At 40.7% G+C, this 57,671-nt stretch carries 56 protein-coding genes; 33 read left to right on the forward strand and 23 right to left on the reverse strand.

Going from position 1 to position 57,671, the window contains the following annotated elements:
* The first annotated feature begins 189 nt into the window (after positions 1–189).
* Positions 190–1,164 carry a polyprenyl synthetase family protein gene (locus tag B9A58_RS18355; RefSeq protein ID WP_084374331.1) on the forward strand — a complete coding sequence of 325 codons (975 nt, stop codon included), beginning with the start codon at positions 190–192 and terminating at the stop codon, positions 1,162–1,164.
* A 10-nt stretch (positions 1,165–1,174) separates the two neighbouring features.
* Here B9A58_RS18355 and B9A58_RS18360 read toward each other — a convergent pair whose 3' ends face one another.
* From B9A58_RS18360 to rsmA, 7 genes are all read right to left on the reverse strand, one after another.
* Complete coding sequence (locus B9A58_RS18360) at positions 1,175–4,228, reverse strand: sensor histidine kinase (protein ID WP_084374332.1); 3,054 nt, start codon at positions 4,226–4,228, stop codon at positions 1,175–1,177.
* Positions 4,229–4,381: 153 nt separating this feature from the next.
* Positions 4,382–4,894, reverse strand: coding sequence for a SixA phosphatase family protein (locus B9A58_RS18365; RefSeq protein ID WP_084374333.1), 513 nt, complete (start codon positions 4,892–4,894; stop codon positions 4,382–4,384).
* Between the two features lie 44 nt (positions 4,895–4,938).
* A complete protein-coding gene (locus B9A58_RS18370) occupies positions 4,939–6,846 on the reverse strand; it encodes a RecQ family ATP-dependent DNA helicase (RefSeq protein ID WP_084374334.1) in 1,908 nt (635 codons plus the stop codon).
* Positions 6,847–7,114: 268 nt separating this feature from the next.
* On the reverse strand, positions 7,115–7,414 hold the full coding sequence (locus B9A58_RS18375; RefSeq protein WP_084374335.1) for a GIY-YIG nuclease family protein: 300 nt from the start codon (positions 7,412–7,414) through the stop codon (positions 7,115–7,117).
* 232 nt (positions 7,415–7,646) lie between these two features.
* Positions 7,647–8,597: an NAD(P)-dependent oxidoreductase gene (locus B9A58_RS18380; protein WP_084374336.1), complete on the reverse strand. Its 951-nt coding sequence runs from the start codon at positions 8,595–8,597 to the stop codon at positions 7,647–7,649.
* Positions 8,598–8,601: 4 nt separating this feature from the next.
* Entirely contained in the window at positions 8,602–9,966 is a 1,365-nt protein-coding gene (gene mgtE, locus B9A58_RS18385; protein WP_084374337.1) for a magnesium transporter, read from the reverse strand.
* Positions 9,959–10,741 (reverse strand): 16S rRNA (adenine(1518)-N(6)/adenine(1519)-N(6))-dimethyltransferase RsmA, encoded by a 783-nt coding sequence (gene rsmA, locus B9A58_RS18390; protein WP_084374338.1) that lies wholly within the window; start codon positions 10,739–10,741, stop codon positions 9,959–9,961. Before rsmA ends, mgtE begins: the two co-directional genes overlap by 8 nt.
* 207 nt (positions 10,742–10,948) lie before the next feature.
* On the opposite strand from rsmA, the gene pdxA reads away from it, so the two are divergent.
* From pdxA to B9A58_RS18405, 3 genes are all read left to right on the forward strand, one after another.
* Complete coding sequence (gene pdxA / locus B9A58_RS18395) at positions 10,949–11,980, forward strand: 4-hydroxythreonine-4-phosphate dehydrogenase PdxA (RefSeq protein WP_084374339.1); 1,032 nt, start codon at positions 10,949–10,951, stop codon at positions 11,978–11,980.
* 3 nt (positions 11,981–11,983) lie between these two features.
* Positions 11,984–12,589, forward strand: coding sequence for a 4'-phosphopantetheinyl transferase family protein (locus B9A58_RS18400; RefSeq protein ID WP_084374340.1), 606 nt, complete (start codon positions 11,984–11,986; stop codon positions 12,587–12,589).
* A gap of 67 nt (positions 12,590–12,656) precedes the next feature.
* On the forward strand, positions 12,657–13,241 hold the full coding sequence (locus tag B9A58_RS18405; protein WP_084374341.1) for a redoxin family protein: 585 nt from the start codon (positions 12,657–12,659) through the stop codon (positions 13,239–13,241).
* A 33-nt stretch (positions 13,242–13,274) separates the two neighbouring features.
* On the opposite strand, the gene B9A58_RS18410 is transcribed toward B9A58_RS18405, so the two are convergent.
* On the reverse strand, positions 13,275–15,437 hold the full coding sequence (locus B9A58_RS18410; RefSeq protein WP_084374342.1) for a T9SS type A sorting domain-containing protein: 2,163 nt from the start codon (positions 15,435–15,437) through the stop codon (positions 13,275–13,277).
* Positions 15,438–15,569: 132 nt separating this feature from the next.
* Here B9A58_RS18410 and B9A58_RS18415 point away from each other — a divergent pair, with 132 nt between their 5' ends.
* From B9A58_RS18415 to B9A58_RS18435, 6 genes are all read left to right on the forward strand, one after another.
* Positions 15,570–16,247 carry an NAD-dependent epimerase/dehydratase family protein gene (locus B9A58_RS18415; protein ID WP_084374343.1) on the forward strand — a complete coding sequence of 226 codons (678 nt, stop codon included), beginning with the start codon at positions 15,570–15,572 and terminating at the stop codon, positions 16,245–16,247.
* A gap of 1 nt (position 16,248) precedes the next feature.
* A complete protein-coding gene (locus B9A58_RS20675; protein WP_245827113.1) occupies positions 16,249–16,401 on the forward strand; it encodes a dihydrofolate reductase family protein in 153 nt (50 codons plus the stop codon).
* Positions 16,401–16,790: a dihydrofolate reductase family protein gene (locus tag B9A58_RS18420; protein ID WP_245827114.1), complete on the forward strand. Its 390-nt coding sequence runs from the start codon at positions 16,401–16,403 to the stop codon at positions 16,788–16,790. Before B9A58_RS20675 ends, B9A58_RS18420 begins: the two co-directional genes overlap by 1 nt.
* A gap of 157 nt (positions 16,791–16,947) precedes the next feature.
* The gene (locus B9A58_RS18425) at positions 16,948–18,048 is read left to right on the forward strand and encodes a Gfo/Idh/MocA family protein (protein ID WP_084374344.1); all 1,101 of its coding nucleotides are present in this window, start codon (positions 16,948–16,950) and stop codon (positions 18,046–18,048) included.
* A gap of 50 nt (positions 18,049–18,098) precedes the next feature.
* Positions 18,099–18,650, forward strand: coding sequence for an inorganic diphosphatase (locus tag B9A58_RS18430; RefSeq protein ID WP_084374345.1), 552 nt, complete (start codon positions 18,099–18,101; stop codon positions 18,648–18,650).
* 13 nt (positions 18,651–18,663) lie between these two features.
* Positions 18,664–19,020 carry a hypothetical protein gene (locus B9A58_RS18435; protein ID WP_084374346.1) on the forward strand — a complete coding sequence of 119 codons (357 nt, stop codon included), beginning with the start codon at positions 18,664–18,666 and terminating at the stop codon, positions 19,018–19,020.
* A gap of 49 nt (positions 19,021–19,069) precedes the next feature.
* On the opposite strand, the gene B9A58_RS18440 is transcribed toward B9A58_RS18435, so the two are convergent.
* Positions 19,070–19,882, reverse strand: a complete 813-nt coding sequence (locus tag B9A58_RS18440) for a collagenase (protein ID WP_084374347.1) — start codon at positions 19,880–19,882, stop codon at positions 19,070–19,072.
* Positions 19,883–19,946: 64 nt separating this feature from the next.
* The gene (locus tag B9A58_RS18445; protein WP_084374348.1) at positions 19,947–20,600 is read right to left on the reverse strand and encodes a cupin domain-containing protein; all 654 of its coding nucleotides are present in this window, start codon (positions 20,598–20,600) and stop codon (positions 19,947–19,949) included.
* A gap of 416 nt (positions 20,601–21,016) precedes the next feature.
* Between B9A58_RS18445 and B9A58_RS18455 the strand changes: the two genes are divergently transcribed.
* The 5 genes from B9A58_RS18455 to B9A58_RS18475 all read left to right on the forward strand — a co-directional run bounded on the left by B9A58_RS18455 (position 21,017) and on the right by B9A58_RS18475 (position 25,286).
* Positions 21,017–21,340, forward strand: coding sequence for a hypothetical protein (locus tag B9A58_RS18455; protein ID WP_084374350.1), 324 nt, complete (start codon positions 21,017–21,019; stop codon positions 21,338–21,340).
* Between the two features lie 64 nt (positions 21,341–21,404).
* Positions 21,405–21,734: a hypothetical protein gene (locus B9A58_RS18460; RefSeq protein WP_084374351.1), complete on the forward strand. Its 330-nt coding sequence runs from the start codon at positions 21,405–21,407 to the stop codon at positions 21,732–21,734.
* An 8-nt stretch (positions 21,735–21,742) separates the two neighbouring features.
* The gene (locus B9A58_RS18465) at positions 21,743–22,225 is read left to right on the forward strand and encodes a GNAT family N-acetyltransferase (RefSeq protein WP_084374352.1); all 483 of its coding nucleotides are present in this window, start codon (positions 21,743–21,745) and stop codon (positions 22,223–22,225) included.
* Between the two features lie 113 nt (positions 22,226–22,338).
* On the forward strand, positions 22,339–22,662 hold the full coding sequence (locus B9A58_RS18470; protein ID WP_084374353.1) for a PadR family transcriptional regulator: 324 nt from the start codon (positions 22,339–22,341) through the stop codon (positions 22,660–22,662).
* On the forward strand, positions 22,659–25,286 hold the full coding sequence (locus tag B9A58_RS18475) for an ABC transporter permease (RefSeq protein WP_084374354.1): 2,628 nt from the start codon (positions 22,659–22,661) through the stop codon (positions 25,284–25,286). Before B9A58_RS18470 ends, B9A58_RS18475 begins: the two co-directional genes overlap by 4 nt.
* 51 nt (positions 25,287–25,337) lie before the next feature.
* On the opposite strand, the gene B9A58_RS18480 is transcribed toward B9A58_RS18475, so the two are convergent.
* The 5 genes from B9A58_RS18480 to B9A58_RS18500 form a co-directional block, all read right to left on the reverse strand.
* Positions 25,338–25,616, reverse strand: coding sequence for a GNAT family N-acetyltransferase (locus tag B9A58_RS18480; protein ID WP_084374355.1), 279 nt, complete (start codon positions 25,614–25,616; stop codon positions 25,338–25,340).
* Positions 25,617–25,620: 4 nt separating this feature from the next.
* Entirely contained in the window at positions 25,621–26,514 is an 894-nt protein-coding gene (locus tag B9A58_RS18485) for a pirin family protein (RefSeq protein ID WP_084374356.1), read from the reverse strand.
* Between the two features lie 8 nt (positions 26,515–26,522).
* Positions 26,523–27,401, reverse strand: a complete 879-nt coding sequence (locus tag B9A58_RS18490) for a pirin family protein (protein WP_084374357.1) — start codon at positions 27,399–27,401, stop codon at positions 26,523–26,525.
* Positions 27,402–27,477: 76 nt separating this feature from the next.
* Positions 27,478–27,774: a phosphoribosylpyrophosphate synthetase gene (locus tag B9A58_RS18495; protein WP_084374358.1), complete on the reverse strand. Its 297-nt coding sequence runs from the start codon at positions 27,772–27,774 to the stop codon at positions 27,478–27,480.
* Positions 27,775–27,785: 11 nt separating this feature from the next.
* Positions 27,786–28,376 (reverse strand): Crp/Fnr family transcriptional regulator, encoded by a 591-nt coding sequence (locus B9A58_RS18500; protein ID WP_084374359.1) that lies wholly within the window; start codon positions 28,374–28,376, stop codon positions 27,786–27,788.
* 132 nt (positions 28,377–28,508) lie between these two features.
* On the opposite strand from B9A58_RS18500, the gene B9A58_RS18505 reads away from it, so the two are divergent.
* A complete protein-coding gene (locus B9A58_RS18505) occupies positions 28,509–29,942 on the forward strand; it encodes a YfcC family protein (protein ID WP_084374360.1) in 1,434 nt (477 codons plus the stop codon).
* Here B9A58_RS18505 and B9A58_RS18510 read toward each other — a convergent pair.
* Both B9A58_RS18510 and exaC read right to left on the reverse strand, forming a co-directional pair.
* On the reverse strand, positions 29,939–30,301 hold the full coding sequence (locus B9A58_RS18510) for a DUF779 domain-containing protein (RefSeq protein ID WP_084374361.1): 363 nt from the start codon (positions 30,299–30,301) through the stop codon (positions 29,939–29,941). The genes B9A58_RS18505 and B9A58_RS18510 overlap by 4 nt on opposite strands.
* Positions 30,302–30,304: 3 nt before the next feature.
* On the reverse strand, positions 30,305–31,828 hold the full coding sequence (gene exaC, locus B9A58_RS18515; RefSeq protein ID WP_084374362.1) for an acetaldehyde dehydrogenase ExaC: 1,524 nt from the start codon (positions 31,826–31,828) through the stop codon (positions 30,305–30,307).
* A gap of 217 nt (positions 31,829–32,045) precedes the next feature.
* On the opposite strand from exaC, the gene B9A58_RS18520 reads away from it, so the two are divergent.
* Positions 32,046–32,966 (forward strand): AraC family transcriptional regulator, encoded by a 921-nt coding sequence (locus tag B9A58_RS18520; RefSeq protein WP_084374429.1) that lies wholly within the window; start codon positions 32,046–32,048, stop codon positions 32,964–32,966.
* Between the two features lie 2 nt (positions 32,967–32,968).
* On the opposite strand, the gene B9A58_RS18525 is transcribed toward B9A58_RS18520, so the two are convergent.
* Entirely contained in the window at positions 32,969–33,256 is a 288-nt protein-coding gene (locus B9A58_RS18525) for a hypothetical protein (protein WP_084374363.1), read from the reverse strand.
* A gap of 157 nt (positions 33,257–33,413) precedes the next feature.
* Here B9A58_RS18525 and B9A58_RS18530 point away from each other — a divergent pair, with 157 nt between their 5' ends.
* Positions 33,414–34,442: a hypothetical protein gene (locus B9A58_RS18530; protein ID WP_084374364.1), complete on the forward strand. Its 1,029-nt coding sequence runs from the start codon at positions 33,414–33,416 to the stop codon at positions 34,440–34,442.
* Here B9A58_RS18530 and B9A58_RS18535 read toward each other — a convergent pair.
* Positions 34,439–34,984 carry a hypothetical protein gene (locus B9A58_RS18535; RefSeq protein WP_139793973.1) on the reverse strand — a complete coding sequence of 182 codons (546 nt, stop codon included), beginning with the start codon at positions 34,982–34,984 and terminating at the stop codon, positions 34,439–34,441. The genes B9A58_RS18530 and B9A58_RS18535 overlap by 4 nt on opposite strands.
* A 149-nt stretch (positions 34,985–35,133) precedes the next feature.
* Here B9A58_RS18535 and B9A58_RS18540 point away from each other — a divergent pair, with 149 nt between their 5' ends.
* The 7 genes from B9A58_RS18540 (at position 35,134) to B9A58_RS18570 (ending at position 43,414) form a co-directional block, all read left to right on the forward strand.
* Entirely contained in the window at positions 35,134–36,978 is a 1,845-nt protein-coding gene (locus B9A58_RS18540; protein WP_084374366.1) for a 2-oxoacid:acceptor oxidoreductase subunit alpha, read from the forward strand.
* The gene (locus B9A58_RS18545) at positions 36,971–38,002 is read left to right on the forward strand and encodes a 2-oxoacid:ferredoxin oxidoreductase subunit beta (RefSeq protein ID WP_084374367.1); all 1,032 of its coding nucleotides are present in this window, start codon (positions 36,971–36,973) and stop codon (positions 38,000–38,002) included. Before B9A58_RS18540 ends, B9A58_RS18545 begins: the two co-directional genes overlap by 8 nt.
* An 89-nt stretch (positions 38,003–38,091) precedes the next feature.
* Positions 38,092–39,942: a hypothetical protein gene (locus tag B9A58_RS18550; protein WP_084374368.1), complete on the forward strand. Its 1,851-nt coding sequence runs from the start codon at positions 38,092–38,094 to the stop codon at positions 39,940–39,942.
* A gap of 267 nt (positions 39,943–40,209) precedes the next feature.
* A complete protein-coding gene (locus B9A58_RS18555; RefSeq protein WP_084374369.1) occupies positions 40,210–40,644 on the forward strand; it encodes a hypothetical protein in 435 nt (144 codons plus the stop codon).
* 376 nt (positions 40,645–41,020) lie between these two features.
* The gene (locus B9A58_RS18560; protein WP_084374370.1) at positions 41,021–41,335 is read left to right on the forward strand and encodes a helix-turn-helix domain-containing protein; all 315 of its coding nucleotides are present in this window, start codon (positions 41,021–41,023) and stop codon (positions 41,333–41,335) included.
* The gene (locus B9A58_RS18565) at positions 41,328–42,569 is read left to right on the forward strand and encodes a DNA cytosine methyltransferase (RefSeq protein WP_084374371.1); all 1,242 of its coding nucleotides are present in this window, start codon (positions 41,328–41,330) and stop codon (positions 42,567–42,569) included. The genes B9A58_RS18560 and B9A58_RS18565 overlap by 8 nt, the downstream gene beginning before the upstream one ends.
* The gene (locus tag B9A58_RS18570) at positions 42,545–43,414 is read left to right on the forward strand and encodes a Bpu10I family restriction endonuclease (protein ID WP_084374372.1); all 870 of its coding nucleotides are present in this window, start codon (positions 42,545–42,547) and stop codon (positions 43,412–43,414) included. The genes B9A58_RS18565 and B9A58_RS18570 overlap by 25 nt, the downstream gene beginning before the upstream one ends.
* 283 nt (positions 43,415–43,697) lie before the next feature.
* On the opposite strand, the gene B9A58_RS18575 is transcribed toward B9A58_RS18570, so the two are convergent.
* Positions 43,698–45,425, reverse strand: a complete 1,728-nt coding sequence (locus B9A58_RS18575) for a hydrogenase maturation protein (RefSeq protein ID WP_084374373.1) — start codon at positions 45,423–45,425, stop codon at positions 43,698–43,700.
* A 527-nt stretch (positions 45,426–45,952) separates the two neighbouring features.
* On the opposite strand from B9A58_RS18575, the gene B9A58_RS18580 reads away from it, so the two are divergent.
* Genes B9A58_RS18580 through B9A58_RS18595 form a run of 4 tightly spaced genes read left to right on the forward strand, consistent with a single transcriptional unit; the run spans position 45,953 to position 49,528 of the window.
* Positions 45,953–46,579 carry a DUF6436 domain-containing protein gene (locus tag B9A58_RS18580; protein WP_084374374.1) on the forward strand — a complete coding sequence of 209 codons (627 nt, stop codon included), beginning with the start codon at positions 45,953–45,955 and terminating at the stop codon, positions 46,577–46,579.
* A gap of 20 nt (positions 46,580–46,599) precedes the next feature.
* Positions 46,600–48,675 carry an ATP-binding protein gene (locus tag B9A58_RS18585; RefSeq protein WP_176214840.1) on the forward strand — a complete coding sequence of 692 codons (2,076 nt, stop codon included), beginning with the start codon at positions 46,600–46,602 and terminating at the stop codon, positions 48,673–48,675.
* Positions 48,676–48,686: 11 nt separating this feature from the next.
* Positions 48,687–49,049 carry a response regulator gene (locus tag B9A58_RS18590; RefSeq protein WP_084374376.1) on the forward strand — a complete coding sequence of 121 codons (363 nt, stop codon included), beginning with the start codon at positions 48,687–48,689 and terminating at the stop codon, positions 49,047–49,049.
* 5 nt (positions 49,050–49,054) lie between these two features.
* Complete coding sequence (locus B9A58_RS18595) at positions 49,055–49,528, forward strand: chemotaxis protein CheX (protein ID WP_084374377.1); 474 nt, start codon at positions 49,055–49,057, stop codon at positions 49,526–49,528.
* Positions 49,529–49,589: 61 nt separating this feature from the next.
* Here the strand turns inward: B9A58_RS18595 and B9A58_RS18600 are convergent, their stop codons facing one another.
* Both B9A58_RS18600 and B9A58_RS18605 read right to left on the reverse strand, forming a co-directional pair.
* Positions 49,590–50,549 (reverse strand): metallophosphoesterase, encoded by a 960-nt coding sequence (locus B9A58_RS18600; protein ID WP_084374378.1) that lies wholly within the window; start codon positions 50,547–50,549, stop codon positions 49,590–49,592.
* A 74-nt stretch (positions 50,550–50,623) separates the two neighbouring features.
* A complete protein-coding gene (locus B9A58_RS18605) occupies positions 50,624–53,491 on the reverse strand; it encodes a TonB-dependent receptor (protein ID WP_084374430.1) in 2,868 nt (955 codons plus the stop codon).
* Between the two features lie 257 nt (positions 53,492–53,748).
* Between B9A58_RS18605 and B9A58_RS18610 the strand changes: the two genes are divergently transcribed.
* The 4 genes from B9A58_RS18610 (at position 53,749) to B9A58_RS18625 (ending at position 56,603) form a co-directional block, all read left to right on the forward strand.
* Positions 53,749–54,717: a vWA domain-containing protein gene (locus tag B9A58_RS18610; protein ID WP_084374379.1), complete on the forward strand. Its 969-nt coding sequence runs from the start codon at positions 53,749–53,751 to the stop codon at positions 54,715–54,717.
* Entirely contained in the window at positions 54,714–55,619 is a 906-nt protein-coding gene (locus tag B9A58_RS18615; protein WP_084374380.1) for a hypothetical protein, read from the forward strand. The genes B9A58_RS18610 and B9A58_RS18615 overlap by 4 nt, the downstream gene beginning before the upstream one ends.
* Before the next feature lie 109 nt (positions 55,620–55,728).
* The gene (locus tag B9A58_RS18620; protein ID WP_084374381.1) at positions 55,729–56,019 is read left to right on the forward strand and encodes an FtsB family cell division protein; all 291 of its coding nucleotides are present in this window, start codon (positions 55,729–55,731) and stop codon (positions 56,017–56,019) included.
* A gap of 35 nt (positions 56,020–56,054) precedes the next feature.
* Positions 56,055–56,603 (forward strand): hypothetical protein, encoded by a 549-nt coding sequence (locus B9A58_RS18625; protein ID WP_084374382.1) that lies wholly within the window; start codon positions 56,055–56,057, stop codon positions 56,601–56,603.
* On the opposite strand, the gene B9A58_RS18630 is transcribed toward B9A58_RS18625, so the two are convergent.
* Positions 56,600–57,667, reverse strand: coding sequence for an Ldh family oxidoreductase (locus B9A58_RS18630; protein ID WP_084374383.1), 1,068 nt, complete (start codon positions 57,665–57,667; stop codon positions 56,600–56,602). The two genes, B9A58_RS18625 and B9A58_RS18630, sit on opposite strands and share 4 nt — an antisense overlap.
* Positions 57,668–57,671: the final 4 nt, after the last annotated feature.

Genomic DNA, 57,671 nt, shown 5'->3' on the forward strand with positions numbered 1-57,671 from the left:
CTGACAAAATAGGCAACAAACCATGTATCACCTTATTTTCATTTCATCTTTTTAAAAATATTAATTGTACTTAGGTTTTTTAGTATAAAACCAAATATCAGCATCCTGATCTCATTATTGAAATAATTATAAAGAACCTTCTATTTATTTTCAGTCTAATCCCTCATTGTGTTAATTTGCGGCCAAATAATGGCGCTTAGAATAAAAGACATCCAATCCCCTGTAGCCAATGAAATGGCTGAATTTGAAAAAAAATTCAGGCAGTCCATGAAAAGCAATGTCATGCTTTTGGACAAAATAATGGCTTACATCGTGAAACGAAAAGGCAAGCAAATGCGCCCCTTATTTGTTTTTCTAAGCGCTGCCACTACTGGCAATGTTTCTGAGGCTTCATATCGTGGAGCGTCTCTCATCGAACTTTTACATACTGCTACACTTGTCCATGACGACGTAGTAGATGATTCTACCTACCGCAGAGGTTTCTTTTCTGTGAATGCACTATGGAAGAATAAAATTGCCGTCTTGGTGGGAGACTTCCTGCTTTCCAGAGGCATGTTATTATCTATTGACAATGAAGATTTTGATTTGCTCAAGCTGGTCTCTGAAGCCATCAGAGAGATGAGCGAAGGGGAATTGCTTCAGATGGAAAAAGCCAAGAAACTGGACATCACAGAAGAGGTCTACTATGAAGTGATTCGTCAGAAGACTGCTAGTTTGATCAAGGCCTGCTGCGCAGTGGGAGCAGCTTCCACAGGCGCTGATCCTGTGACTGTCCAAACCATGGGTGAGTTTGGAGAAAAGGTAGGTATGGCCTTTCAAATCAAAGATGATCTCTTCGACTATGGCACGCAGGAGATTGGCAAACCTTTAGGCATAGATATCCGAGAAAAGAAAATGACACTGCCTCTGATCTACGCACTCAATCAAGCCACCAGTTCTGAAAAGAGTGGCATCAAGCGTATCATCAAAAAGCACAGCGAAAACACCAAAAAGGTGAATGAAGTGATTGATTTTGTGAAAGAGAAGCAAGGACTGGCTTATGCTACAGATGTGATGAATACCTACCACACAGATGCCATCCAAATGCTCAAAACCTTCCCTGATTCTCCCGCTCGCCTATCACTAGAGCAGTTGGTGCAGTTTACTATCGAGCGGACGAAGTAGACTTTTGACTTCAGGAAATCTTGTCCCTTAAATCTGGGAGCTCAATCACAAAAGCAGTGCCCTTCCCAACCACAGACTCAACTTCTATCGTTCCCTTCAGATTCTCTACGATTTCTTTAACCAGATACAAACCCAGGCCAGTTCCTTCGCTTTTGTGCGTCGCTCTGTAGAACATATTAAAGATCTTGCCCTGCTCCTCCTCTTCAATCCCAGGACCATTATCTGAAATTTTTATTCGCAGACCATCTTCAGTCCGTTCCATGCGGATATTCACAAATGGATTATCAGATTCATCAGGTGAGTGATGTTTGAAAGCATTTGTAATCAAGTTGCTCAAGACTATTTTCAATCGCTTCGAATCTGAATGAAACGACGACTCAACTAGACATTCAATGTTGTGTTTTATTTTAGAATAATTATCTAAGAAACTAATATCCTGAAGGATTTCTTCCACCTGAACTTTGACATCTATTGGTTCCACTTCTATTTCCAACCGAGCGTTTTTCGAATGATCTACTATATCTCTAAGCAAGGAATCTAATCGCTGTACGCTTAATTTGATATAATTCAGGTATTCTTCTTTGTTTGGCGATTTATCTAATGTGGCCACATTGATCAGCCCCAGTATAGATGACAGTGGTGAACGCATTTCGTGAGAGGCGCTATATACAAATCGATCCAATTCGGCATTGACTTTTCGGAGTTCTAGATTTTGATTATTAATGAAGGCTACACGCCACCTGAAGAATAAGAATATAACTAGTCCTACCAATACAACACACAACACGATGAACCATATCGTTTCATAATAAAACGGTAGCACACTAAAGCTAAGAGCATCTCCTTCTGTATTCCACACATAACCATCATTGGTCCCGATTACTCTAAAGGTATAGTCACCTGGAGACAAATTGGTATATTCAACGCTTCCGTCATAGGTAGCACCACTCCAGTCATTATCATATCCTTCCAGTTTGTACTTAAATTGATTTCTATCTGGAGAGGTAAAACTCAAGACACTAAAATCAAACCTGTATCTGGAGGTACCTGGCGTACATTCAACGACTTGGTTATTAATATTTATCGCTTGATCATCCACAATCATTTGTCGAATACTTACCCTGGGGATATAATTGTCGCGCTTAAAAGTTTTGGGATTGATAATGACCACTCCACCCAACGTGGGTACATATATGTTGCCATTAGAGATTTTATTTGACCTGGTGGCTCCAGTACATTCTTCCGAATTCATCCCGCTACTTTGATCAATAGTGAAGTAGGGTATTTCATTGATTTCTTTGTTTTGAAACCTCCTCCAATCTGATTTCTTAATTTGTAACACACCTAAGTTGGTTGTCAACCAGAGATGCTTTTGGTTATCTATTACCAAATCAAAAAATGTATTGCTACGTTGATCTGACTGCAATTTAACTTCTTGGAGGCTATCATTTTCAAAATACAACAGGCCATTGTTAGTCGTAATAAATGCGTGCTGAAGTGAGTCAAAATCAACATTAAAAAAGAGAAGCCCAGAATCATCCTTGCCTAAATGATGAGTGCGCGTTGAGCCATCCTGCATGATGATCGTTAGCCCACCACCAAAGGTTCCTACATATATTTCACCTTGTTTTGACTCTGCTATTGAAAATACAAAATTCGATTCCAACCCTGAGCCATTGGCATACACCCGTTCGATTTTACCTCCTTTAAACTTAACCAATCCGCCTGATCGAGTGCCAAACCAAAAATTACCGCTTTGGTCTTTTAGAATCACCCGAAAATTATCAGCTGGCATTCCACTAGCAGTAGAATATAAAATCTCCCGACCTTTGTTGATATGGATGACTCCAATATAGGTTGCCAACCAAAAAGAGCCATCTCGATCATGAAATATATCTCGAACCCCATTTCCATTTAGATTTGTTTTGATGGGCATTACACTATATTCTTCGCCATCAAATACATCTACTCGATTGGCATCAGTCCCTATGTACAAATTTCCATTCCATGATTCGTGAATGATATTGATCCTATCACTTGATAAGGTAGGTCTAGCCAGGTTTGACACCTTACTTTCCCTGATTTGCACCAAGCCTGACCTGTTTGAAGAAATCCAAATTTGATGTTCTTCGTCCATGATCATTGAGGTCACTCTGACCAGGTCTACATCATGCTTGGTCGACAACCATTCCAATCTATTATTGGACTTATTCCAGCGGCCTAATCCATTTTCAGATCCCACCCATATCATATTCCATGCATCAATTATCAACGTGTTGACTGTGGTATTTTTTAGGGGAAGAACCTCATTAAAACTCAAATCTTGATCCATCCATTGCAGGCCTCTCGACGTCCCAATATATAATTTGCCTTCGGAAACAGACAGGCAGCGTACGTTATTACTTACCAACCCCTTGGCTACGTCGAAACTCAGAACGTCATCTGCCAAAAGCTTATGTAGACCGCTATCCTCCGTACCAAACCATATATTTTTATCAGCATCTTCTATGATTGATCTAATGATAGATTTATCAAATAGCTCATCTGTCAGTTTTATGATCGTATCATTTTTTACTTGGTAAAAGCCTTGATAATTGGCTCCCAGATATAAGCTACTGTCCGAGGAAACATAAATAGATCGAATTGATTTTGGCATGCTTATGCCTACGGGTTCATACAGATTAAATATTCCATTTTTGTATTGAACCAAACCATCTCCCTTACTGGCAATAAATATGGTGCCTTCATGGTTTTCAGTGATGGCATAGAATCCATCATTCTCCAAGAATGACAATCTGTTCTTATCATAGGTTTCAATTCTTTCCCCATCATAGATCATGAATCCATTATTGGACGCTATCCAAATGAGGCCATTTGAATCTTGATATACTGCATTTGTATTATTGGATGGAAGTCCTTGATTTGTCGTCCATTGAGAAATGCTAATATCTTCAAGCGATTTTTTAGGATCAAACGCTGGCGACTGAGCGCATAACCATGTGATTCCTGAGCAGGTAAATAATAATAGACACACTAGACTTCTCATTCCTTTCTTGCTCTGCATTGGTTAGGTAACGGGAAGAGAAGATAATGAAAAATAATTATTTATAAATGCCGGATAAAAACTTGTTTTGCAACTATCAAAATTAGGTCAAAACCTAATCAGCAATCTTACCACAGACATATTCACAATGCTAAATGCAGAGATCTGATCATTCTACTCACAGCTAAAAGAGGAATGCAACAAATGAAGTTTACCCTTTTTGTTTCCAAACACTACCTGATAGATTCGGTTGTATATACTTTCATCAAATGCTTCCAACTCCTTTCCGACCAGCAAACCTGCGAGTACACCTGTAGTATTGCTATGACCGACTACAAACGCATCCTCCTTTCGTTTCAATAGCAATTCTGAAAAATCAGCCAATTCACCAGAGTTATACAATTGAATTTCTAAATTTTTAGCTTGAGCAATTGGCTTCGCAGTGTCTTTTGTTCGAATATAATCGCTACTATATATAGCATCCAATGCTACAGCTTCCAATAGGTCTGCAAGCTGCTCTGATCGCTCCTGTCCACAGGAAGTCAGCGCTGGATCATTTGAGCTACCAATGGTATCTTTTTCCGCATGACGCACCAGATAAATAGTGAAAAAATCTTCTTCACACGGCTGCTTGCTACTACACTGAAAACATAAAATGGCTATTATAGCTATCAGAATATTTTTCATCTCTTATCAGTTTTTAGGTTCTATTTGGGAAAATAAGCAATCTATCAAAGCACCTCCAAGCGATCATATCCGACCATTTTTACTACACCTTCATCTATCAACAGCCTTATGGCTTCAGTAAATACAAAGTCATTCTTTACCTCTGACGCTTCCTTGAGTTCGTCAATATAATCTTGACCTGACGCTACCAAAGCCATAATATCTGTTTTGGTTTGATCTAGTGCAGCCATCAGCTTCTCCTGTTTCTTTGCTTTGATACAAACATCACATACACCACAGTTAAGATAAGTTTTTTCGTTGAAGTATTCTTGAAAAATACGTGTGCGACAGCCCTCCTTATTTACGGCATAGGCTTTCATTGCCTCCACTTTCTCTTTGATAACCTTATGCCTGGGAGCTACTTCATTGTAAAACTTCTTGAGCGCAGACACCTCCAATCTTGGGGTGAGGTAAGTCAACTGTGGCAGGGTTTTCATAGGGTCATAAACGATCACTCCTTGTTGCTCTAGCAGCTGCAATTTTTTAATAACTTCACCCTTTGAGTGCTTACTCAACTTGGCCACTTCAAACTCAGACACATTCGTGAAATCAGCATATAGTCCCCCTCCATATAGTCTTAGCATTGATTTGATCACAGGCTCATAAGCCCCATTTGATATGGTGAATTTGTAGACTTCATTGCCATCTAAAGCAAACTTCACCGTGCTAGATTTATTCAAACTTTCACTCACCAGCAACAATCCCATTTCCTCTAACTTCTGGATACAGAAGTGAGCTTCTCTTGGGTTGAGTTGGTAGGTAGCTGCAAACTGCTTCAAATCAAAATCATAACTCTGCCACTGGCTGCTGCCCGTGGCCAACTTGAAGTAATTGGCAATGGCCTGGTATACACGTTGCACATAATCAAGTGTAGGGTTTCTGTGCTTTTCATTTTCGCTCAAGCGAAATAAATCTGAGGGATTGTAAAGCAAAACAGCAAAGGCATTGCGTTCGTCGCGGCCAGCACGACCTGCTTCCTGATAATAAGCCTCCAATGAATCTGGCAAGTCCAAATGCACGACAACACGAACATCTGGCTTATCAATTCCCATTCCAAAAGCATTGGTTGCCACCATCACTCTTCGGGTATTTTTGATCCACTCTTCCTGCTTTTTGTTGCGAGTAACTGGATCTAAACCTGCATGATAGAAATCTGAAGAAATGCCGTGCTGATAGAGATACTTCGCCACGTTCTGAGTTTCTAATCTGCTCTTCACATAGACTATGGCAGACCCCTTCACATTGTTCAGAATGTCAATCAGTTTTGGGCCTTTGTTTTCTAGCTCAAAAGCAGAATAAGACAAATTGGCGCGGGCAAAACTCTTCTGAAATATCGTGGGCTCCTTGAAGTTTAACTTCTCGCAAATATCTTTGGACACGTCAGCTGTAGCTGTGGCTGTTAAGGCAATTTTTTTTGTGTCCGACAAATAATCGTAGATAGAAGCTATTTCTACATACGACGGACGAAAATCATAACCCCATTGCGAAATACAATGCGCCTCATCAACTGCCAGAAGTCCCACTTCCATTTTTTTCAACCTTTCAATAAAAAGATCAGATTTCAAACGCTCGGGCGAAACATATAGAAACTTCACCTTACCATAAACGCAATTATCCAATAGGATATCAATCTCACGCTTTGGCATTCCTGAAGTAACGGCTGCAGCTGAAATTCCTCTTTTTTTCAATTGCTGCACCTGATCCATCATGAGCGCAATCAGTGGTGAGATCACCAAACACAAACCCTCAAGCATCAATCCAGGCACCTGAAAACAGATGGACTTCCCTCCTCCTGTAGGTAGAAGTGCGAGCGTGTCTTTGCCCACCAATACAGATGCGATGATCTCCTCCTGCAAAGGACGAAAGGCATCGTATCCCCAGTATTTTTTCAGTATGTCTTTGGTCTGCTCCAATAGATTGAATGATTTGCAACAAATAAACGAATAAACGGGGATAAAGCAATTGATCTTTTGGTTGCGATGTGGGTCTGTAGGAATGAGACTGCTTCGTTGTGCCTCCTCGCAGTGACGAAAATTAATTTAGGGTCGTCATCGCAATCCCGATAACCATTGTGAGAACCTATCTTATCACTTCATGGATTGTCTCGCGAAGACATGTGCTAAAGCGAAAGGAATAAAATCATTAACGTCATCGCGAGGCACGAAGCGATCTTATTCTCAATTACCAAGAACTAACTTCATCAAACAAATCATTCCACTCAGGATTAATGCTTTCAATCAAATCCTCCTTTTTCTTTCTCAAACCACCTTTGATCTGCTTTTCTCTAACTATAGCTTCTTCTATCGAATGAAAACCTTCGTAATAAACCAACTTGGTCGTATTGTATCTGCTCGAAAAGCTCTTTGGGTATTTCTTTTCCTTGTGTTCAACAATTCTTGAGTACAAATCTGAAGTGACTCCAACGTACAAAGTAGAATGATTTCGATTAGTCAAAATATAAACAGCTCCACCTTTTTGCATAGGTTAATTTAAGGATGATTACTGAAAATATGATGAGACTGCTTTGTCGTACCTGCTCGCAGTGACGGCATCAATTTTAAGTATCCAACCGTAATTCTAAACGTCTTCGCGAGGTACGGGGACGTCTAGTCTAAGCGATCTTATTCATTAATTGCCGAACAAGTTATGGGGTTGGTTTTGTTTTGCCTTTTCAGCCAATTTTTGATCATTATTGGCTTCTCTCCAATGCTTCTTATTTTCCATCACTCAAATTCAAATGCTTGATTTTGTCTACGAGTACTTCATTGATCTTTTGATACGACTCAAAAGACCAGCCACCCACATGAGGTGAAAACAAAACCCGATCATCTTTGATCAGCTCGTTGAAAGTTTTGGCCTGTGCATCAGTCAGGAAATGTAATTTTTCATTTTCCAGCACGTCCAGGGCTGCCATACGAACAGTTCCGTCATTCATAGCAGCCAATAAATCTTTGAGTGGCACCACCTCTCCTCGCGACGCATTGATGAAAACAATCGGCTTTTTGAATTTTTGCAAATATTTTAAATCAACAAGATTTCGTGTTTCATCTGTCAATGGTATGTGCAAACTGAATATATCAGCTTGTTCATAAATATCATCCATATCCACCTGCTCCGCATATAGATCGCCATATTTTTTTTTATACTTATCAAAAGCGATCACACGACAACCAAATCCGCTGAGCTTTTCTGCTACAGCACTGCCCATGTTGCCATAACCCAGTATCCCAACCGTCTTGCCGCTTATTTCAAAACCACGGTTGCCTTCACGATCCCAAACCTTGTTGCGTACGTCCATGTCACCATGTCGTAGATTATTGGACAGGGAAAGTAGCATACCCACCACGTGCTCGCCAAGGGCATCACGATTGCCTTCTGGGGCATTGAGCAACTCAATATTTCTTGAAGCTAAATAGTCCTCATCACACTGATCCACTCCTGCTCCTGCACGAGCAATGAATTTCAATTCTTTCTGCCCTTCTAGAAGTTCTTTGTCTATACTGGTCTTGCTTCTTACCACAAAGCCAACAAACTGCTCCTTATGATTGATGATTTCTTCACGAGAGATATCTGGATTATAAACTGGATCAAACCCAGCTTTTTTCAGCAATGGGGAAATGCTTTTGTGCATTTCGTCAATAATTAAAATGCGATTATTGGTCATGGAATTAAAAACCGTAGAGAAAATGTGCAACCATAAAATAGACCGTCAGCCCCAAAAGATCATTGGCTGTCGTAATGAATGGCCCTGAGGCCATGGCTGGATTGATACCAATCTTATCTAAAGCAAGTGGAGTGACAGTACCCATAAAAGAAGCCAACAGAACAACACTAAATAAAGCTATTGCTACTGTACCTGCCATCGCCTGATCTGAAGTGGAAAAAATCACAATCCCAAAAACAATAAGCGCCAGAATGATGCCGTTGACCACGGCCACGAAGAATACTTTCAACATTTTCTTGAGTAAAGTATCTTCAAAGGCATTGTAGCTGGCTAAGCCCTGCACCACGATAGATGAAGACTGAATACCCACATTGCCACCAGTCGCCGTGATGAGCGGTATAAAAAATGCCATGGCCGGGATAAGCGCAATATCTTTCTCAAACAGGCTAATAAATTTGGCGCCAAGCAATCCCCCAACCAATCCTATCACCAGCCAGGGCAAGCGTGCTTTGGATAATACCCAAACCGTATCATCTTCCTCCACGTCACCCGAGATACCTGTCATCATTTGACGATCTTCCTCGGCCTGTTCGGTAATGACGTCCATCGCATCATCAATAGTAATTCGCCCTACTAATTTGCCTTTTACGTTGACAACGGGCAGTGCTTCCAAGTCATACTTCTGCATGGTCAGTGCTACTTCCTCCTCATCTGCATGTGTACCTACAGAGACTATATCTTCTTCATAGATATCTGCAACCAAGGCATCAGGTTCCGAGAGGATAATTTTCTTTAAGGAAACACGCCCAAGGAGTTTACCTTCATTATCCACCACGTAGACCGAATAAATCTTCTCTACATTTTCGGCCTGCTTTCTAATTTCTTCAATACACTGCTGGATCGTCCAATTGAGATTGGCTCGGATCATTTCCTTCGCCATCAGACCTCCTGCTACATCTTCTTCGTAGCGCAATAGGTCTAAGATATACCCAGCCTTTTCTTCGTTTTCAACGGAAGCAATAACTTCTTCTCGTTTTTCTATCGGAAGCTCGTTGATCACATCCACGCCATCATCAGAATCCATCTGATCAACAAAAGTAGCTAGCTCGTCTGCTGTAAAATTCTCTAGAAATAGAGATTGGCGATCTTCCTCCAGATTGACGATGATTTCCGCTCCTACTTCTACGTCGAGCAAGTCAATGACGAACTTGGTCTGCTCTGCATCCAACTCACGGATGACCTCAGAGATATCTGCTGGATTGACACCATTGAGTGTGGAAGTCACAAAGTCAGCCTCCTTTGCATCTACCGCTTGGGTAAATGCTTCAAGATACTCCTTCGAAAGCTCAAATTCCATGTGCTCAATCATGACCCTCTATCAGTTTAGTCAGTTTGACAAAATCCGCTACAGAAAGTTGCTCAGCGCGCTTATTTAGCACTTCAAGCTGCTGCATAGATTCGGGCAAATTTAGCCCTTTCAAGGCGTTTCGCAAGGTTTTACGACGCTTTTGAAATCCTTCCTTTACGACTCTTTTAAATAGTACTTCATCACAGTCCAATTGCTTCACATTGTTCCTCACCAGACGAATCACGCCAGAGTTGACTTTTGGAGGAGGGTTGAAGACATGGGGTGGCACTGTAAATAAATATTCAATATCATAATAAGCCTGTAGCAGCACACTTAGAATTCCGTAGGTTTTATTGCCTTCTTTGGAGGCGATACGCTCTGCCACTTCTTTTTGGATCATCCCTACCACATAGTTCACTTGCTTTCTATTTTCCAACACCTTAAAGAAAATCTGAGATGAAATGTTGTACGGAAAGTTGCCAATGATACTCAAAGGCTGGTCACCAAAAATTTCTTTAAAATCACTTTTAAGAAAATCTGTGAATTGAATGTCTACTGCTTTGCCTATGTAACGATTTTTGAGGTAATCAATAGACTCCGAATCCAAATCCATCAAAACCAACTGTTTGATTCCTTTATCAATCATCAAATCAGAAAGCACGCCTGTCCCAGGCCCTACCTCAAGCACGGCCTCAGGGTCAGTCTCGTCAAACAGGCCTTTTACGATGTTTTTGGCAATGTTCTGATCCTTCAAAAAATGTTGTCCTAAATGCTTTTTGGGCTTTACTCCGGCCATAGTTTTACGCAATGATTTATCTAGAATTGGCTCTAGTTTTCAGTTATATTTTCTAATTTGATCAACTGCATGGATGTCTTGAAAATACTAGGTGTATCTCAGGGATTCCTTTTAAATTGCAATCAATAATTCATTCAATACATACCTAAATGTAGATGATCCAAAACCAAAACCGTGGCTGCGGATCATTAAATTTTGACATTAGACATGGACAAAGAATCTAAAAGCCATAAACAAAAACCACTGATTGGAATCACGATGGGCGACATCAATGGCATCGGGCCAGAAGTGATCATCAAAGCACTAGAAAACAGCAAGATTACCCAGCATCTTACCCCCATTATTTATGGCTCTGCAAAAGTACTTTCGTTTTACAGAAAGCAGTTGGACCGCAACAATTTTAATTTCTCACCCATCAGCGATTTATCTAAACCTTACCATAGAAAAGTAAATGTTCTGAATTGTTGGGAAGAAATGGTTGACATCACGCCTGGTCAAGACAATGCGATAGGTGGGAAGTACGCATTCAAGTCATTGGAAACAGCAACAAACGACCTGATAGAAGGCAAAATCGCTGCGCTGGTCACCGCACCCATCAACAAACTCAACATCCAAAACGACAATTTCAAATTCGCTGGACATACTGAATATCTTGCCGAGAAGGCTGGCTCGAAAGAGAGCTTAATGTTCATGGTTTCTGACGCCATGCGTGTGGGTGTATTGACTGGCCACATTCCGCTAAAAGATGTGGCAGCTGCTGTAACTAAGGAAAATATTGCCAAGAAGCTCAAGATGATGACTAAATCCCTGAAGCAAGACTTTGGTATTGCTAAGCCGAAAATTGCAGTGCTAGGACTAAATCCTCATGCAGGTGAAGATGGACTTTTGGGCAAAGAAGAAATTGAGATTATCCGTCCCGCCATTGAAGAGTTTAAATCAAAAGGACAACTCGTCATGGGGCCTTATCCTGCGGACGGATTTTTTGGTTCGGGCGAGCATCATAAGTTTGATGCCGTACTGGCCATGTATCACGATCAAGGTTTGATTCCTTTCAAAAGTTTAACTTTCTCAACTGGTGTGAATTTCACGGCAGGCTTGCCTTTCATCCGGACTTCTCCAGATCATGGCACGGCCTATGCTATTGCAGGAAAGGATCAGGCAGATGAAGGTTCCATGCGCACAGCCATTTTTGCCGCTTTGGATATTGCCAATTCTCGATTGGAAAACGCCGAGTCCTAACCTATGCGTACGCATTGGATCAAAATTAATCCAAGCAGCACCTCTGTAGGGCTGGCAGAAATTTCTTCTGAAAATGATGAAATTCTTCAGAAGAATCATGCGGACTTAGATGATCTTCATCCCAAAAAGCGATTAGAGTTTTTGGCCTCACGCCAATTGATTCAACAAATGTGTGAAGAGTTGGACATTGCATACATGGGCATTCAAAAGGATGAATTCGGAAAACCTCATTTGATTGAGTCTGGATTTCAAATATCAATTTCTCATAGTTATCCCATGGTGGCTTGTGCCATTCACCCATCTGAGCCTTGTGGTATAGACATAGAGTCTATCCGCCCTCAGCTACTAAAAATCAGACACAAGTTCCTAAATACTGCTGAACTCAAGTACTGTGGGGACGATTTGAATAAACTCTGTCTACATTGGTCAGCCAAAGAAGCCTTGTACAAAATACATGGACGGAAAAGTTTGGCGTTCTCAGAGCAGCTGGCCTTAACAAAAATTGACTCTGAAGAGGTTGCCGCTCAAATCCATTCTGAAGGAGAAACCAAGAACTACATACTCAAGTTTGAACATTTTTTAGAATATTTTTTGGTTTATAACGTTTGATCTGTGCGCTTCGTGATAAAAATTCATTAAAGTTTCTACCTTTAAGGTAGCAGCAAAAAAACCAAACATGAACCGTAAACTCATTCTCACTCTTGCTGCCCTATTGGCTTCGGCACATTGTTATTGTCAAAATCTGATTAGCAAGGATTTGCGCTTATACAATGTAAAAACGGACAGTGAAATCAGCATAAATCATTTTAATTCTCATAGTGCAGTTGTAATGGTGTTTACAAGCATAAACTGCCCCTATGCTAAACTGTATAAAGATCGAGTGGCTGCCCTATCTCAGCAATATATTGATCAAAACGTGCGCTTTGTTTTTGTCAATGCCAACACAACAGACCCTTCGAGAAAGGAAACCATTGCACACATGAAGGAAGAAGTCAGCAGTATGCATAAAGATGTTCATTATTTTGCCGACAAAAATCATTCAGTACGAAAGTCTTTGAATGTAGAAAAAAACCCTGAAGTGATCATTCTTACTCCATCTTCTCAGGGGTTTCAAAAAGTCTACCAAGGGGCTATAGACGACAGTCCCCAATCAGAATCGTTGGTGAAGAAAAACTATATTGAAATGACTTTGAATAATGTGCTCTCCAATCAGGCGGTTTCTATAGCTTATCAAAAACCCATTGGGTGCAGAATTAAATGAGGGCACACTGTAGCACCCTCATTACTGAATGAATTATTTTAATATTATCTTTTGAACAAATGACCTGTCAGTACCTTCTCCCTTGAGAATCAATATGCCTTTGTAGGAAGCTTTCAATTGGAATTTGACTTTTCCATTGGTCACAAGACGTGATTGTAGCATTTCACCATTTAGATTCAACAACACCAACCTATCTACATGAGGTGCCTCTACTGTAAAAGTCCCCGCACTTGGATTAGGGTATATTTTTAGCTGATCTAAAGGCTCCCCTTCAAAACCAAGAACAGGCTCTTCTGGATCATCTGGATTATCTGGATCGTCTGGATCGCCAGAGTCATCATAAGATGCTCCTGCAAAACGTCCAATATCGTCTTCTTTAAGTTGTGCTGTGCTTCCTTCATTGAAGCCAGGAATGTCGTTGATATCACCCTTCCAAGCACCTACCAAAAGGTGATGTTGGGTAAATGGGCCAACTGTATTTCCATCTTGATCTTCGTAAGTGATATCACCACCAAATGCATGATAATGATAACCAAAGCTACTATGATCATGCCCACCAAAATCATCTAATTCGTCTCCAAACCCTTCCATATCAGAATAACCATCTTCGTATTTTCCAAAAAGGGCAATTCCGTCGTAAGAGAAACCAATCAATGGGGGATGATCTTGATCCACATAGTCTGATTCATTGTATAGATTAATACCATTACCATTATATCCATGTCCGTCTGCATGGTAATGCAGCCCCATACCTCTGCCCACATGAATACCTGTACTCGTAATTTCTGCATCTGCAGCAGCCACTCTTAAGTTATTGTTGTAGGACGGATAAATCACCACTCCATCTATAGCCACTCCATTAGACGATGTGCCCGAATAATTGTACACATCATACTCAGACGCATCAATATTTAGATCACTGGCCAAACTACCATAAGGCGTCAGGTCATTGTCAGTCAATTCTTCTATCAAACCGTAATCCTTGAGTGGTATCTTAACCAATTTCACTTCAAGAATGGCATTTCTGGTAATGGATTGCTCATCATATCCTCCGCCTTCTCCATCTCCTGGAGGCCTTGCCACATCAATTAAAAAATTAGGTCCATCAGAAGCATTGTGTGAGGCAATCACCATAAATGGATGACGCACACCATCGCCATCAGCCGCATTTGTGAAATACACATATTCTACCGTACTCTCCCCAATTTTACCATTGTAAATATCATTTGCACCAAAGGTTCTGGCTAATAAATTGTCCCTAAAAGTCAAATACACTGACTTGTCGTAACGCAGCGTTGCCCCGTCTTCATCAAGCGTAGTTTCAATTTCATCTAAAGCCTCACTTGCTGCAGTATTGGCCGCATCAGTATTTCCAAATTGTGTTTGATAGGCTTCATCTACTTCACTCAAGAATTGTTCACCAAACAATGCACTTTCGTCATAATCCCAAACCTCATCTGGATAGGCAGCAAATGCATTGTCTTGCCATTCAATGCTGGAAGGATTGAATGCTGAACCTGGCTCTAGACTAAAATCGATTAAATCATGGGCATTGGCCAGATAAAAAGCTGATGCATTTCCTTCTGTTGATGTAAACTGTACGTTCTCTCCAGATACGATCAGCCACTGATCTGTCCAACCAGAGTTGGCCTCAAACTCTCCTGATGTAGTGTTGTATTCATATTGAGCAACAGCTTTGATTGTTGTACTAGTCGCTGAACCACCTAATTCAAAAACAAGGTACCCCCCAGTAGCATCTACATAATAAGAACCAGCATCAGTGATGACTGCATCTGTGCCATCGGCATTTAAAGCAGCGTAACTGTTCAATAATGGATGAATTCTATACTGGCCAGCCAATTCATCCTCCGTATTTGAATTGATATCCACGAGCTGAAACATACCGTGCAACAAAGAACTATAAGTAGCAGTAGAACTGCTCAAATGATCCTTGCTTTTAAAACTCAGGCTCGTTGTAGAAACATCATCAAGCATCAAGGCATCTGTCTGCGTATCTGCATCCAGAATGATCACATGCTTTAAGTTTTCAATAGCAGAAATACCAGAAGGTGTCCAAGACACATCAAAGGTTTGATCCAATATTTCGACAAATGTTTTGGGCCCGTGAGGCTCAAATGTCTGCGCTCGACCACCATAGGTCAAAACGATCAAAATAAGTAATAGTAACTTTTTCATAGCAGAATTTCAGTTTTCAATTTTCCCAAAAACTTGGGATGTCATGGTTAGAACGACTATTCTAGCCATAGCCCTACCTATACCAGATCATCTTCAAATGATTGATCGTATATTTAATCAAACAAAAAGAAAATGAGTTCAAAAGTAATCATAACTGGAGCTACTGGCATGGTAGGCAAAGGCGTTTTGCTCGAATGTCTGGATCATCCCGACATAATCCAGATACTAAGCATGGGTAGATCAAGTCTAAATATGACACATCCAAAATTGAAAGAATTGATCCATTCTGATTTTCTGAATTACACTGAAGTGAAAAATCAACTGGTCGGTTTTGACTCTTGCTATCTCTGCATGGGTGTAAGTGCTGGAGGACTAAAAGAAGAGAAGTATAAAGAACTCACCTATGACTACACCTTGACCTTAGCTAAAACCTTGTTAGCACTTAACCCCAACATGACATGCACTTATGTATCTGGCGAAGGCACAGACTCCACGGAACAAGGCCGTACGATGTGGGCACGGGTCAAAGGAAAAACAGAAAATGATCTACTAAAACTTGGTTTCAAACAGGCTTTTATGTTCAGACCTGGCGCCATCATCCCTTTGAGAGGTATCAAGTCAAAAACCAAAGTCTATCAATTTATGTATGATTACTTTATGTGGCTTGTCAAATTGATCAAATTCTTAGCTCCCAACTCTGTGGTAAATACCACACAAATTGGACAGGCCATGATCAACGTAACCAAGTCAGGATTTGACAAGAAAGTTATTCGACCCAAAGAGATCATTCAGTTATCAAACATTACGTAAAATGAAAAAACGAAATAGGGTTTTTATTGGCACTAGCCTTGATGGCTACATTGCAGACAAAAATGGTGGATTGGATTGGCTAGATTCCATTCCTATTCCTGAAGGTGAAGACATGGGATATATAGCTTTTATTCAACAAATTGACGCCTTGTGATGGGACGCGTGTCTTTTGAAACGGTTTGCAATTTTGATGTAGACTGGCCTTATGAAAAACCCGTCTTTGTATGGAGTAGCGTGCGCACTGAAATACCAGAAAGCCTCAAAGGCAAAGCCTTTCTGGTAAATGGGACAATCCAAGATATTTTGAATCAGATTCACGAAAAGGGATTTTACAGTCTTTATATTGATGGTGGTAAGACCATTCAGAGTTTTCTAAAAGAGGATTTGATTGACAGTATGATCATCACCATCATTCCACGTTTATTGGGAGCGGGAATTCCACTCTTTGGAGAATTAGCAAATGAACTGGCTTTTGAATGTACTACTTCTAAAGTGTTTGCAGACAAAATAGTTCAGAACCATTTTCAAAGAATAAAAGAATGACGGCAACTACCATTTAGGTCTATCACAAACTTTGCTTTTTTATTCAAATAACCATTATCTTCGTTCCTGAATGACTCAGTCATTCATCCCCCCACTAAACACAAAACAGTAAGTTTCACTCAGAACTGTTTTATTGAATTACAAAATTTAAAAAATTATGAAAAGAAGAATTCTCTTGGGTTTTCTATTGGGGATTATGTGTTTGCACACCTCATCTGCACAACAAAATAAACCACTCAAAATTGGCGTCATTGGCCTCACACATACCCACGTGCACTGGATACTTGGTAGGCCTAAAGCGGATGACATCCAAATTGTAGGTATCGTGGAGCCCAACAAAGCTCTGGCTCAACGCTATGCTGATCAGCATGGCTATTCCATGGATCTGGTTTATGATACCATGGAGGAAATGATCAAAGCCACACAACCTGTAGCCGTCACTGCATTTGGTGCAATCTACGAGCATTTGGCAGTGGTAGAAACCTGTGCACCCAAGGGCATTCACGTGATGGTAGAGAAACCACTGGCTGTCAGTATGGAGCACGCCATAAAAATGGAAGCCTTAGCCAAAAAACACAACATCCATCTGCTCACCAACTATGAAACCACTTGGTATGCTACCAATCACAAGGCATACGATATGGTGAATCAAGGGGAAATTGGTGACTTGCGAAAAATCGTGGTGCACGACGGCCACAAAGGCCCAATAGAATTAGGCATCAATTCAGAATTTATTGACTGGCTCACTGATCCCATAGCCAATGGAGGTGGTGCTGTCGTCGACTTTGGCTGCTATGGTGCCAACCTGATCACATGGATGACTCATGGACAAAAACCAGAACAAGTGATGGCCATGACTCAAACCATCAAACCAGATGTTTACACGAAAGTGGACGACGAGGCTACCATCGTTCTTAAGTACCCTAAGATGCAAGGCATCATTCAAGCTTCCTGGAACTGGCCCATTGCCAGAAAAGACTTGGAAGTGTATGGGCAAACTGGATACATCTATTCCGACAACCGCAGCGACTTGCGCTATAGATTGAGTGAAGAACAAGTCGAAAAAAGCGAAAAACTGACAGCACGTACTTATCCATACAACGACCCCTTTGCTTTGCTAGCTGCTGTGGTAAAAGGCGAAGTCACACTCCCACCCTTCGCGCTTTCTTCTTTGGAAAATAACTTGATCGTGGTGGAAATCTTAGACGCCGCCAGAGAAAGTGCGCAAACCGGAAGAACAATTGAGCTGAACCCTTAGTCTTTATTGCCCGAGCGATTAACTTTGCGTTTTTATTCGAAACACACACTATGAAAATATTTCCAAGTAATCCCTGGCACAAGGTGGCCGTCGGCGCGGGCACGCCGAACGTGGTGAATGGTATCATTGAAATTCCGCAAAATACGCGAGCCAAGTACGAACTAGACAAAGACTCTGGTCTTCTGATGATGGATCGTGTACTGTACTCGGCCATGTACTACCCAGCCAATTATGGTTTCATTCCACAGACCTATTGTGACGATGGGGATCCATTGGATATTGTGGTGCTTTCGCAAATAGACATCGTACCTATGTGTATCGTGTCTGCCAAAGTAATTGGCGTAATGCGGATGTTGGATGGTGGTGAAGCTGATGATAAAATCATCGCTGTGGCTGAAAATGACATGAGTGTGAATCACATGAATGACATTGCAGACTTGCCTCCTCATTTTACCAAAGAGTTGAAAAACTTCTTTGAGGATTATAAGAAGCTGGAGCACAAAACGGTAGAAGTAGAAGAGTTTCAAGATGCGGCTACCGCCAAAAAGATCATCTTACAAAGTATCGAAGACTATAAAGAGCTCATGGCTAAAAATTCATAAAACCAAACCAACCATGACCGAAATCCTTATTCCCACCTTGGCGGCGCTAATTGGCACTGCTTTTGGTGGATTGATCACTTACTTCACACAGCGCCAGCAGCTCAAGCACGACTTGGAAATCCTCAAGCAAACCTACAAGACGGATTTTATGGCTGAGGAAACAGCCAAGCATTTTCTGAATCACAGGACACATATAGAAAGGTCTTTTGATGTACTACAAAAACATTTGGGTGGGTTTGAAGACAATGAGTTACGTAAAATCCTAGTTCGTGCAGGAGCAATTCGTGAATTCCGTGAGGATGGTTCTGAGTGGTGGAAATTGCTTTCTAGAATGGATGAGTATATTGAAAGGAAAAAGAACGGAAAATAATATAAAGAAGTAACTTTTGTGTCAGAGGGAGAAGCAAGACATTACATTTCTATTGTGCTCTCATATAACCTTTCCAGCCGCTGACCAAATTTGCTTCATTCGTTTCTAATGCTCCAAGGACTTCACTCAAATTGCTGTAAGCCATCAACTCAAGCAATTTGTCTTTACCATATTCAGATTCGATATATATAACTACCGAACCTGAAAGTCCATATCTTAATTTTCCTGACCAAAAATTTGCCAGGCTTGACGGAATATTGCCTTGTGTGATGGCCTCCTTTACCTCTGCCATTCTTTCCGAATCACATTGGCCAGACACATAGGTCGCCAAACCTTCTACAAACCAATCGATTCCATTGATCTCACTGAAATCCGAACTCTTGCCATACTGTCCGTGTAGTACATGCACCAGTTCATGAATGATCAACTTTTGGGTTTTAAGGGTATCAACATACGAATGCTCACAGGCTAAACTGTCCCACCTTTTAGGTGAAATCATGTCCAATTTGGTAGCTACACCACTAGCAACCATCCAGCATTGAGATTTGAAACTGGGCATTCCCCAATCCTTTTGCCATACACTGTCCAGGGAAACACGATTGGGATGAATGTAGATGCTAAATTTATTTTTGAAAGAGACACCAAAGAATCTCTCTACGTCGTCCAAACCGTTTAAAAAGTAAGGTGCGTATATCTGCATATCAGCAGAATCCACTGATGTATAAAACACAGAAAACCTAGGGTACTTTTTCACCAACCACTCATCGTGTGTTAGATGTCGTCCCAGCCCATTGACATAAATGAATACTGAAACAATGAACAAAAAAACTCTCATCACAGGTATTACTATTTGTCTAGTCATCTTGGGACATTAGACAATGGCTATGCATGATGAGTTACAGTATTATTTAATAAATTTTGCTTCACTACTTTTCATCCTTAAAAGGGAAATAATCCAACACATCGTACTCCCACACATTGGTAGGGAATATCACTACCAAATTGGCAGTTTTTTCTCCAACATTCTTGAAAGCATGTGGCACCATAGGTGGAATGTTGACAATGTATGGCGCTTCGATAGTAAAAAGGGTGTCTCCCAGTGCATAAAGAACAGTACCTTCCAGCAATACATGCGATTCCTCTCCCTTGTGAGTATGCATTGGTGGCGCCCCTCCTGGAAAAGTTTCCGTAATACCAATTACCAGATTCTGATAGCCATGTTTGTAACCTTCCATCACATGCACATATTCTCCCGGCCCTGGATTGATCGCTGGTAAGTCTTCTACCTTGGCCACGTACTCACTCCAATTTTTCAACTCCTTACTTTCATATCCAGGTGGTACTGTTCTCCGCTCTAGCACCTTATGAGAATGGTGCTGTGAATGCAAATACTCTATAATTGAATCAGGCACAGTCTTGATTTCGTCCACCAGTCCTTCTATCGAAAAGGTCTCTTTAGCCGAATCATGGGTGTGGGTATCTGCGCCATGTGTATGTGGAGCATTTTCGCTGGTTCGAGGGGTGCAAGCATACAAGCAGCATATCCCCAAGACCAATAGGGTCGAGTTTAGTTTTAGCATTTGTATGAACTGTTGATTATATGATAAATATAATTCATAATCCCCTGTATATCAAACACCTGCAAACCTGTCAACTTGGCTCATTTATTGGTTGGGTAAAAGGATTGACAAATCATAGCTATACGAAATCATTTTACCATGAAACCCTTTGCCATCATTCCATCTATTCATGGCTTTCCACCCAAGGAAATTTGATCATCCAAGGCGCGTACGTAAATGAAGATGTGGCTTTATCAGTCAGGATACCATGGTTGGACTTGGAAAGTCCGCCACAATTAGTAAATTTAAAACAAGACGACCATTGCTACCTCCTTTTAATCCAATTCAAAAGCAAAATAATTCAGCATGGTCTTCATTTCTTGGGCTGTAGGATTTATACTTGCGAATTCTAATTCCTGTTAATTAAATCGACTCTTATGTTTAAATCAATCGGTAATTTCTTTAAAGGTCTATTCCAATCTGAGCCAGAAGAATTGATCGCAAGAATCTCCAAGGAAAATCAAATCGAGCTTTACAGAACTTTGAAGCTTGCTGAAGAAGTAAAAGAAGAGCAAAAAAGACAGGCGATTCTGGCAGAGAAACGTGCTAAAAAAGAAGCTGAAATCGCTAGAAAAAAGGCAGAAAAGCAAGCTAAAATAGACGCAAAAATCGCTGCTAAAAAAGCGGCAGAAGAAGCTAAAGCCGCTGCCAAGGCTGCAAAACTTGCTGAAAAAGAAGCCAAAAAGAATAAGGTAGCTTAATCCAATTCCAACATAACACTTTTCATTCTTGTAGAAATAACTAATCGCCTATTTCGACAGGTCAATGAGAATTTCAACTCGGCATACTGCGTCTAAAACGGAAGAAATAATTCAGGTTTTGAATACAGGAATTCAAGATACTTCTACCAAGCGTTTTGGGCGAGAGCGCAACAAAACAGTCATAGCCAAAAAGTCAGCTTTTGTTGGCGTACAAATCGCACGCCGAGCGCACGAACTAATCATAGCAGGCACCTTGCCTTCATTATTGTCCGACCTATTATCTGAAATCCGCCTGTTTGAAGGCCTATTCTATATGTTTGAATTTATGTTCCGTTCCCAATGGGAAAAACCCGAAATGGAAACAGGAACAATTCTGAGTCAGAAATATTGCTAAACTGAACATTGAACACACGAAAAGCCACACTTAGAGATTATGATGCAATTTGGGACATCTTTCAGTCGGTAATCAAGACTGGAGATACCTACGTTTTTGATCCTGAAACACCTATAGAAGACTTGCAAAAACATTGGTTTGCTGACCTTATGGATACTTTTGTTGCTGAAAAAGATGGAAGAATATTAGGCACCTACATCATCAAACCCAATCAGCCTGATTTGGGCAATCACATCGCCAATGCCAGTTATATGATTCATCCTGACGCGCAAGGAAAAGGAATAGGCCAACTTTTAGGTGAACATTCTATCCATTATGCCAAGCAAAAAGGCTACCATGCCATACAGTTTAACCTTGTGGTCAGTACCAACACAGCAGCAGTCCAACTTTGGAAAAAATTTGGCTTTGAAATCATTGGGACTACGCCTAATGGATTCCGACATCAATCCTTGGGGCTGGTCGATACCTATATGATGTACAAAAAGCTCTAACACTCCCCTAGAGCCTTTAATCAGTGTTTTTTCGGTTTATTTTTAATATTATCTCAAAAATAGAAACATATATATTATCATTGCCGTTTATAACATCTCAAAAATAGAAAGATATGAAAGGGTATTTAGGAGAGTTTGAAGAATTGGTATTGCTCACCATTGCCAACCTTGACAATGAAGCCTATGGTATGGCGGTACTAAAAGACATCAATGTTCGAACCCATAGAAACCTCAGTCTTGGAGGGATGCACTCTACTCTCACAAGACTAGAAGAGAAGGGATACATCACTTCATATCTGGGAGAACCCACCCATGAAAGAGGTGGCAGGAGAAAAAGATACTTTGAGCTCACCAGCCTGGCCAAGACCAGTTTGACGGAAATGAAATCACTTCGGGATGAACTTTGGAACAATGCCAAAATCAAGCTATCCGTATGAAAAAATCCTCTTACCCTAAGCCACCCTACTGGATCAGTAAATGCCTTCAGTGGTGGTCCAATAAAGCAGATACTGAAGATCTTCTTGGAGATCTTGAAGAAGATTATCAATACAACTTAGAAGACAAAGGAAAGTTCAAGGCTCAACTCAACTACCTCAAACAAGTCTTGTCACTTGCCTTCTCCTATGCACTTAGGAAGCGAAAAAGGTCAGCTTCCTACTCAAATTATTACAACTCAAACTCAATAGCCATGTTCAACAACTACTTTAAAATTGCTTTTCGCAATTTTTCAAAGCACAAATTTTTTACTTCTATCAATATCATAGGACTAGCCCTTGGCATGTCCATCAGCTTGCTGGTACTTTCTATTTCCATAGCGATTTACAAATCTGATGATTGGCAAGAAAAAAAGGATCGCATCTTCCAAATCAATACATTCATTGCGGATGAGCGCGATACCAAGACCTATGGATCCACCTTCCATGCTGTGGGCGACCATCTCCAGGAAAAATATCCGTTCATAGAAAGCGTGGTCAAAATTAAAGATGGCTTCGATCCTGTCGTCAAACATCAGGGTAGCGAAATGAACTTTTACGGTCACTTTGCTAATTCATCGTTTTTCAAAACTTTCAGTTTTCAATTGATCAGTGGCGATCCTCAAACTGCCTTATCCGAACCGTTTAGTATAGTCCTGACCGAATCTGTAGCCAAAAAACTCTACAGGGATGAGAACCCACTAGGTCGTATCATTGAAACTGAGTTAGGAGCATTTAATATAACTGGCGTGATAGAGGATCTTCACCAAACCCATTTTTTCTTCGAGGTATTAGCATCTTATCAAACGTTTGATGCCTTGGAAACGACCACTGATCTAAAAACAGATTGGAAAAATTTTCGGGACAATTACGTCTACCTCCTGCTGAAACCTGAAACGCCTACTGAAACTTTAGCACAATCACTGGAACAAATGTCTACCTTGGCAGGCGAGTTCAACCCCAACCAGGATATTCAATTCGAATATATCGTGTTACCCGATGTGGTTCCACGCTGGAACATCAGCAATGCACTGGGGATAGGCTGGGATCAGCCCTCTTTGATATTCTTTATGTCCATAGGCTTATTGATCCTTTTGCCTGCAGTTTTCAATTATTCAAATCTATCCATTGCCAGAGCACTCAAACGAGGAAAGGAAATTGGCATTCGCAAAGTTGTAGGTGCTGAAAAACGTCAGATCAAAGCTCAATTCATAATTGAAACTATACTTCTATCCTTGCTGGCCTTATTGGCTTCTTTTTTCATATTTGTCAGAATTCAAGAGGAGTTTTTAGGCATTCTAGGCGCGTCACAGGTGCTAGACACTTCTATTGGCTTTACCTTAATAGTTGCATTTATCCTATTTGCAGTAGTCATTGGAGCACTTGCTGGGATCTTCCCTGCAGCCTATTTTTCACGTTTAAATCCTGTGCACACATTAAAAGGGGGACTGGTTCATAGATCTGCAAATGTTTCTCACATCAAGAAAGGGTTGCTAATCTTTCAGTTCTTCGTTTCATTGGTCTTTATTATTGGCGTGAGCGCCCTTACCAAAGAGTATTCCTATGTGCTGAATACCCAGCATGGTTTTGCATCTGACAACACCCTCGTGATTCCTTTTCAGGAAATTGACAAACAGTTGGCTATCAATGAACTCAAAAACCATCCAGCTGTAAAATCAATTTCAGTAACCTCTAATTTGCCAGGCGTACCCTTGTCTCCAAAGGTGGAAGCCACTTTAAACGGACGTGATACGATAAATATCAAACAAGTTTTTGTTGGAGACAATTTTATTGAAAATTTAGATATGAAACTTGCCTGGGGGGAAAACAAGGGCTTAATAAACTCAACCAAAAACGAAGAATTGGTAATTGTGAATGAAGCCTTTATGCAATTGGCTGCCACCTTTCTCTTAGGTCAAGATTCAGTGCGTTTCACGATGGCAGACAGAACCAAATGCAGAATCATTGGCACCTTAGAAGACTTCAACTTCGAACCATTGGATCAACTGATTCAGCCTCTGGTTTTCAGGCACTCACTAGACAGAAGCAAGTTCGCCCTGCTGACCATCAATACTTCGGACATAAAAACGACCATAGATGAACTAGATGAAATTTGGACCAGTATCGACCAGGAAGCTTATTTTGAAGCTACTTTCCTGGATGAAGAAATTGAAGATGCTTATTACTTTCTCAGGGTTCAAATCAAATTTTTCAGCTTTCTCAGTGCCTTTGCCATTAGCATTTCATGCCTTGGCTTACTGGGAATGGTCTCTTACACCACAGAGAACAGGACCAAAGAAATTGCCATTCGCAAGATTATGGGGGCAAGTAGTCAGAGCCTCTATTATTTACTGACCAAAGACTTTCTAAAGTTAATACTGATTGCTGCCGTAATCGCCATCCCATTCTCCTATGTGTTCTACGATCAGCTTTTTCTCTATTTTCTGTTGCGGTATGGTAATGGTCTTGGCGTACTCGATGTCATATTTAGTATTGTATTTTTATTTATTATTGGATTTGCCTCTATCTATTGGCAAACATCTAAAGTCGCACATGCAAACTCTGCCAACAATTTGAGATATGAATAATTAGTCAAGAAGAATGAATACAAAAGAGAGGGATGTACTATGATCATCCGATCAAAGCACATCCCTTAAATCTTCATTGCGATCAAATACGCTTTTGGCAAACCGACAAAGCGGAATGATATTTATTTTCTTCTCTCTGGCAAAATCTACTGCGGCCAAAACCAACTCCTTACCTACACCCTTTCCTTTAAATTCAGGATTCACCTCAGTATGGTCAATAATGATTCTATCCTCTCCTGCCCAGGAATAGGTCATTCTCCCTGCTTCCTTGTTTCCTTCTGTAGCCTTAAAGAAGCCTTTGGTTTCGCGATTAAACTGTTGTACTTCCATAAGATTAGGGCTTAAGTGTTTTGATAGATTCAGGGGGCAAAGGGACAAATTCCGTTTCACCAGGTACCTTGGGAAATTGTTGATTCAGCCAATCATGTTTGGCTTTCTCTATGAGTGCCTTATCTGAGCTTACAAAATTCCAATGAATAAAGCGCTCTTCTGGAAATGGGTCTCCTCCAAAGATATAGACTGTCGTATTTGGTTCAAGTTCGAACTGACAAAGAGTGGCATCTTTGGCTATAAGAATTTGTTTAGGACCGTAAGTGTGCCCATCACTCTTGATAGCTCCATCCAAAATATACAGCGCGCTTTCTCCATACAAATCATCCCCAATATCTACCAACCTGGCCTCCTCACTCTTTATCTCCAAAAAATATAAGCGACTGTGCACGGGCACAGGAGATTGCCGGCCAAAGGCCTCTCCTGCCACCAGTTTAAAAGCGACTCCATCTTGTTCCCAAGCAGGTACATCATCCGCCTCCAGATACGCAAAGGATGGTTCACTTTGTTCCAATTCCTTGGGCATAGCCACCCAAATTTGCAGACCATGCATGGTCTTCGCTGACTTGCGCAGTCTGTCAGGTGTTCGCTCAGAATGAACCACACCCTTGCCAGCTGTCATCCACCCTACAGCACCAGGCACCACTTCCACTTCTGTACCAATACTGTCCCGATGCACTACAGCCCCTTCAAATAAATAAGTCAGTGTAGAAAGTCCGATATGTGGATGTGGGGGCACATCCAAGTTTTCATCATTTTTCAGATGTACAGGCCCCATGTGGTCTATAAATACAAAAGGCCCTACTGCTCGTTTTTCCCTAAAGGGCAGCAAGCGGCCCACCATAAAATTACCAATGTTGGCCGCCCGCTCTTCTATGATTAATCTTACGTTTGACATCTTATATTTTAGTCTTCTAAATATCCAAATTTACCCATATTGAAGTCATTCATGGCTTGCATCAATTCTTCACGGGTATTCATTACAAATGGCCCTTGTGCGGCAATGGGTTCTTTAATGGGATCACCACTCAAAACCAGCACCACAGCCTGATCCAAAGCTTCTACAGAAAATTCCTCCCCAGCATTTTCAAACAATGCAAAATGATCAGTAGGGATACGCTCTGTCCCATTCACTTTTACACTTCCTTCTATCACCAGCAAGGCTGTATTGAAATGTGCCGGAAACTCAAAAGTTGCTTTTCCTCCTTTGTTCATCCTGGCATTTTGCAAGTGCACAGGTGTGAAAGTGGAAGCTGTTCCTTTCGTGCCCTGATAGGAGCCAGCTATGATTTCCACCACACCTCCGTTATCAGCCAATGGGTATTTTTCTATTTGATCATTGGACAATGCCTGATACTTTGGTGGGGACATTTTATCTTTTGCAGGAAGGTTGACCCAAAGCTGCACCATTTGGAAATCACCACCAGTTTTGCTGAACTTCTCTTCGTGGTACTCTTTGTGCAAAACCCCTGACGCGGCCGTCATCCATTGTACATCTCCTTCAGCAATGACTCCTCCTCCCCCAGAACTATCGTGGTGAGCCACTTTGCCTTGATAGGCAATGGTCACTGTTTCAAACCCTCTATGCGGATGTACTCCTACGCCTTTGGGCTGATCAGATGGTTCGAAATAAAATTTAGAATTGTAATCCATCATGATGAACGGATCCATGCGCTGCATGTCCAACGGATACACACTGGGTATGAAATTGTGAACGCGAAAACCATCACCCACAAAGTGTGGAGGTCTTGGTGCAATGACTGCTTCTATTTTTTTTGTTGCCATAACTTCTTCGTTTTAAAATTCAATACAAACCTACCTCACACAATTTCGCTGTGCATTGATGTATGGTAAGAAATGACTACTTGAGTTTTTCCAACATTTCGTTGGTTATGGAGTCTGAATATATGCCATAGCCATTAACCAAAAGTCCCTTTAGTTGATATTTTTCAGAAGAGATGGCGTACAATACAGACTGATCCCCAGGGTCTTCATTGTCATCGAATCTAAAAGATTTGTCAATATGAAATTCGTCATGAAGAATTTCATATTCTTGATTTTCACAAACAATACAATTCGCCTGTAAATTAAAATCCTCCTGATAGCCCTGCGCTTTCAGGGCATTCATGGCTTCGGATAAAGTATCATAAGCTTCCATGCTTTTCTAAGTTATGGTTCAAAATTCTGTTTGGCCAATGCCTTTCTGACACGACTCAAACTTTCTGGTGTAATACCCAAATATGACGCAATCATCCATTGCGGAACTCGCAGGGTCAAATCTGGATACAAATTAATGAAATCCAAATACCGTTCTTCAGCACTCGCGCCTAGCAGCAAATTGATTCTGTTTTGCATGTGACGAATATGGTTCTGCAAAATTTGCTCATTGTATTGTCTGAACGACAGACTGATCTGAGACGCCGTTATCACAAATGCTTCATCCAGCATCACCACTTGTGTTGCTTCTACGGCATCAATAAAAAATGAAGAGGGCTCATTGAAATAAATACTCCCACGATCACTCACAAACCAATTTTCAGGCGCAAACTGTATGATATGTACTTTACCATCTTTGTCTATGGAATAAGATCGCAACAAGCCAGACTCCACAAAAAAAGAATGCTTGCATACTTCCCCCTTTCGCAGTAAAAACTCGCCTTTTCCTACCGTCCTGGTTCGAATGTGGCTTTGCAACTGCAAAAGTTCATTGTCAGAGATTTGCGCATTGGATTGTAAGTATTCGCTGAAGGATGATTCCATAATCATAAAGATACAAACCCAATAGGGTTAGCCACAACTAATTCATCCTCCTTTACATTTGTAAAATTGAAAGACATATTTCCGTATGGTATGGTTCATTTTCTTAATTTGGCAGTTCAGTAAAACAACAGCATGCTCAGTAAAATCAAAATCCCTCATGTATTCGCCTTATTGACGATTATCATTCTGGTCGCCAGCTTGTTCAGCTACGTCATTCCATCAGGGTCGTATGACAGAAAAGAGGTGCAGGTAGGTCAACTAACCAGAACGGTCGTGGTACCCAATTCATTTAAAGAAATCCCTAAGCATTATTCCGTCAAAGGCATTTTTGTAGGCGATGAAGTGGAAGGTAAAGCCACACCCGTGAGCATCTTTGGCTTTCTGAAAGCCATACCCAAAGGCTTGGAAGAAAGTGCAGATATCATCTTCTTCGTCTTTTTAATTGGAGGGGCTTTTGGTATGATCAAACGGACAGGCACGATCACTGCAGTCATACAGGCCCTGATTGATAAGTTTAGCAATTCTGGGACGGCACTTACTGTCGTGCTCATGCTCTGCATTTCTGCTGCAGGTTCCACCCTTGGCATGGGCGAAGAATTCATCCCCTTGGTTCCTGTTTTTCTCTACGTCTCTCATAAATTAGGCTACGACAAACTGTATGGTTTGGCTCTGGTATTTGTATCTGCCGAAATTGGATTTGCCTCGGCTACAACTAATCCGTTCAATGTCCAAATCGCACAAGGCATTGCGGAAGTTCCACTTGGAAGTGGCATGGGATTCCGGCTTATTTTTTATGCTGTTATATTGATAGCCGCCATCATATATATGCTGAGGTATGGCAAAAAACTGAAACAAGACTTTTCCAACTCATATTTAGCCTCAGACAATGTGTATAAAGAAGATGACACGCTGGCACAATTTGACTTGACCAAAAAGCATATATATATTGTCATTGCAAGTGCTATACTTTTTATTGGCATTCTATGGGCCGTGCAGACGCAAGGCTGGTGGATGGCCGAAATGGGTGCTGGCTTTTTACTGATTGGCATGGTGGCAGCCCTTATAGGCAAGCTTTCGCTTAATGAAGCCACCAAGGCCTTTATCCTCGGCATGGAAGAGATGTTGGTTGGCGCCTTAGTCATTGGTTTTGCCAAAGGCATTCAGGTAGCCTTAGTCGAAGGACAAATCATGGACTCTGTCATTTACTACACCTCTGGTACGCTACAGTACTTCCCCAAAATAGTAGCAGCAGAAGGTATGTTGGTTTTTCAAACCATTTTGAACTTTTTTATTCCTTCTGGATCTGGTCAAGCCGCTACCACGATTCCGATTATGGTTCCTCTGGCAGACTTACTTGGTATTACCAGAAATACGGCCATTTTCGCCTTTACCTGTGGAGATGGGTTTGCCAATTCAATCATTCCTACTTCAGGCATATTAATGGCCATGCTGGGTATTGCAGGTATTCCTTACAAAGATTGGCTAAGGTTCATCCTGCCACTTTTTGGTTGGCTGATGGCAATATCTGCCATATTTCTGGCTATTGCTGTATGGATTGAGTATTAAAGGATCGCATCCAATTGAATCATCTCTTCTTCAGTAAATAGTCGAGATCGAATCAAGAAACGAACACCAAGCGGGATTTCCAATGAAAAACTAGCTCCTCTCCCTTTCACTACGTCAATTGTGATTTGGGTATGTTTCCAATATTCAAATTGGTCTCTTGACATGTAGCATTTGCAACCATGGACTGTCCCAAGCCATACATCTGAATCATCAAGCATCAGCTCACCTTCTTCAAAGCACATAGGGGACGAACCGTCACAGCACCCACCACTCTGATGAAAAATCAAAGAGGGATGCTGCTGTCGAATAGTATCGACAACAGCTTTTGCCTCCTCGGTTATTAAAATCCTTTCGACCACAGCCTAAAAGAATCCTAACGCGTTCTTGTCGTAAGAGATCAGCATGTTTTTAGTTTGTCTGTAGTGAGACAGCATCATTTTATGTGTTTCTCTTCCAATACCAGATTTTTTATATCCGCCAAATGGCGCGTGCGCTGGATACGCGTGATAGCAATTCACCCAAACCCTTCCAGCTTTGATTCCCCTAGAAATTTGATAGGCCTGATGGGTATCTCTGGTCCATACACCTGCGCCCAAACCATAAAGTGTATCATTGGCTATTTCTAAGGCCTCAGCTTCATCTTTGAAGGTGGTTACACAAAGTACAGGTCCAAAAATTTCTTCCTGGAATACTCGCATCTTATTGTCTCCTTTGAAGATCGTAGGTTCCACGTAATATCCACCTTCAAGCCCTTCATTATATGCAGCCTTTCCACCTGTTAACACTTCGCAACCTTCCTCTTTTCCGAGTTCGATATAGCTCAGAATTTTTTCATACTGATCATTCGAAGCTTGGGCACCCATCATAGTACTCGGGTCTAATGGATGTCCCAATTTGATCGCTTTAGCCCGCTCTACTACTCTTTCAATAAACTGATCATAAATACTTTCCTGAACAAGCATTCTTGATGGACAGGTGCACACTTCGCCTTGGTTAAGGGCGAACATTACAGCCCCTTCCAAACACTTATCAAAATACTCATCGTCTGCTTCCATGATACTTTCAAAGAAGACATTTGGTGATTTTCCCCCTAATTCTAATGTCACAGGTATGATGTTCTTAGAGGCGTATTGCATAATCAGCTGACCCGTTGTGGTTTCTCCTGTAAAGGCTATCTTATTGATTCTTGGACTGGAAGCCAAAGGTTTACCTGCCTCAACACCAAATCCATTGACTACATTAAGGACTCCTGCTGGCAGGATATCCTCTATTAATTCCAACAGGATCAAAATTCCAACTGGCGTTTGTTCTGCAGGTTTCAATACCACACAGTTGCCTGCAGCTAAAGCAGGGGCCACTTTCCAAGTTGCCATTAGGATTGGGAAGTTCCATGGAATAATTTGACCCACTACACCTAAAGGTTCCAATATGTTCATGGACAAAGTATTTGAATCCAATTCCGACGCAGTTCCTTCTTCTGCTCTAATCACCCCAGCGAAATATCTAAAATGATCGATCGCTAATGGAAGATCTGCTGCTCGGGTTTCGCGAAGTGCTTTGCCATTATCCCAGGTTTCGGCTCTTGCCAGCACTTCGAGATTTTGCTCCATTCTATCGGCAATTTTTAATAGAATATTACTGCGTTCTGTAGCTGAAGTGTAATTCCATGTTTTGGCTGCCTCCCATGCTGCATCTATGGCTAGATCAACATCTTCTTCTGAGGATCTAGCCACTTTAGTAAAACTATTACCATCTACAGGAGAGATATTCTCAAAATACTGACCTTTGACAGGTGCAACCCATTTGCCGCCTATAAAGTTTTCATACTGGTCTTTGAATTTTGGTCTTTCAACGACCGATTGCGAAGTAGTTACTGTTTCACTCATTGCTCAATTCGTTTAAATAGTTAAAATTTTTCGTATCTGATTACTTGAAAGAAATGCCTTCTAGTCAAGCTCTTACCAAATCTATGTATTGATTTGGTCGAAGAATTGAACATTTCAGTCATTCACCTGAACAATCCGCTCAATCTGTTTTTGAAATTGATTAGCACTCATTTTTTGTGTAATTTGAATGATTAGTTCACAGAAACCCGAAGTGAATATGCAGTTATCTAATGGATTTTATGAAACCAGGCGGCTAGAGCATCTGGTCGAAAACCGTACAACTTATACGCTAGAAAATGCTGAAATGAACGTGTATGAAACTCACCATTATGCAGAAGAGGTAGTGTTGCAATTTCACCAACCGGTTTTTGCCAGTATGATTGAGGGTAAGAAAATCATGCATCTGAGAGAACAAAAACCATTTGACTTCTTGCCTGGGGAATCTATCATCATGCCGGCCAATGAAATTATGAAAATTGATTTCCCAGAAGCTGCCACAAATAATCCCACTAAGTGCCTGGCTATGACCATTTCTCCAGAAAAAATCAATCGGGTCGTTGAAAATATAAATGAACAGTCGCACCTGCTTGATGATCGTGAATGGCAGATGAGTGCGGATAATTTTGCCTTCACCAATGATCCAGCTGTATCCCAAATTATTCAACGTCTGATCTTTTTATTCGCTGAAAACCACACCTCTAAAGATTATTTCGTGGATATGATGATCAGAGAATTGATCATCAGGGTCTTACAAAAAGAAAACAGACGGGTACTGGCAGACAATAGCCGCCAGTTTTCGAGCAATCACCGACTAGCAGCCACGATAGATTACATCAAAAAAAACCTCCATCTGCCATTGGCTGTTTCAGACCTTTGCCAAGTGGCATGCATGAGTGAGTCCAGCTTTCATCGAGTCTTTAGATCGGAATTGGGTGTATCGCCTATTCAGTTCATCAATGAAGAACGTATAAAAAAAGCTACTCGCCTATTGAAACAACCAAAAATTCAAATCAAAGAAGTGTATCTATCGTGCGGGTTCAACAACCTCTCCTACTTCATCCGCACCTTCAAGAAGACATTGAATCAAACACCAAAAGAATACCAAACTTCATTTACTAGAATGATTCGATTTCAGTAGAGCTAATCCTGAGCAGTCTCCATTTCAATCTCAATGCCTCCAGTGAAACTAGCTATCAGGTTGTAAATCACACACCCAATAGCTGTGAAGATGAACCCAATCACTCCATACATAATAGGAACCATCAGCAGGGCGACCACTCCAAAATCAGCCAATTCTGGAAAAAATTCTTCCGAAACCATAGAACCAAGCATAGCAAAAGGCAAGATGATGATTAACGAAATGAACACGTAGATGATGGCTGCTACTTTAGCCGTTTGAAGAACCCCGAATTTTTTGACTCTTATCATTCTCTTTTTTTAATTGTTTTAGAAATTTAGAGGTTAAGTTATAAACATGGCAAGGTATTGAAGCGTATGTCTTAGAAAAAAATACGGTTTAACGTATTTAGTATAAGAGAATATCTCACAAAATTTATATTTGTGGATTATTAAGCGTGAAATAAGAATGAGGCTCGGAACTTTAGCAAGAAAAATAAGCATTACCCCATCCAAGCTGACTGCCTTTTTGGAGTCACAGAATTTATCACTTTCCAGTGGCACCAATACCAAACTTAGTGAGGAGCAAATCGAATTGGTACTTGACCATTATGGTGCTAGTTTAGAAATAGAAGAACCTCTAGCTGAGGTGGTAGAAGCGCCAGTTGCTGAAATAGAAGAGACGCCAATCATTGAAGAAGAATCCAAACCAGAAGTAGTTGAAGCCATAGTTGAAGAAACAAAAGAAGAAGTCCCAACAGAGCAAATAGAAATACCCAAAGAAGCAGCAAAGGATGAAAAACCTAAAGTATCTGAATCATTCGTCGAAATAGCGCTACCTCACGAACTAGAAGAGCACTCCTCTGATTCGGAGATTTCGACAGACCAGGAAGTGGAAGTAGTAAACAAAGAAGAAAATACGGAAAAAGAGGGAAACGTAAAAGAACAAGAAGAGGAAGAAGCATACGTACCCCAAGTTCCCGACGATCTGGATCCAGAGATAGAATCCTATGTAGAACGTTTGGCCTATGACGAAAATATAGAAGTCATAAAACCAGCAAAGGTTAAACTACAAGGTCTAACAGTAAAAGGTAAAATCGATTTGCCAGAACCAAAAGTGGAACCTGAGACCACTGAAGAACCTGAGAAAGAAGAAAAGAAGACTTACGATCCTGACGAGATCATTACTACCACAGGCCCTAAGCGAGATCGAAAACGCAAGCCAAAGAACTATAAAGGCAAAAAATTCAATAAGGACTACAATCCATTAGAAGCCGCTCGAAAGAAAAAAGAATGGGAGGAGAAAAAGCGTAAAGAACAAGAAGAACGACGACGGAAAAAGGCAAAAGAACAGCACTACAAACAAGCTGTGAAGTCCGCAGTTGCCACTACTCCTGCCAAGAAAAAACCCAAAAAGGTAACCGTTCGAAAAAAGAAACAAGAACAACCACCAGCAGGCAATATGCTGCAGCGTTTCTGGCGCTGGATGAATACCTAATAAGACTCTGTAATTGTTATATTCTTTAGACCCAACCGATTAGTAGTCGAGCTATTGGTGATCACAGTAGCTTCATATTTCAACCCCTCAATTTCAAACTTGAACAGAATACCATCTTCTTCTTTATCCTTATAGATAATAGAGGTATTGATATAAGTAGCTCCATTGGCTTTAATAATATTTCTAAAATCAATTTCTAAAGTGCCAGAATTGTTTTGCCCTCCAAACTCTAAACCTAACTCCTGCCAAATTCGTGGCAATTGGTTGCCAATGGTTCCATCAAAAGACACTTTGTTTACCACCTCGTTCTGACTGGACATGACGGTAAAATTGCCAGCAATGTCATACTTTTCGCATCGTACACTACCATCTCTTTCTTCAACTTGCTTTATGCAAGTACCTCGGTCTTCAATCTCTTCATTGGTCGTTTGACCAATGACTATCCCAAACGGCAACTGGGTAAGGCTAGACTGAGCCGAAACTGTACCTACTGACAGCATTAGGGTCAGCACACACACACAAATTTTACGGTTTATATTCATATACCTAATTTATCAAATATTCGGCCCTTTATCAAGTGCAAAGCAAGGTGCCTTGTCACTTCTAGTGTCAATTGACTAAATATCCCGTTTCGCTCGTCTTTTCACCTCAAAATTTCGTAACTTCTACTAACACCAAATGCTTTTGCCGCATGAAAGCAACATCCCCAAACGAAGCAGTCATCTTTTTTGCCGGAGATTCTGGTGACGGCATTCAACTCACTGGCGGTCAATTTTCTGAGACTGTCGAGATATTCGGCAACGACATCAGCACCTTTCCAAATTTCCCAGCAGAGATCAGAGCGCCCAAAGGCACACTGTTTGGTGTATCCGGTTTTCAACTCAAATTAGGCAGTGTTAAAGTATTCACTCCAGGTGATCAATATGATGTACTGGTAGCCATGAATGCCGCAGCACTAAAAACCAACCTACACCAACTCAAAAAAGGAGGAGTAATCATTGCAAACACCTCAGGATTTGATAAAAAAAACCTCGCGCTTGCCAAATATGCAGATGGCACAAATCCACTAGAAAACCATTCGTTGGACAACTACGATCTTCATGTCTTTGATGTGACTAAAATGACACAAGACACGCTAGCTGATACTGGCATGGATCGAAAAGAGATAGAGCGTTGCAAAAACATGTTTGTATTAGGTTTTGTCTACTGGATGTTCAATCAGGATTTGAAATACACCATAGATTTCCTTACCGGGAAATTTAAAAGCAAACCAGAACTTGCTGAAGCCAACATCAAGGTACTGCGCGCTGGTTTTAACTTCGCCGATACAAGCGAAACCTTCACTTCAAGATTCAATATCAAGCCTGCCAAATTGCCTAAGGGCAATTACAGAAATGTAAACGGCAATCAAGCCGTAGCACTTGCATTGGTAGCCGCTTCAAAAAAATCTGGACTAGGTCTGTTTTATGGCAGCTACCCAATCACCCCAGCCTCCAACATATTGCATCAGCTGTCCAGATACAAAAATTTTGGAGTGAAGACCTATCAGGCTGAGGACGAGATTGCTGCAATTTGCTCAGCAATAGGTGCTTCATTTGCAGGCCAACTGGGCGCCACGGCCTCCTCTGGGCCTGGCATAGCACTCAAGGGTGAAGCTATGGGACTAGCCATGATTCTGGAATTGCCCTTAGTCATCATCAATGTGCAAAGAGGTGGCCCTTCTACTGGTCTTCCCACCAAAACAGAGCAGGCAGACCTTCTCCAGGCGATGTATGGCAGAAATGGAGAAGCACCTCTTCCTATTTTTGCGGCAGCCACGCCAAAAGATTGTTTTGAATTGGCATTCATGGCCTGCAAGGTGGCCTTAGAGCACATGACTCCAGTTATATTCCTGTCAGATGGATATATCGCCAATGGTTCCGAACCCTGGCAATATCCACAAAGTAAAGATTTGCCAGACATCAGCCCTCCACTTGTGGCTGCCAAAACCAATGACGAACCCTTCCTTCCCTATCAAAGAGAGGAAAATCTAGTGAGAAAATGGGCCATACCAGGCATGGCTGGATTGGAGCATCGTATTGGAGGGCTGGAAAAAGAAATTGACACGGGCAACGTGAGCTATGATCCAGACAACCATGAGCAAATGATTAAGATTAGAGCAGAGAAAATCGATAAAATTGCCCAAGTATTTCCTAAACAATCCTATGCGCAAGGGAGTGAAAAATCTAAGCTTTTGGTCATTGGCTGGGGTTCTACATTTGGCGCCATAGAATCTGCCATTATCTCATTGGGAGAAGAAGGATATGATATCGCCCATATTCACATACGCATGATTCATCCGCTCCCCTCCAACCTGGGCGAAATACTCAGACATTTCGAAAAGATTATTGTTCCCGAAATGAACAATGGACAACTCGTCATGGTGTTGAGAAACAAATTCTTACTCCCGATCAAGAGTGTCACCAAAATAAAAGGAGTGCCTTTCACTGTACATGAAATCAAAGAAGCCATACTTAATGAATTGAGCCATGGATAAAATAGCAGAACCAAAAAATTACACTGCCAAGGACTTTGCATCCGATCAGGAAGTGAGATGGTGCCCTGGTTGTGGTGATTATAGCATCCTGAATCAGGTCAAGAAGATATTGCCCGAAATTGGCGTGCCAAGAGAAAACATAGTTTTCATCTCGGGAATCGGTTGTTCTTCGAGGTTTCCATACTATACTGAAACCTACGGCATGCACAGCATCCATGGACGAGCCACAGCTATTGCTAGTGGACTGAAAGCCGCCAACCCTAACTTGGATGTCTGGATCATTACTGGGGATGGGGATGCATTGTCTATAGGAGGCAATCATTTGATCCACCTGCTTAGAAGAAATTTCAATGTGAATATTCTCTTGTTCAACAATGAAATCTATGGACTGACCAAAGGACAATACTCCCCTACTTCTCCTATTGGTAAAATTTCAGCTTCCACACCTCAGGGATCACTTGACTATCCATTCAATCCACTGATGCTGGCCCTTGGGGCTGAAGGCACATTTGTAGCGCGCTCTATAGACACTAACCCTACTCACCTCAGAGAGACACTGATGCAAGCACATAACCATCACGGCGCTAGCTTTGTAGAGATTTATCAAAATTGCAATGTATTTAATGATGGTTGTTTCTCTTCATTTTCAGACAAGGGGATCAAGGATGATCATGTGCTGATGCTGGAAGAAGGCAAACCCTTGATCTTTGGCACTGACTCGAATAAAGGGATCACTCTGGACGGTTTCAAACCAAAAATTATTGATTTGACCAATGAACAAGCAGCCGAAGCATGCTGGCTGCACGACCCTACTGATCGCATCAAAGCGACTATACTCACCCAGTTTTTCGAATATAGTGCCGAACCAGGCGCATTGCCCAGGCCGTTCGGCTTGTTCTACAAAGAAGAGCGCTATAGCTATGAAGATCATCTGGAAGATCAACTGAAAGAAGCTGTAAATAAAAATGGAGATGGGGATTTGGACCAACTGCTATCAGGGCCTAACCCCTGGAAAGTAGCCTGATGCATCTTCGTATTAATTCCTTTTCGGTCTTATATTTGTGCTTAGCCCAGAGAACAAATTAATTTATTATTTTCAATCGCCAGGAAAGAATGACCAAAAAGTTAGTACTTCTCAACCTCCTCTTATTCCTTTTTCAAATACTCTCGGCACAAGAAATATCTTCACTCACGATTAGCCAGAAGTTTATTGAAGCCAAAGTTGGCGAAGAGATACAAGTGCTTGTCGCGCAAACAGGTAGCGGCAGCATTATCATGAAAAATGCACCAGCAGATGCTCAGTTTGATGAAAATGGCATGTTTTCCTGGGTCATTCCAGAAAGCTCAGAGGATTCAAAAATCACTGTAGAATTTTTTCTCATTGATAGCACCAAACTGATTGATATTGAATCAGTGTTCATTAAAATACTCGCAGACTACAATCCGCCCAAATTTTTCATTCATTCTAATCTGGAATTGAAAAATGGGTTTTATGAATTGCACCCTGGCCAGACCATTGAGCTGTCCGTCCTTGGCTATGCTGCTCAAGACTCATCTAGGGTTGTATTGGATCATTACTTTAATGACAACGAGGGTGAATATCATGTAGGCAATGGCAAAGTAGAAATCATTCACAATCAGCTGACCTTCAAATGGACGCCACTTGACATTCATTTAGAGCAAAAATATTTCAGTCTGACTGTCAATGCACATGATACGCAAGGGCAGAATTCCCAACACGTCTTTTTGTTCATTATCAATAGAAAGAACGAACCGCCCTATTTCAAGTTTCCTGTGCTGGATGAGTACCTGATGCATGCCAATGAGGCGCTAGAAGTAGATCTCACGGTGATCGACCCTGATCAGGACTCTTTGCATTTCAAAATGGATATACCCACCTCTGAGGGCAATCCAAAAGTATCCAATGGGAAATTTTACTGGAAACTCAACCAATACCAGATAGACAAGCTCAAGAAGCAGTTTCCAATAGAAGTAAGTGTAGAAGTAAGTGAACATGGTGTAGACAACCCCATCACGATCACAAAGACCTTTCTCATCAAGCGGAGTATTAAAAATGAGCCTCCAAGAATTCTAAACCTTCAAAACGAAGATGTGTATGAAGGGCTGGCCTTTCATAGAACTATCTTCATCCAGGATGCCAATGATGACTTTAATGAACTCACCTTCGACATCATTGGTGCGCCACAAGGAATGACCTGGCAGGAGCGAAATAATGCCGTAGAGTTGGACTGGACACCAGATTACAACATTATAGGTATAGAATTGAAACCTAAGAAATTTGATATGCTGATGGTAGCTGAAGACCCTGATGGCTCTATAGACCAACGTGCCTTTACACTCACTGTTCACCATCGCGAGAATACAGAAATTACCTACCAAAGCTACTTGGACTATCGAGACGATGCGGTCTTTTTAATTGACCACTTGAGTGCCATGCATATCGATCTTGAACAACGGGAAGGTCGAGTTAAAAATTTAAAGAAAGGCTTGTCAGTGATGACCATGCTATTTGCCACCTACACTGCCGCAGGCAATGTCTTTACTGAAGGGACTACAGCACATAAAGCGGTTCCCTATATAGGCATCATGGCTGCTGTGGCTGGGGGTGCCAATGCCTTTGGGTTTAACGACTTGAGCAAATATGGATCGCTGAGAGGTCAGATTTTTCTATTGCAGCAAAAACTCATTTATGTTTTGGCGATTTTGAGAGACTATCACATTGACAGCGCAAGCAGTCCTAACCTGGAAAATGCCGAATTCCGTGACCAGCTGTCCAATTATGAGAACTGGATGGTTCAGGACAAGCTCAACTTCAAGAGCTACTATAACAGCTACATGAGCCTGAACTACATACACAAACGCACGAAAAAGCAAGTGAAAAAAGCAAGAGCCATGGGTCGAGAACCTGAAGGACTACTTTTTATAGATTTGACTGAGATTTAATCCCTAAGACTAGACCTTGTAGGTTTGGTGCTGAAAAAACCCTTCGGCTTTATTTGTCATTTACAATTTAGACGCAGAGCAGAGATAAGATATCTCTCTTCGTTCGAAATGACACGGCATAATTTTGATCCAATCCCAAAAAGTCCTAATCTTGAGTTGCAGCTCTTTTTAGAAAAACAAAATATTTAATTAATCAATTATTGATGCATTGCGAGTAAAGTGCACAGTGCACTTTATTCGGATGTTAGCTGTAATTAGGAATCCATCATGGATATAGAAGAGATAGAAAAAATCTTCAATACTGGAGAACGACAACAAATAGAAATGATGGCAAGAAATATTCTAGTTCATGGTCGAACTCATGAATATATGAAAAGTCTGAGTCTCTATTCTGAGAGATTTAGTCATTTACTGTCTCAAACGAACTCGGGCGATAAGGAATATTTAACCTTAGTGTACATTCTTTCTGAACATTTAAATGAGCTAAGCAGTGGTGCATGTGCCTGTTCAATTGTAGATAAACCAATGTTTAATAGTCCAGATCGACTTACTGGAATTTTGGAAATTTTAGAGGAAAAATTAGACCCAAAAGAGTATTCTATTTGGAATCATTCAAGATGCCTGTCGTGTGGTAACGAATATGAATCTAAGTGCGTTGAAAGTGGATTTGGACAAAAGGTGCTGTGGAACAAATACAGCTAACATACAATATAGTGTATGGCGGTTCGGCGGTTTCGGGCGCGCGGGTGGTTTTTGCAAAGCCCGCCAAATCTGCGATTCGCCTCATTTGAACAAAAATGTATGAACCGAATCGCAGATTCGGCTATATTGTATCAGAAACTAACAAGATAAAACACGCCCCACACTATATCGGGGCGTTGTATGCCATGCCGTGACGTAGAAACCCACCGCACATTTTAGCACATTTGGTTTTGCCAACGCACAAAGCCCTCCTCAAAAAACCAAAAGAGCTAAAATCACCCCACGCTCCGAATGTTGCTAACAAAATATACTCAAATAATTAGTATACAATAAATTTATTTGACAAATTTGTCAAGAATATTTTTTCTAGACTACTATGGAAACATTTGGAGAATATATAAGGTACTTAAGGGAAGAGCATAAAATGCCTTTAAGAAAGCTTGCTGCTTTTCTTGACATTGACCAATCAACCTTAAGTAAAATAGAAAGAAATGAGCGCCATCCTATCAAAGAAATGGTAATCAAGTTGTCCGAGGTATTTCAACTTGATTGCAATCAACTAACAATTCGATTTTTAAGTGACAAAATTACTTATGAGTTAAAAGATGAAGAGTTAGGAATTGAAGCCTTAAAAGTGGCTGAAGAGCAGATTAAGTATTTAAAAACAACTAAAGCGAATTCACATGGCTAAAAGGAAAATTAAAGTTTTAGACAGTTTTGCTGGTGCTGGTGGATTTAGTCTAGGTTTTGAACTAACAGGAAATTATGAAATAATCGGTGGAATTGAATATGACCAATGGGCAGCTGATACTTTTAAACACAATCATAAAGGTGCTAATGTTTTGGTAGGTGACATACAACATTATAGCGATGAAGATTTACTAAAGGCTTTTCCTGAAAAGCCAGACATAATCTTAGGAGGTCCTCCATGTCAAGGTTATTCAATTTGTAATCGAAATGCGGGCGATCCGAAAGATCCGAGAAATTCTCTTTTTCAAGAGTTCGTGAGGCTTGGTAGAATATTTAATCCCGAAGTTATGATTATGGAGAATGTTCCTAACATAACAAAGGCAAAAACTGCGGACAAGGAATTAGTAATAGACATTATTAAAAAGGAACTCGAAGAACTTGGATACTTTACATATGATAAAATTCTAAGTGCTACAGATTACGGAGTGCCTCAAATCAGAAAGCGTCTGGTTGTAATTGCATCAAAGACTCCCTTAGACAATCCACACCCTTCTCCTACGCATTCTGTATCAGATACAGCACCTAGCCTATTTGGTGAAGGATTAAAAAAATGCCCTACCCTATGGGATGCTATATCTGATTTACCAGATATTGAAGCGAGAGAAGGTGCTGAAGAAATGCCTTACGACAAAACTCCAACTAATGATTATCAGATTTTACATAGAAGAGGCTCTGATAAGGTATATAATAACAAAGCTATGAATCACTCCAAGCGAATGGTTGAAAGGTTTGAATCAATGTCTTGGGGGCATTCAGTTTCCGATGTTCCTGACCACTTGAAACCTCATAAGAGAAATGGAAATGGGGAAATTTCAACTAAAGTGTATGACCAAAACAATAGGAGACTCTATCCGGAAAAACCTTGTCATACAATAGCAGCTTCATTCTACGCCAATTTTGTTCATCCCTATAAGAACAGAAACTTTACACCAAGAGAAGGAGCAAGAGTACAATCATTTCCAGATTGGTTTATTTTTAAAGGAAAGCCGACTGTTGTAAGCCATAAATTGTTGGCACGAGAAGGAAGAACAGAAGAAAAGCACTTGTGTCAATATAACCAAATTGGAAATGCTGTACCTCCATTAATGGCAAAGGCAATTGCAGAAAATATTTACCAGGTCTTTAAAACTGAAAAAATAAAAGAATTAGAATGTACGTACACGGAGACAATTTAAAGCAAAAAGAAAATCACGGAACTAAATACCGAGATGCAACATCTGTTTCCTATGTAAAGGAAATACGTGTAGAATACGATAAATGGAATAAAGCAAATGAAGACCTCAAAGGTCCGCATATTGAAATAAAAGAAACAGATTCTGAAATTATTAAAGAAAGAGTTAGACTGTTTGCCAAATATAAGGACTTCATTGATGAGCAGAAATATGCAGAACAATTTGACTCAAGATCGAATCTGCATTCAAGTGTTTTAGAAGAATTCATTTATTATTTATTCAAGGACATAGTATTTGAATTCTCTGAGCATGCTCAATTGGGAAAAGCTCATGCCTTTAAAGACATTTTCTTTAATGCTCCAAATTTTAGAGAAATGGTAACTAAGCCTTACACCAAAATTGAAAAGAAAGATCATGACTTTGTCATTGGTGTTAATATTGACACGAAGATGCAAGTGCATGGCAGTACGGACATGGAAGAAGTAACTCTTCAAATACCAGCTGTTGCAATTGAGTGTAAAACTTATTTGGACAAGACAATGCTTGAAGGTTCGTCAACTGCGGCTGAACAACTGAAAAACAAGAATCCTAATGGTATTTATATCGTGGTTTCTGAATGGTTAAAACTTACAAGTCAGGTAAACTTAGGGAAGTATAAGGTTGACCAAATTTATGTCCTTAGAAAACAGAAGAATACCGATCGTGAATTTAGGTATGCCGATGACTATGAAAAGAATCAGATTCACGAAGATGTGGTAGAACACTTATTCAGTACAGTTCGAGATCATTTAAGTTCGGATTGGGAGAAAGGAGTTGAATACGGGTTAAAGAAAGGTTTTCTGCTATAACATACAGCCATACACATTGCCAAGTCGCTCAAAACAACCTCACAAACCAAAACCTGCCAAAGAGTATGGCTACTCCCACTGCACCAGTACGAACGGACTAACACGAACGCAGAAACGGGGCGGAGAAAAATGCACGAAAACCTAACAAATGCTAAAAATCCATAGGCTAACTGAGGTACTTGCCAAGATTTGTGAGTTAATATTCTTTCCCGATATTTACAAAGACCAAGCCTACGGATTTTAGCTGGTCGTCATAAGCAAAAAAAAATGAAAGAACCACTACCTACACATGTTGGGGTTCCCTTACTCTTTTCTGACCTTTGAAATTATTGATTTCCCATTCATTTTCTTGCTGATCCTTTTGCCCAATTTTGTGGACAAAAAAATGCCGTTGGAGGTGATACGCTGATTCAGGGTCATAGAATATTTTTTGCATTTCACTCAATTCCTCATTTCTATACCTGTCCAGCGATTTTTCTGTTTCATCCTTGAGTCGTTTAGTTCTCTTTTGAGCAATCATATTTTTGTATCCAGAGTGTCTGGCCAGTGCCAATGCCTTTTCGCCAATTTGCTTGCTGAAATCGTCGACCTCACCTGCCAAACATTCTTCCACAAACCCAATTTCTTTGGCCTGCTCAGCTACCAGGGTGACACAGTCATTCATGATTTCTTTTGCCTTTTTCCCACCTACCCTCTTAGGCAACAGATAAGTCCAATATTCTGATCCATACAGCCCCATATTTTTGTAATGAGGATTCAATACGATACCAGCTCTTGCAAATACAAAGTCAGCCGCCAAGGCCAATATGGCTCCACCAGCCCCAGCATTGCCTGACATGGCCGAAATGACAAGCTTAGACTCACAGTTAATGATCTCTCTGGTCAAATCATCTATGGCTACGATATTGTCCCAGGATTCGTCGGCCGGATTATCGGCACATTCAATTTCGTTGAGATCTATTCCGTTAGACCATAGGTCTGCACCTCCCTTGAGTACTATCACAGAGCAGTCCATTTGACTCGCTTGCATAAAAACTTTTCTCAACCTATTGCATTGATGGGAAGACATGGCGCCATTATAAAAATCAAAATTGATAAAGCAAACCTCCTGATTCTGTTCTACCCAGATTTCTCTAAAAGTCTCCTGATTATTGTAAGCATCAAATGCGTCCAATGGCGATTCAGGCAAATGATCCAACTGATCACCTAGGAGCAAAGCTGCTTTTCGCTTTATCCCATTTCTTTTCTTTTTTAGGTGAGATATCCACACGCTACCATCGCCAGTTCCAATGCAAATAGCACCATCGCGTTTAGCAATAATCTCGCCCGGGTTTCCCTTCAGAAGGGATTCATGATGAGCACCATACATAAAATATTCTTCATCAAATATTCGGGTTTCCAACAGGCCAGGCGTACTATCTGCCGCTTTAATTTTCCTTATAATTTGAGCAGAGGTATCAGACCACTCAAAGTGTCTATCCTTGCGCTTGATTGGGTTATTCCATTGCCCTCTGACATCTGCATCAGCATAGTCTAGTGGGCGAGGCTTGAAATTTTTAAGTTGGAAATTGGCTATCGCATGCTTTACAGCCACTGTCGCGGCTTCTGTCACCTGATGTCTATAGAGGTTACTCTTTGACACTTCTCTTCGTTCAAATTCCTTTGAAGCCCAAATATCCCCTGCATCCATTTTTTCATCTGCTTGTAGCACGGTCACACCCCAGACTGGTTCTTCTTTCATAATGGCCCAATCCAAAGAAGACGGCCCTCTATCCCCTATAATTCCAGGATGAACGATTAAGCACAGGTATTGCCGCCAAACTGTATCTGGTAATGGGCTTTTTAAGAATGGCGCGATAATGAGATCTGGTGAACACTGTTCAACCACTTTTTCTATCTGATCAGCCGATTGAAAAATGGCAATCTCTACGATATGGCTCTCTTGTTCGAGTTCGCACTGTAGACGCTGACTGAGGCCATTGTGGCAAGTCACTACAAATAATATTCGCATGGTTAGGTAGGTTTAGTAAATACAGCTCTCAAAGCCCGCCAGGCTAAGCTAACTTTATTGGTTTAAAATAAAAATAGATATTTATTATCTTAAATAATTTCATTTTATGTAATTATAAAATCCATCACTTTCCAACATTTAGTTTCACGCTCTCTATGATGAAATACAAAAAGTCATCATTCAAAATAAAACACACTTCATCAATGGAAAAGTGAAAAGAAGTCATAATATTACTTTAAAGCAAGTAATAGTATATTTTTTTCAATGTTAGAGATGAAAGTAGGCACATCACCTAGCTATTTCTAGGTTTTTACGCCTAGTATATCATGAGAGAATTACCAAATTTCATGAACTAATGTAAATTTTACAACCTATTATTTTGTTTTATAAAATCATTGAATAACTTTATTATAGTATAAATTAATACTGACCACCATCCCTGTATTTATCATAAGCCCCATAAGCTTACGCTTATGGATTCTTCTTTTGACCAAGAAGAAATTTGAAATTTCATAAACCTAACCAAAATGAAATCTGTCATTAAATATGTAGGATTGTCCCTGTTTCTGGCGTTTGTATTTACATTCATCGGATATCTATTTTGGCAGCAAGAAGTGCAATACACACTACCCACGCCAGTGCCAGACGACTATCAGATTGTTTACGTCAATCAATCCATCCATCTGGACAACTACCTAAAAAAGTCATCTCAATCTCCTATACTATATCATTTCTTTAGTCCCGAGTGTCCTTGCTCCCGATTCAATCTAAAGCACTTCAATTCACTCAAAAGAAAATTTGGAGACCGCATGGAGTTTGTTGTGGTTATCCCAGAATACAGCGACCTCGATTTGTCCACGAAATACTTTGAAGGAGAGCTGAAAGTCATCAGGGACACAAACAGAACATTTGCCAACGAACTCGGCGTGTACTCTACCCCGCAAGCAGCCATTATCAGCAAAGAAAACAGACTCTATTACAGAGGAAATTATAATCGGTCCCGCTATTGCACTGACCCGGGCAGCAATTTTGTCCAGATGGCCTTAGACTCCTTGTTTAGTGGCGCCCCTGCTCCAGCGTTTGGGTTGCTATCTACTGTTTCCTATGGATGTGGATTGGCCGAAGAATCAAAAAATATTTTCAGCATGTATTAACAACTTATCAAGTTTCAGCCATGAATAACCTAACAAAACCCGAACTCGCCGCTTCCTTTAAAGACATCAACTATAAGTCTGACGTCTTCATTATCAGGTTCTTGTACGCCCATGTTGCGTTTTCCTTGTTCCTTGCTACTTTCTATGACACTTGGCTTTTGGCTGTGGCCGTAGGAGCTTCTACTCTCATCACCTGGTATGTCATCAAATTGATTCTACCTGGTGCAGAGTTGCACAGATATGTAGCCAGTATGTTTTTTGGCGTATATGTTGGACTGTTTATTTATCAGATGCATGGGCTTTTTGAAATGCATTTCTTCGCCTTTATTGCCTCAGCCATCTTGATCACCTACCAAAACTGGAAGTTGCAAGTGCCCCTTATCCTTTTTGTGGGGCTTCACCATGCAGCCTTTGCCTACGCCCAATTCATTGGGAGTCAACAGGTCTATTTTACACAGCTTGAGTACATGGATTTACAGACTTTTATTTTCCATATCAGCTTGGCCATTACTGTAGTTACGATTTGTGGTTTTTGGGCGCATAACCTTCGCCTATCAACCATAGCCAATGCTATGAAAGCTAAAGAGCTCGAAAATTCCAATTCAAAGCTGGAAAATTCCATCAGTGAAATACAGGTAACCAATGCTGCTCTTGACAAAGAAAAAAAGGAGGTGAGATACTTGTACAACCAATCTGAGGCCGTATTTAATAACGTGGATGAAGGTATATTTTTATTGAACCCCGATTTCACCATTAGCGATGTTTATTCTAAACAAATGGAACAGATATTCGAACAAAAAGAAATCGCCAATCAGGAATTTATCAATTTTATGCGACCCAGACTGGTTACGCGAGACTTAGAAGCACTTCAGATGTATATCAAGCATCTGTTTGACGCTGAGATTGAAACTGATGTACTCTCGCAGCTAAATCCCGTAGAGCACATTGAAATTTTCCATTATGACGAGCAAGGCATTGCACACTCGAAACATATCAAAATTTTGTTTTCAAGAGTATTCGAGGGAGAATCGATCAGAAACATTCTGGTAACGGTCATTGACGAAACAGAAACCGTACAACTAGAGATGAAGGTGAGAGAAGCAGAGCAAAAAAACAAGCAAGAAACAGAGCAAATGCTCAGTATTCTAAGAATAGAGCCTGATTTGCTCATGGACTTTTTGGTGACGGCAGAGGAAACTTTGGAAAGCATTTCCTTGCGCTACGAGATGGACTCTAAGCATGACTATAATGAACTGATCAATTTCACATTCAATACAGTTCACAACCTAAAAGGCAATGCCTCATTGATTGATTTGCAATTACTTACAGAAAAATTCCATGATCTTGAAAATTCATTGAGTAAGCTTAAAACCAAGAATGTGGTGGGCAATGACTTTTTGAATATCCTGTATGAAATCAGTGAGATATCTATTCTTTTATCCAACATCAAGAGCTTGCTCAACAGGGTTATTAATATCTCTACCCAGTTTTCTCAAAAGCAATTGAATACTGACGAAAGATTGATCGAAGCACTCGAAAGAGGTGCCAAACGCATCAGTGCGGATGTAGGCAAGAAAGTGAAGTTTCAGTTTGCCAATGACAAGCACATCTCCATACCTGAAAAATACAAGCTGGACATCAAAGACATCAGCATCCAACTGATTAGAAACTCAATCATGCATGGTATTGAATTCCCAGAGGAACGAACTACGTTCAACAAACCAGAAGAAGCACTTATTCAACTGTCGCTCGATCAATCTACAAAAGACGGGAATCTCCATTTCAAGTACAAGGATGACGGACAGGGGCTTGACCTTAAAAAAATCCTCAGACAAGCCATTGACAAAGGAATGGTATCTAAAGAGCAGGCCCAGAACTTCGAAGCCAAGGATATACTCAAGCTTCTGTTCAAAGATGGGTTCTCTACTTCAGAAAGCGTAACAGAGCATTCTGGACGTGGGCATGGTCTGAGCTTGGTCAATTCGCTCACCAAAAAACATAAAGGGAAACTCAATATCTCCTTTAAAAAAGGGCAGTCTTTTGAACTGGACTTTATTTTCCCTACAAACACACAAGAACTAGCCATTGTGGCCTAAACCAATTGAATATGAAATTACTCATTGTGGATGACTCATCTGTCATGCGTCGCACTATTGAAAAGCACTTAAATAGTTACAATCTTGAAATCGTCGGAATGGCCAGAAATGGAAAGGAAGCCATAGAACAATTCGAAGAAAAAAAACCAGAAGTGGTAACCTTAGACATCACCATGCCCGAAATGGATGGTCTTACCTGCCTGGACAAGATGATGACCATCAACCCAAAAGCCCGTGTCATGATTATCACGGCACTGTCTGATAAATATACAGGGCTACTGGCGCTAGATAAAGGAGCTAGGGGCTTTTTATACAAACCTGTCAGCCAAACGGATCTCATAACCGCATTTGATAAATTACTAAAAAGAAATTAACCGCTATGTATAAGGAAAAAGAAAAAGTTGAATTCGAAGAGACCTGCCAATTGTTCATCAATTCTGTGAATAATTACTTTGGCCATTTGACAGGAGAAGTATCCCAAACCAGTGTGCCCTATCTCAAAACAGTAGACAATGTGATGCTCAAAGACTATACTGGCATGATTGGCATCTCAGGCGACCGCAAAGGATTTGTGTATATCTCTGGAGACACCAACCTATACAAAGAATTGGTCACGTTATTTCTGGATATTGAAGAACCTAGCTCGTCCGACTTGCTCGATATGGCTGGGGAATTGTCCAATGTGGTATCTGGTAATGTGAGAGAAACTTACGGTAAAAATTTCATGATTTCAGTACCCATAGTATTCAAAGGCGCTCCCGAAAAACTTAAGTTCCCAAAAGGGGTGCCCATTTATGTTATACCCATTAAATGGAAATCACATGAGGCCTTTATTGTTATTGGACTCAACTAACTAGTTTATGTTTTGGTTTTAGCTTCGCTGACCTTGATTCCAGGCAAGGTCAGCGATTAATTTACTTCTTAATACTATATTTATAAATCACTTCTCCTTGATGGTCTACAAACTGGACAAGCAGCTGATCCTTAGTGGCTGAAGCCGTAGCAAATCCGTGCTGAGATGCTGAAAACAAGGAATATTCCATTTTTCCTGTGGGTCTAACTTCTGATCCAGCACCTGAAATAAAATGATGTGTTTTGTAAGAAGGATTATAAATATGCTGAAGATCATGCTCGTGACCAGCGAAATATACATCCACGTTATGCTTCTTTAGCACTTTCTCTAAATGACCTCTAACATCCTGAGTGGCCTCAATGCGTTTGCCTCCAGAATAAAGTGGATGATGACCAACCACAACTTTCCAATCCGCTGAATTATCTGCTAAGACGCTATCCATCCAAAGCAGTTGCTTGGTACTGTCTTGTTTCCATACCGCCTTGTATTTTTCTTCTTCATAATATCCATCTTCAAAAGGGCTGGTGTCGATAAATACAAACTTAACTGTGACTCCATCTTCCTCTTTCTCTTTTACAAAGTACTGTGCGGGCATATTCCACCTTTGGCTTACGTGCGTGTAATCTATTTCAGCCTGATAGTTCCCTCTATAGTCATGATTGCCAAGAACTGCGTACCACGGCACAAAAAGACCGAAACCTTTATACACATTTTCGAACGAAGAAATCCAATAAGGATCTTGTACACTGGCCACACCATCTGGGTAGAAATTGTCACCTGTGGTAAGGATAAACTCTGGTTCTAAGGTTTTGGTAATGGCCTGCATCTGATCAGCTACCTCTTGCTGGCCATCATAGCCATTGCGCCCGAAGTCGCCTATTACGTACCAGTTTAGCGCATCTTCTAGGATTTCCATCTCAGACACGGAGGCTTTGGAAGCTTCCTGATTGCTCTTATTCGAAAAGCAACCAAGCGTAAGGAGCAATGACAGTATACTTAGATATATTATTTCTTTTTTCATAGTTTTGGTTTTAAGGAAATGAAAAAGACCACGACAAGGCGTGATCCTTTTCTAACCCAAAAGTTTTAAAATATTTAGTTGTTAAACAAATCGAATTTCAATCCTAAGTTGTACTTAGGACCGTAATATTCCATTTGCATAGTTCGGCTCTCAATACCCTGATAGTATCTCAAAGGCTGATTGGTCAAATTATTCGCCTCAGCGAAAAGTCTCAAATTCTTAGTGAAAGCATACGATGCATTGACATCCACAAACATCTGCTTGTCATAGTATCTGTCGTAGAATGCGTCATCTCCCACTTCGTCGATATAATCAGAAGAAAAGTTTATGGACGCTCTAATTACCAATTTTTGAGTCTCAAATGACAATGAAGCATTGACCAAATGGTCAGCCGTGCCTGGCAAATCCAACCCTTCTCTTTCATCACCATCTTCGTTGGCGATGCCACTTACATCTGAAGCATTGAAGGTATAGTTGGCGTATACGCCCAATCCCTTCCAAATACCAGGCAAGAAATCCAGTTGGCGCTGAGCCGCAATTTCAAACCCTGTGATGTTTCCTTTTCCACTATTCTCAGGTGTCAACACATCAAAATCATCACCATTGTAGTCTTCGGTCGACTGATGAAAATAGATGAAGTTGTCTATGTTTTTGTAAAATACACCTGCAGATAGTAAACCTACAGATTCGAAGTAGTATTCTGCGTTAAAGTCAAAGTTCATAGATGTAGTAGGATCCAGGTCAGGGTTACCTTGCGAAATTTCTTCATCTTCTTCTACTACATATCTGTAAGGCACTAAATCGTAATAATTTGGTCTAGCCAATGAATTCGTCCAAGCCGCTCTCAGAATTAAATTCTCATTTGCCGCATATCTCAGATGAACGGCAGGTAAGAAGTTGAAATAAGATTTGTTATTTTCCAAAGGAGAAATACTGCCATCATCCTCAATATACTGATAACCAATGTAATCTGAACTTGTATTTTCAGCTCTCGCTCCTACGATGAATTTCAATTGATCGTTCAAATTTTGAGACCATTGTACATATCCGGCAGTTACGGTTTCCTCAGCTTCATAGTTCGCAGTTTGATACTCTTCAGGCAAGTCTTCGCCGTCAAAAAGGTTTGTATTATACAAATCCAAATTTCCTAAATATGCCGCTGATGCGAAATCACCAGACTGGTAATTAGACCCTGCTAGAAAGTCAGCATTTGTTCTATCGTCTGTAGCGATTTGATTCAAAAATTCAACACTCGCATCATCAATCCAGCTATATTCCACAAACCCGTTATTTCTGTCCTTGGTTTTGTTGTTCACCTTTCCACCAAACTTCAAATTACCAGACTGTCCGTCAACTACCGACAAAGGAATTTTCAAATCCAACTGAGCAGTGAAGTTCTCTTCTTCTGTCAATTGGTTTTCTTCTTCGATTTTGTCGAAAACGAAATTCGAAGATTCCAGTAAATTTTTCTCATTGATTACTAACTGTGGCTTTCTCGTGTCATCCATAGATTGATTCATGTTCACTGTTAAATCCTCGTCTGTTTCATACACAATATACCTCTCATGAGGGCGCTCTTCTGAAGCTTTTGAGTAAGACCCATTCCACTTAGCTTCAATATTTCCAAAGAAATGAACCCCACTTAGTGAGTATGATTGTACTCTTTGATCTTCCAATCTTCTATTCTTGGTTCGGTCGCTATCTAAACCACCCTTTGTCTGACGATCTCCAACTGCAATCCACTCTGTAGGTGCTGCATTCACGCCATTGCCAAATTCTGCACCATCGATCTCAGTAGTCAGTCTGTATCTGTTTTCCCAATCATCTCTCCAGTTGTACATGCTTTTCGCATAGATTGTGTGATTGTCATTGATTTTGTAGTCCAGATTCAAAGAAAGGCTTCTTCTGGTTCTGTCTACATCATAATCTCTTACTTCGTTTACCGCCAAATATGGATCTACTTCCACATCTTCAATATTGTTTCCGCCTTCAGGCAAATCCTCATCAAAATCTGCATTTTCCACTTCATTTTCCCATTCCGCTTCTACGTTGTGAGATCCAATTTTATCTTGTCTGTATGACCCAGAAAGTACAGCACCCAATTTGTTATCAAAAAACCTATTGCTCAAGACTAAACTCGAATTGAATCCAGGAGCATCTCCTACTTCGTTGTAACTACCTGCAAGCGTTCCTGAGGCTCTAAATCCGTCTCCAGCCGATCTCGTAACCAAATTGACAGATCCGCCTATCGCATCGCCATCCATCTCTGGTAATAATGCCTTGTTTACTTCTATCATTTGAATCATATCTGCTGGAATCAAGTCCATTTGGATATTTCTATTGTCTCCTTCAGCAGATGGTATCCTGTTGCCATTTACAGTTACTGAGTTCAGTTGTGGAGCCAATCCACGGATCACAATATTTCTTGCTTCACCTTGATCACCTTGCATCGTGATACCAGGCACTCTTTTCAATGCATCCCCTACATTCGCATCAGGGAATCTCCCGATTTGATCTGCAGCCACTACATTAGTAATATTGCTATTTGCTCTTTGCTGGTTGATTGCTTTGGCTTGACCTTTCAATCTATCACCCAAGACCAAAACTTCATCTCCCAATATGACACCTGGTTCTAAAGAGATATTGTGCTGAACCAAGGTCACTTCCTCTACATTAATTTTTTCTACAAACGGCTTATAACCTATATAAGAAATTGTCAATGTGTATTCACCCGTAGGCACATCCAGTATTACAAAAGCACCGTCAGCATCAGAAACAGATCCTTTGCCAGACAACTCGTCTAAAATAACAGTTGCGCCCGGCATGGCCAGTCCATTTTCGTCTACTACCTTTCCGAAGATAGTTCCATCTACCGCCTGTGCCAATCCAGGAAGAAGCACCAACAACAGTACTAATGCTTTTAAGAGTATTATTTTTTTCATCATTATTCAGTTTGATTATAGAATTATGCTGCGAAAGTACAGGGACAGTATTACGAACCGTTTAGCCAGATTTCATCAAAAGGTTACCAAACTGAGGAGAGATATTATGTTTACTTTATCGCAATATTACTATATCATCGAATTGTTAAATTCAATCTGAGCATAACAGGAAATGCTAAAAATTGTTAAATGAAGAAAAGCGCCTTTTTGGCTAGCCAGAGGATACCTATATTTGTTTGATTTGTAAACACAATTTTATGATCTGGAGCGGTGAAGTCGGAAGCCTAGAATTATTATTTATCCTATTATTCGGCCTTTTCTATGTATTATATATTTTTAAAACTATCCGTGCGGCTAAATCTTTAGGTACAGGCTACAGACGCGTGTTTTATAAAATTGCATTGAGAGCAGCTTATTTCAGTCTGTTTATAGTAGCACTACTCGGCCCCTCTTTTGGAGAATCCACTAAAGAAATCAAATCCATAGGCAAGGACATTTTCATTGCCATAGACTTATCTGAATCCATGAACGCCTATGATATCCAGCCAACGCGTTTAGAAAAAATCAAATTTGAATTGAAAGAAATCGTAGAGGCGTTCTCATCTGATAGAATTGGTTTGATTATGTTCTCCAATGAAGCGTACGTACAATGTCCGTTGACTTATGACAAGAGTGCCTTGAACCTCTTTATTGAAACGCTCAATACAAATCTTGTCCCAAACACTGGAACAGATTTTGGCCCTCCACTCAAAATGGCTTTGGGCAAAATTTCGGATGACAAAGAAACTGTCACCAGACAAAAATCTAAAATCATTATCCTGATCAGTGATGGAGAAGACTTTGGGGAAAACACGGCCAGTATTGCAAAAACCATTGAAGAGGAGGGCATTAAGTTATTCACACTCGGAATTGGCACAGCCCAGGGCAGCAAAATCATGACGCAGCGCGGATTCAAAAAAGACAACCATGGGCAAGAAGTAGTCTCTAAACTAAATCCTGTATCCTTGAAAAAATTGGCCTCAGCCACTAGTGGAAAATATTTTGAAATCAATGCTTCTCAAAATGATGTGGAAAAATTGATCAATACCATAGGAGACATAGAAGGAGAGCTTCGTGATTCGAAAACCATGGATGTCTCTGCTAATAAGTATTACTATTTTCTGGCATTGGCTCTCTTTTTGATCTTTTTGGATGCAGTACTCAAAGTAAGAACAGTAAACATATGAAAAGGCTTACGACCATATTTATTCTTGCTATTTGTTTTGGCGCTTCAGCCAATGACATTTCGAAAATCAACAAACTGAAGAAAAATGCAGAAATCGCCTTTGAACATCAGCAGTTTGATGTGGCTGTATCCAATTACTCGTACTTGCTAGATACCCTTCAGATCTACGACGAAGAATCTATCATGAACCTGGGTCATGCTTATTACCAACTCAATCAGAAGGATCTGGCACAAGCCCAATATCAAAAACTAGTATTATCTAAAAATGAAGGGCTAAAGTCCGTGGCCTACCAGCAATTGGGTGCCATGTCTAACGATCCTAAAACGATGGAAAAAGCCATGTCCTACTTCAAGGAATCCATCAAATCAGACCCTGGCAATCTGGATGCTCGATACAACTATGAGTTGGTAAAGAAGAGGCTAAAAGAGCAGCAAGACCAAAACCAAGATCAGAAAAACGACGACCAAAATAACGAGAATCAAGAGAACAAGGACGAAGAGAAAAAAGACCAAGAAAACAAAGAAAACGAGGATCAGCAGGAAGGCGATCAAAATAAAGATCAGGAGAAGCAGGACTCAGAAGATCAAGAACAGCAGAATCAAGAAAACAAAGAGCAGGAAGGGGAAAATAAGGACGATCAACAACAGGAAGGTCAGGACGAAAAGAAAGAGGGAGAAGAAGAAAAACAACCTGAGCCTAAAGAAGGGGAAGAAGGCGAGCAAAACGAAAAAGACAAGCAGCAGCAACCTCCTAGTCCCTCAGACAAGATGCAAGAGATGAATATCTCTGAGGAAAAAGCCAAGATGATCCTTGAAGCACTCAAAAACAGTGAGATTCAATACATCCAGCAAAACCGCAGAAAGCCCACCAAACGCAAAGAAAGCGACAAGCCAGATTGGTAAGAAGAGGTATCGAGCCCTGACTCCAAACGAGATCAGGTATTATCTTTAGTGCTCGTTTATTTGGCAATTGAAGGATTCATTTTTTACTTTACGGTAGACTTTAACAGGCATGTTCAAAAAATCTCTTCATATCACTAAAAACTTCTACTTCCTCTCCGGACTCGGTTTTTTAGTTTGGATGTTGTTTTTCGATACCAATGACTTCTACTCACAGTATCAATTGAGCCAAAAAGTAGAAGAACTCGAAAACCAGGAAAAATACTACCTACAAAAAATCGAAGAGGTAAATGATGATAGAGAGGCCCTGATCAATGACATGGAACTTTTGGAGCGATTTGCTCGTGAAAAATATTACATGAAAAAAGATGGGGAAGATTTATTCGTAGTTGTTGAAGACTAGTATATCTCCTTAGACAGATTAAAATCCTAAAACGAATGGCTAAAAAATTAACCTTACTTGCGCTGATTTGTGTCCTTTTCGCGTCAAGTAGCTTTGCTCAGGAAAATTATGGAAATGTGCTTGGTAATGATAGACCTGCATGGATGGATAAGGTGTATGTGGGAGGTGGTCTTGGGGGCTTTGGCATTAGCAGTGATAGAGTTTGGTTGAATCTGAGTGGGCAAGTAGGTTATCGAATCACTCCAAAATGGAACACTGGTGTAGGCCTAACCTATCAGTATTTCAAATGGAAAGAACCTATCAACCAGTCTTTTAACGATTATGGATTGAGTTTTTACACGCAGTATATCATCTACCAGCCGTTTTTTGCAATGGCTCAATACGAAATATTATTTTTGGACAATTTTGATGGACGAGACACTTACAATACCTTTTTGTTGGGAGGAGGAATTTCTCAACCCATGGGAAACAAGGGATTCATAAACCTATATGCCCTTTACAACGTGCTTTACTCTGATGGAGGAGACAATGGTCGCTATGACAGTCCTTGGGTAATTGGGATGAATTTCGGAATTGGCTTCTAAAATTTCAGTTTAAACTTATCAGCTAGTTCATTCAAGTCCTGCACCACAGGATCCAGCAATGGAATTCCATCCTTGCTTCTCGTAGCTTCCATGTTGCGCTCGTAATCGCCAGGAATCTGAACTGGGTTATTTTCGTCTATAGGAGTAGAAGATCTAAATCTTTCAATCCAAGTATCCATGTGATCTTTGAATTCATCAGCCTTTCTAAACGCATCTATTCGCATAGCCCCAAAAAAGTGACCAAGTCCCTCCCCTACAGGATCAGAAACTGGATCAATGAAACTTACAAATGGAGGCACCCATGGGCCGTAATTCGCCCCAGAAAGTACCGCAGAGAAAATATCTACAATCGATCCCAAGATATAACCTTTGTGCGAAGCGTGTTCTCTATCTCCTCCTAGCGGCAACAAAGCTCCTCCTTCTTTTACCCCATTAGCATTGGTGGTTGGCTCACCCTCTTGGTCTTGCACCCATCCTAATGGAGCGTCTTCATTTTTTCTTTGAAGGATTTCCAATTTACCATTGGCAGCAGTGGTAGTGGCCATATCAGCTACGAATGGTGGCTGCTTGCCAGCTGGAATAGCCACTGAGATCGGATTTGTACCTAAAAGTCTTTCCTTTGAAAAAGTGGGTGCCACCAAGGGACTGGCATTGGTCATAGATATACCAATCATATCCTGATCCAAGGCCATCATTGCATGATATCCAGCTATACCATAGTGATTGGAGTTTTTTACCGAAACCCAACCTGTCCCCACGCTCTTGGCCTTGATCATGGCGATCTTCATGGCCTCGGGCCCAGAAATCAATCCTAACGACTCGTCCGCATTCAATACGGCCGTAGATGGCGTCTCGTGTTCTATTTGAAAAATGGGTTTGGAATTAATTCGTTTCACTTCCCAAAGCCTCACATAACCTTTCAGGCGAGCAATTCCATGAGAGTCTACGCCACGCATATCTGCACTTACCAACACTGTGGCGGCAGTATCTGCCATTTTTTCTGTGTGCCCCATGGACACGAAGACTTGCTTAGCAAAATCGAATAATCTCTGATAGCTGTACATGACG

This window comes from Reichenbachiella faecimaris, assembly GCF_900176375.1.
Lineage (GTDB): Bacteria > Bacteroidota > Bacteroidia > Cytophagales > Cyclobacteriaceae > Reichenbachiella > Reichenbachiella faecimaris.

Excerpts from the sequence above, each read along its gene's own strand:
- B9A58_RS18590 (WP_084374376.1), top strand. The coding sequence starts at position 48,687 with ATGAAATTACTCATTGTGGATGACTCATCTGTCATGCGTCGCACTATT.
- B9A58_RS18605 (WP_084374430.1), bottom strand. The coding sequence starts at position 53,491 with ATGAAAAAAATAATACTCTTAAAAGCATTAGTACTGTTGTTGGTGCTT.
- B9A58_RS18360 (WP_084374332.1), bottom strand. The coding sequence starts at position 4,228 with ATGCAGAGCAAGAAAGGAATGAGAAGTCTAGTGTGTCTATTATTATTT.
- B9A58_RS18495 (WP_084374358.1), bottom strand. The coding sequence starts at position 27,774 with ATGGAAGCTTATGATACTTTATCCGAAGCCATGAATGCCCTGAAAGCG.
- pdxA (WP_084374339.1), top strand. The coding sequence starts at position 10,949 with ATGGACAAAGAATCTAAAAGCCATAAACAAAAACCACTGATTGGAATC.
- B9A58_RS18550 (WP_084374368.1), top strand. The coding sequence starts at position 38,092 with ATGACCAAAAAGTTAGTACTTCTCAACCTCCTCTTATTCCTTTTTCAA.
- B9A58_RS20675 (WP_245827113.1), top strand. The coding sequence starts at position 16,249 with ATGAAAAAACGAAATAGGGTTTTTATTGGCACTAGCCTTGATGGCTAC.
- exaC (WP_084374362.1), bottom strand. The coding sequence starts at position 31,828 with ATGAGTGAAACAGTAACTACTTCGCAATCGGTCGTTGAAAGACCAAAA.
- B9A58_RS18585 (WP_176214840.1), top strand. The coding sequence starts at position 46,600 with ATGAATAACCTAACAAAACCCGAACTCGCCGCTTCCTTTAAAGACATC.
- B9A58_RS18415 (WP_084374343.1), top strand. The coding sequence starts at position 15,570 with ATGAGTTCAAAAGTAATCATAACTGGAGCTACTGGCATGGTAGGCAAA.
- B9A58_RS18405 (WP_084374341.1), top strand. The coding sequence starts at position 12,657 with ATGAACCGTAAACTCATTCTCACTCTTGCTGCCCTATTGGCTTCGGCA.
- B9A58_RS18615 (WP_084374380.1), top strand. The coding sequence starts at position 54,714 with ATGAAAAGGCTTACGACCATATTTATTCTTGCTATTTGTTTTGGCGCT.
- B9A58_RS18380 (WP_084374336.1), bottom strand. The coding sequence starts at position 8,597 with ATGACCAATAATCGCATTTTAATTATTGACGAAATGCACAAAAGCATT.
- B9A58_RS18420 (WP_245827114.1), top strand. The coding sequence starts at position 16,401 with ATGGGACGCGTGTCTTTTGAAACGGTTTGCAATTTTGATGTAGACTGG.
- B9A58_RS18600 (WP_084374378.1), bottom strand. The coding sequence starts at position 50,549 with ATGAAAAAAGAAATAATATATCTAAGTATACTGTCATTGCTCCTTACG.
- B9A58_RS18425 (WP_084374344.1), top strand. The coding sequence starts at position 16,948 with ATGAAAAGAAGAATTCTCTTGGGTTTTCTATTGGGGATTATGTGTTTG.
- B9A58_RS18505 (WP_084374360.1), top strand. The coding sequence starts at position 28,509 with ATGCTCAGTAAAATCAAAATCCCTCATGTATTCGCCTTATTGACGATT.
- B9A58_RS18565 (WP_084374371.1), top strand. The coding sequence starts at position 41,328 with ATGGCTAAAAGGAAAATTAAAGTTTTAGACAGTTTTGCTGGTGCTGGT.
- B9A58_RS18570 (WP_084374372.1), top strand. The coding sequence starts at position 42,545 with ATGTACGTACACGGAGACAATTTAAAGCAAAAAGAAAATCACGGAACT.
- B9A58_RS18575 (WP_084374373.1), bottom strand. The coding sequence starts at position 45,425 with ATGCGAATATTATTTGTAGTGACTTGCCACAATGGCCTCAGTCAGCGT.
- B9A58_RS18355 (WP_084374331.1), top strand. The coding sequence starts at position 190 with ATGGCGCTTAGAATAAAAGACATCCAATCCCCTGTAGCCAATGAAATG.
- B9A58_RS18555 (WP_084374369.1), top strand. The coding sequence starts at position 40,210 with ATGGATATAGAAGAGATAGAAAAAATCTTCAATACTGGAGAACGACAA.
- B9A58_RS18595 (WP_084374377.1), top strand. The coding sequence starts at position 49,055 with ATGTATAAGGAAAAAGAAAAAGTTGAATTCGAAGAGACCTGCCAATTG.
- B9A58_RS18580 (WP_084374374.1), top strand. The coding sequence starts at position 45,953 with ATGAAATCTGTCATTAAATATGTAGGATTGTCCCTGTTTCTGGCGTTT.
- B9A58_RS18365 (WP_084374333.1), bottom strand. The coding sequence starts at position 4,894 with ATGAAAAATATTCTGATAGCTATAATAGCCATTTTATGTTTTCAGTGT.
- B9A58_RS18470 (WP_084374353.1), top strand. The coding sequence starts at position 22,339 with ATGAAAGGGTATTTAGGAGAGTTTGAAGAATTGGTATTGCTCACCATT.
- mgtE (WP_084374337.1), bottom strand. The coding sequence starts at position 9,966 with ATGATTGAGCACATGGAATTTGAGCTTTCGAAGGAGTATCTTGAAGCA.
- B9A58_RS18375 (WP_084374335.1), bottom strand. The coding sequence starts at position 7,414 with ATGCAAAAAGGTGGAGCTGTTTATATTTTGACTAATCGAAATCATTCT.
- B9A58_RS18560 (WP_084374370.1), top strand. The coding sequence starts at position 41,021 with ATGGAAACATTTGGAGAATATATAAGGTACTTAAGGGAAGAGCATAAA.
- B9A58_RS18485 (WP_084374356.1), bottom strand. The coding sequence starts at position 26,514 with ATGTCAAACGTAAGATTAATCATAGAAGAGCGGGCGGCCAACATTGGT.
- B9A58_RS18455 (WP_084374350.1), top strand. The coding sequence starts at position 21,017 with ATGTTTAAATCAATCGGTAATTTCTTTAAAGGTCTATTCCAATCTGAG.
- B9A58_RS18610 (WP_084374379.1), top strand. The coding sequence starts at position 53,749 with ATGATCTGGAGCGGTGAAGTCGGAAGCCTAGAATTATTATTTATCCTA.
- B9A58_RS18625 (WP_084374382.1), top strand. The coding sequence starts at position 56,055 with ATGGCTAAAAAATTAACCTTACTTGCGCTGATTTGTGTCCTTTTCGCG.
- B9A58_RS18525 (WP_084374363.1), bottom strand. The coding sequence starts at position 33,256 with ATGATAAGAGTCAAAAAATTCGGGGTTCTTCAAACGGCTAAAGTAGCA.
- B9A58_RS18430 (WP_084374345.1), top strand. The coding sequence starts at position 18,099 with ATGAAAATATTTCCAAGTAATCCCTGGCACAAGGTGGCCGTCGGCGCG.
- B9A58_RS18400 (WP_084374340.1), top strand. The coding sequence starts at position 11,984 with ATGCGTACGCATTGGATCAAAATTAATCCAAGCAGCACCTCTGTAGGG.
- B9A58_RS18520 (WP_084374429.1), top strand. The coding sequence starts at position 32,046 with ATGCAGTTATCTAATGGATTTTATGAAACCAGGCGGCTAGAGCATCTG.
- B9A58_RS18410 (WP_084374342.1), bottom strand. The coding sequence starts at position 15,437 with ATGAAAAAGTTACTATTACTTATTTTGATCGTTTTGACCTATGGTGGT.
- B9A58_RS18535 (WP_139793973.1), bottom strand. The coding sequence starts at position 34,984 with ATGAATATAAACCGTAAAATTTGTGTGTGTGTGCTGACCCTAATGCTG.
- B9A58_RS18500 (WP_084374359.1), bottom strand. The coding sequence starts at position 28,376 with ATGGAATCATCCTTCAGCGAATACTTACAATCCAATGCGCAAATCTCT.
- B9A58_RS18435 (WP_084374346.1), top strand. The coding sequence starts at position 18,664 with ATGACCGAAATCCTTATTCCCACCTTGGCGGCGCTAATTGGCACTGCT.
- B9A58_RS18460 (WP_084374351.1), top strand. The coding sequence starts at position 21,405 with ATGAGAATTTCAACTCGGCATACTGCGTCTAAAACGGAAGAAATAATT.
- B9A58_RS18445 (WP_084374348.1), bottom strand. The coding sequence starts at position 20,600 with ATGCTAAAACTAAACTCGACCCTATTGGTCTTGGGGATATGCTGCTTG.
- B9A58_RS18530 (WP_084374364.1), top strand. The coding sequence starts at position 33,414 with ATGAGGCTCGGAACTTTAGCAAGAAAAATAAGCATTACCCCATCCAAG.
- B9A58_RS18545 (WP_084374367.1), top strand. The coding sequence starts at position 36,971 with ATGGATAAAATAGCAGAACCAAAAAATTACACTGCCAAGGACTTTGCA.
- B9A58_RS18540 (WP_084374366.1), top strand. The coding sequence starts at position 35,134 with ATGAAAGCAACATCCCCAAACGAAGCAGTCATCTTTTTTGCCGGAGAT.
- B9A58_RS18490 (WP_084374357.1), bottom strand. The coding sequence starts at position 27,401 with ATGGCAACAAAAAAAATAGAAGCAGTCATTGCACCAAGACCTCCACAC.
- B9A58_RS18480 (WP_084374355.1), bottom strand. The coding sequence starts at position 25,616 with ATGGAAGTACAACAGTTTAATCGCGAAACCAAAGGCTTCTTTAAGGCT.
- B9A58_RS18475 (WP_084374354.1), top strand. The coding sequence starts at position 22,659 with ATGAAAAAATCCTCTTACCCTAAGCCACCCTACTGGATCAGTAAATGC.
- B9A58_RS18630 (WP_084374383.1), bottom strand. The coding sequence starts at position 57,667 with ATGTACAGCTATCAGAGATTATTCGATTTTGCTAAGCAAGTCTTCGTG.
- B9A58_RS18440 (WP_084374347.1), bottom strand. The coding sequence starts at position 19,882 with ATGACTAGACAAATAGTAATACCTGTGATGAGAGTTTTTTTGTTCATT.
- B9A58_RS18620 (WP_084374381.1), top strand. The coding sequence starts at position 55,729 with ATGTTCAAAAAATCTCTTCATATCACTAAAAACTTCTACTTCCTCTCC.
- rsmA (WP_084374338.1), bottom strand. The coding sequence starts at position 10,741 with ATGGCCGGAGTAAAGCCCAAAAAGCATTTAGGACAACATTTTTTGAAG.